Genomic DNA, 45026 nt, shown 5'->3' with positions numbered 1-45026 from the left:
GCGCGGCCCGGCCGGACCGCCGGGGCCGCCCGGCCCGTCCGGGCCGGGCTGTTCGTCGTACGACGGGTACCAGCGGGCCCCGGTGGCACGGGCGCGCCCGGCGGCGTCCCGGCCGGGGCCGGGGACCTGGGCGCGGCCCGAGTTCCGACTCAGGTGGGGAAACGGCGCGCCGGCAGACGTGGTGGCGGACATGTAACCGAGGGTAGGTCGGCCCGGCCACCGACGCCCTCAGGTGACGGCGGGTGTCAGCCTCCTCCCAGGGGGAGTCAGTACCCTAGCCGGCCGCGGAAGTAGTCGATGGTGCGGCGCAGGCCCTCTTCGGGCGCCACGGTCGGCTCGTATCCGAGCAGTTCACGGGCGAGGGTGAGATCCGGTCGCCGCTTCTCCGGGTCGTCCGCGCTGCGGGTGATGTAGGTCACCTCGGACCGGCTGTCGGCGAGCGACACGATCAACTCGGCGAGTCGCCGCATGCTCAGCTCGTGCTCCGTGCCGCAGTTGATCGGCCCGGTCTCGGTCGAGTCGAGCAGCAGCAGGATGCCCCGCACCAGGTCGTCGACGTAACAGATCGAGCGGGTCTGCTCGCCGGTGCCGTGCACGGTGATCGGCTCGCCGCGCAGCGCCTGGGCGATGAAGGTCGGGATGGCGCGGCCGTCGTCGGGGCGCATTCGCGGGCCGTACGTGTTGAAGATCCGTACGATCGCGGTGTCGGTGCCCCGGCTGCGGTGGTAGCCCATGGTGGCCGCCTCGGAGAAGCGCTTGGCCTCGTCGTAGACGCTCCGGATGCCGACCGGGTTGACGTTGCCCCAGTACGTCTCCCGCTGCGGATGCTGCTCCGGGTCCCCGTACGCCTCGGAGGTGGAGGCCATCAGGAACCGGGCGCCGTCGTCGGTGGCCCGCTCGAGCAGGGCCAGGGTGCCGACCGAGCCGACCCGGAGGATCTCCACCGGCAGCTTCTCGAAGTCGGTCGGGCTGGCCGGCGAGGCCATGTGCAGGATCGCGTCGAACCGCTCGGCCATGGCCGGGTGGGCCGGCAGCCCGTCGGAGATGTCCGCCTCGATCAGCGTGAAGGCCGGGTGGCCCAGCAGGTGGGCGACGTTCTCCTTGGACCCGGTGATGAAGTTGTCCAGCGCCACCACCGTGCAGCCGCGTTCGATGAGCCGGTCGACCAGGTGCGACGGGACGAAGCCGGCGCCACCGGTGACCAGGATGCGGTGTCCGGTTCCGAACCGGGGAGCGACCTTCATGCCGGTCAGCCTATAGCGCGGGAAGGGGCCCCCTCCTGACGCCTCGCGCCAGGCAGGGGGCCCCGGTTGACCGGGTGGTGCTCAGTGCGCGCCCGCGCCGGTCAGCGAACGCACCTCCAGTTCCGCGTACTTCTCCTCGTCGTGCTCCTTGGAGAGCAGGGTGCCGATCCAGCCGCAGAGGAAGCCGATCGGGATGGAGATGATGCCCGGGTTGGACAGCGGGAACCAGTGCCAGTCGTGGTCGGGGAACATGGCCGTCGGCGCCCCGGAGACCACCGGGGAGAAGAAGACCAGCACCACGGCGGAGATCAGGCCGCCGTAGATCGCCCAGACCGCGCCGGAGGTGTTGAACCGCTTCCAGAACAGGCTGTAGAGGATCGCCGGCAGGTTGCCGGAGGCGGCCACCGCGAAGGCGAGCGCCACCAGGAACGCCACGTTCAGGCTCTGCGCGAAGATCGACAGCACGATCGCGATGGCGCCGATCACCAGGGCGGAGATCCGGGCCACGTTGACCTCCTGCCGTTCGGAGGCGCTGCCGTCCTTCACCACGTTGGCGTAGAAGTCGTGGGCCAGGCTGGACGACGACGCCAGGGTCAACCCGGCGACCACCGCCAGGATGGTGGCGAAGGCGACCGCCGCGATGATCGCCAGCAGGGTCGCCCCGCCGAGGTCACCGCCGAAGAAGTCCTTGCCCAGCGCCTCGGCGAGCTGCGGCGCCGCGGTGTTGCCGGCCTTGTCCTGCGCGGTGATCGCCTTGCCGCCGACCAGCGCTGCCGCGCCGAAGCCGAGGGCCAGGGTGAGCAGGTAGAAGGTGCCGATGATGCCGATCGCCCAGAGCACGCTCTTCCGGGCCGCCTTGGCGGTCGGCACGGTGTAGAAGCGGATCAGGATGTGCGGCAGGCCGGCGGTGCCGAGCACCAGCGCGATGCCGAGCGAGAGCAGGTCCATCTTGCTGTAGAAGGTCTTCAGCGCGTCCCCGGGTGTCTCCACGCCGTAGCGCAACCCCGGTTCCAGGAACGCCGCGCCCTTGCCCGACTGCTTGGCGGCGTCACCCAGCAGCGAGGAGAGGTTGAACTTGTAGTGCGCCAGCACCAGCAGGGTCATCACGATCGCGCCGGTCATCAGCAGGAACGCCTTGACGATCTGGACGTACGTGGTGCCCTTCATGCCGCCGACCGTGACGTAAATGATCATCAGGGCGCCGACCAGGATGATCGTGGCCACCTTGGCGGTGTCCGCGTCCATGCCGAGGAACGTGGTGCCCGGCTTGATGCCGAGCAGCAGGGCGACCAGCGCGCCCGCGCCGACCATCTGGGCCAGCAGGTAGAAGATCGAGACGGTGATGGTGGAGACCGCCGCCGCGGTACGGACCGGCCGCTGGCGCATCCGGAAGGCCAGCACGTCGGCCATCGTGTACCGGCCGGAGTTGCGCAGCAGCTCGGCGACGAGCAGCAGCGCCACCAGCCAGGCGACCAGGAAGCCGATCGAGTAGAGGAAGCCGTCGTAGCCGTACAGGGCGATGATGCCGGCGATGCCCAGGAAGGACGCGGCGGACATGTAGTCACCGCCGATGGCCATGCCGTTCTGGAAGCCGGAGAAGGACCGGCCGCCGGCGTAGAAGTCGGTGGCGGTCTTGGTCTGCCGGCTGGCCCAGACGGTGATCGCCAGCGTGATCGCCACGAAGATCAGGAACAGCGTGATGGTGAGGTTCCGGGCGGTGGTGCTGCCCGCCTCAGCCGCGAGGACCGTGTTCATGGGTCACCTCCCCCATCTCGGCGCGGATCCGGTCGGCGACCGGGTCGATCTTCCGGTCGGCGAACCGCGAGTAGAGCCACGCGATGACGAACGTGGACACGAACTGGAGCAGGCCGAAGACGAGCGCGACGTTGATGTTGCCGAAGAGCTTCGCGCCCATGAAGCCCCGCGCGTACGCGGAGAGAATGACGTAGAGCGCGTACCACAGGAAGAACGCGACGGTCATCGGGAAGATGAAGCCGCGCAGCGCGCGCCGCAACCCGGCGAACTCGTCCGAGCGTTGTACGGCGAGGTACCGCTCGGCCGGGGACTCGGCCGGCGCGGAGGCAGGCGTGTCCGTGGACATCTGTGGATCACCACCTTCACAGGCGTCGGGGATTTTCGCGCACGGTAGAGAGCGCGCTCCCCTCCGGGGAAGGCTCGGATCGGCCCCGGTCAGCGGCTGCGCCGAACGGCACTCCGGCTGCGCCGAGTGACCCAGGTCACTCCGTTCAACGGCAGGTCAATTCGTGAGTTCCCGGTACCTACCCCGGTAGTGCAGCAGCGGCGCGGTCTCCTCGGCCAGCTCGACCGCCTCGACGGTGGCCTCCACCAGCAGGCCCCAGCCGTACTCGCGGGCCGCGTCCAGCCGGCAGCCCGCCCACCCACCGGCGTCCGACGGCACCGGCCCGTACGGAGTGTCGGTCCACGAGCCGATCGCGAAGAGGCCACCCGGCGAGGGAAAAAGGCCGGCGAAGCGGTCGGCGAGCTGCCGGTGCGCCGGCCCGAGCTGGGCGACGGCGAACCGTCCCGCCTCCTCGACCGCCGCCCACAGGTCGGACTCCGGGTCGACCAACCCGAGCAGCCGGTCCGGCTCGCCCTCGGCGACCAGCGTGGACGAGACGGTCAGCCCCGCCGGCCCCGGCGCGGTCCAGAGCGTCACGGGGGCCGCCAGCCGGCCGCGCAACCGGCGTACCGGTGAACGTTGCCCGGCGGGCACGGCGAACGGGTCGGTGTGGTGGATCTCGGCGCCCGGCTCATGATTCACGTGAAACATTGTGCCGTCCCCGGCCCGCGCCCAACCCAGGAAGCGGGCGTGCAGGTCCGTGGCGCCGGGCAGGTGGATGTGCGCCTCCGCGAGCAGGCCACCCAGGTAGACCAGCAGCTCCACCCGGTCGTGGCGGTACTCGGCCAGCAGCGCGAGCCGGGCCGGCTGGCACGGCCAGGGCGCTCCGCACCCCCGGCAGCGCCACGCCGGCCGCATCGCCAGGTGCGCCCCCACCGTCCCCGCCGCCCCCGCTGGTTCCGTCGTCCTCGCCGTTTCCGCCGTCCTCGCCGTTTCCGCCGTCCTCGCCGTCCCTGCCGTTTCCGCCGGCTTCGCCGGCTCGGGCTGTTTCGAGATCTTGGAGAGATAAGGCCCCTCTGGGGGCCGTTTCTTGCCAAGATCTCCGTTTCTTGTCGTCATCGGTACCTCCCGGGAGGGGCCGCCCCGGCCGGGGGAAGGGCCGGGGCGACCTGGCGCAGGACCGGTCGGCGGGTCGTCGCCTCCACCGGCCGGGCCGCGTGCCTCCACCCTGGACTCGGGCCTGTCGGCGGGGGAGGATGCCAGGGCTTACTACGCAGCGCGGTCGCGTACTTACCGGAGAGGTAAGGATGAACATCGAGATGTGGATCCGGGCGCTGAAGGCCGCCCGGGCCGGCGCGGAGGTCTCCCAGGAAGGGCTGGCCGGGCTGATCAAGTGGAGTCCGTCCACGGTCGCCGCCATCGAGACCGGCCGCCGCCGGCCCACCCTGGAGTTCGCCGTCGCCGCCGACCAGGCCCTCGGCACCGGCGGCCTCCTCGCCGGATTGCTGAAAGAGGACGAGGCGGAGAGCGGGCCAGCCTGGTTCGAGTCGTGGCCGGGGCACGAGGCGCGAGCTATCCGGCTGTGCTACTTCGAGCCGTGTCTGATCCCTGGGCTGCTACAGACCGAGGAGTACTGCCGAGCGGTCGTCTCGGCGGGCGGGTTGTACCGCAGCGATCGAGTGGAGGAGCTTGTCAGCCTCCGCATGGGCCGACAGCGCCTGCTCCACCGGGAAGAGCCGCCCGAGTGCGTGTTCGTCATCGACGAGAGCGCTCTGCGCAGGCCTGTCGGCGGGCCTGCCACCATAGACCGGCAGCTTGGCCGGCTGCTCGAAGCGGTCGAGCTACCGCAGGTGCGCCTACACGTCCTGCCGCTCGACGTCGGTGCTCACGTCTCCATGGGCGGCGGTTTCGTGCTCGCGGAACTGCCCGGAAAAGATCGTCTGCTCTGCCTCGACAATGCGGCGCGCGGCCAGATCGCGGACTACCCGGAGTGGATTGGCTTGGTGCAGCGGAAGTGGGAGCATCTGCTCGGCGAGGCGCTCAGCGAGCGCGCCTCCATCGACTTGATCAACAAGCTGAAGGTGACGCCATGACCAGTGCCACACCCCGCTGGCGGAAGCCGATCCGGTCCGCCAACGAGGGCAACTGCGTCGAGGTCGCGGACAATCTGCCCGGGGTGGTGCTGGTCCGGGACAGCAAGGACCCGTCGGGGCCGACCCTCACCTTCCCGCCGGCCGCCTGGCGGGCCCTGGTCACCAGCCTCCGCCGGTCCTGACCGACCTCCGCCGGCCCTGACCAGCCTCCGCCGGTCCGGACTCGACCGGAGGGCCTACCCTGCCCGGCATGTCGATGATTCCGCCGGAGCGGCTCGCCAGGGAGCGGATGGTCAGCGCCGACGCCGTCCGCGACGGCCGGATCGACCTGCGCGTCTACCCGTACCGGCATCTCGTGGTCACCGCTCGGCGGGGTTGGGGGCACAGCGGTTTCCAGCCGCTGCTGGAGGCCGTCGAGCACCTGTCCAACTACGGCTGGGAACTGGTCAACATCAGCAGCATCGGCGACGGCCACGAGTTGTACGCGGTCATTCGCCGTACGGCCTGAACCGGGGCTGACCGGCGCGGTGAAGCACCGGCGGCTCGACTTCCGGCACCTGCCTCGGTCCTAGGTGTCGAGGGTGCGGCGGGCGGCGGCCAGCACCTCCGGGTCGGCGCAGCCGGCCGCGTAGCCGGCGATCCGGCGGCGGATGTCCCGGCCGAGCAGCCACCGGCCGACCCACTCGGCGACCGGGCGCAGCAGCGCCGGCCGGCAGCGGAAGTTGTACCGCCAGGTGGCGAGCGTCGTCCCGGGATCGGGCCCCGGCGCGAACCGCCAGCCGCCGCCGAACCGTTCGAAGAACCACGGCCCGCGCACCATCTTCATGCCCACGTTGCTGGGCGGGGCGTACGAGACGTACTCGCTGACCATGACCAGGCCGTGCCGGGAGCGGGTGAAGGTGCGTACCCCCTTGCCCGGCCGGGTGGCGCCGGCCAGGAAGTGCTGCTCCCGGACGAACGGGTCCCAGCGGTAGCGGACCGGCGCCACGGTCTGCGACACGGCGAAGGCCAGCTCCGGCGGCACCGGCACGGTGACCACGGCTTCGACGACGGGCATGGTCAGCGCTTCGGGGTGACGGCGGCCAGCAGTTCCGGCTGGCGCCGGTCCAGGGCGTCGCCGGCCAGGTACGCCCCGAGCAGCGCCGCGCCCAGCCCGTACGCCACACCGACCGGCAGGGCCAGCCAGAGCCAGACGTCACCGAGCAGCGCCGCGGCCACCACCAGCGGCACCCCCAGCACCGTCGAGGAGACCATGGAGAGCAGGCTGAGCAGGCTCTTCGCCATCCCGGCTCCGCTGTTCATGGCGAACGGGTTGGTCGTCTCGGGCAGGGCGTAGCCGCCGAGCACCGCCACGAAGGAGTTGACCGCCAGCCCGCAGCCGTACGCGGCGAACAGGGCCCCGGCCATCACCCCGAGCCAGCCCGGCCGGCCGAGCGCGGCGGCCAGCACGATCGCGACGGCGATCAGGATGGGCACCACGTAGAGCGAGAACGCGGTCATCCTGGCCCGCAGCTCCACCCGCCCCGGCACCCCGGCCACCACGTTCGCCGCGTACGCGCTGCCGTCGAAGCCGAACTGGTTCGCCAGGGTGACCGAGGCGAGCACGCCGACGAAGAGCATCGAGAGGCTGACCAGCACCGGCGACGCGTCGGCCGTGGCCTGGCCGAACGCCTGGCCGCCGTCCTCGATCAGCCGGGGGCCACCCAGGTTGACCATCACCGGCACGAACACGCCGACCACCGCCACGGTGATCAGGTTGGCCCGCCGCCGGGCGTCCCGCCACCAGTAGCGGCATTCCCGGGCGACCAGCGCGCCGAACCGGTCCCGCCGGGCCCAGGAGACCGCCCGCGGGAAGAGCTCCGCGACCGCCCCGCCGATCCGGCCACGCCGCTGCCGCGCCGGCCCGGCGCTGGAGGCGCCGACCATCGCCGACTCCAGCGTCCGCGACCACCAGAGCAGCAACGCGCCCACCGTCAGCCCGGTGATCACAAGCTTCAGCCCGGCGGCTCCGCCCCGGCCCTCGGCCACGTCGATGCCGGCCGTCCACGGCGCCCCGAACGGCGTCCACGCGAGCACCCGGGCCACCCCGGTCAGCCGGTCCCAGTCGGCGCGCTGGACCGCCGCCGCCACGAAGATCTGCACCGGCCCGAGCAGCGCGGCCAGCACCGCGAGCAGCACCGCGGCCAGGTCGCGTACCCGGCGGGACCGCAGCATGGTGGCGAACGCGCTGGTCACCGCGCGGGCCACGGCCACGCAGAGCAGCAGCCCGCCGGCGGCGCCGAGCACCGCGACCAGCGCGGCCAGCCAGCCGCCGAGCGCCCCGGCGGTCACCACCAGCCCGCACACCGCGAGCAGCGTCGCCGCCACCGGCACGCTGACCAGGGCGGCGGCGAACAGGCCGGTGACCAGGGTGCGCCGGGGCAGCGGGAGCAGGGCGAACCGGGCCGGGTCCAGGGTTTCGTCCACGCCGAAGAAGACCAGCGGCAGCAGCAGCCAGCCCAGCACCAGCAGGCTGCCGCCGAACGCGGCGACCAGCAGCGCGTACCGGGGCTCGCCGGCCAGGCCGGGGGCGGCCAGCGCGAAGAAGCCGCCGACGGCGAACCAGAGCCCGAAGAACACGCCCACCACGAAAAGCGCGATCCGCCAGCCCTGGCCCCGGAAGTTGTTGCCCATCACCCGCAGCTTGAGCCGGACGAAGTGCCGGGCCGAGACCGGCCGGGCCGGCGCGTCCGGTGCGCTCACCGGGACAGCCACGACAGCTCCTCACCGGTGGCGGTCCGGCCGCCGACCGCCGCCACGAAGGCCTCCTCCAGCGGACGGCCGGCGCGGACCTCGTCGAGCGTGCCGACCCGGCAGATCCGGCCCTGGGCGAGGATCGCCACGTGCGAGCAGAGCCGCTCGACCACCTCCATCACGTGACTGGAGAAGATGACCGTGCCGCCGCCCAGCACGTAGCGGTGCAGGATGTCGCGGATCAGCGCGGCCGAGACCGGGTCGACCGCCTCGAACGGCTCGTCGAGCACCAGCAGCCGGGGGCCGTGCAGCAGCGCGCAGGCCAGGCCGATCTTCTTCTTCATGCCGGCCGAGTAGTCGACCACCAAAGTGCGGCCGGCGTCGCCGAGCGCCAGCACGTCCAGCAGCTCCGCGGCCCGCTGGTCGACCACCGCCGGGTCCATGCCGCGCAACAGACCGTGGTACGCCAGCAGCTCCGCCCCGCTGAGCCGGTCGAAGAGGCGTACCCCGTCCGGCATCACGCCGAGCAGGCCCTTGGCGCGGACCGGGTCGGCCCAGACGTCGTACCCGAGGACCCGGGCCTGGCCGGCGTCGGGGCGCAGCAGGCCGACGGCCATCGACAGGGTGGTGGTCTTGCCGGCGCCGTTCGGGCCGAGCAGCCCGTAGAACGAGCCGGTCGGCACGTCCAGGTCGACGCCGGCGACGGCCACCTTGGTGTCGAACCGCTTGACCAGGCCACGGAGGGACAGCGCGGGGTGCTCAGCCATGCCCCCGACCGTATCCCGCCCGGTCCAGCGGCCGATCCGGCCACAGGATGATCCCCGGTCCTACCTGAGCCGTAGCTCGGGGGCCGGCTGGCCGGGGGATGAGCTAGAGCCGCAGCGTCTCCGGGGCGTGCAGGCGGAGCATGGTGACTCCGACGTCGGGGGGCAGCCGTCGCCGGGTGGCCATCGACACCGCCACCATCACGGTGAACGCCAGCGGCACCGTCCAGGCGGCCGGCTGGGTGGTCAGCGTGGCCGGCCACCCGGTCAGCGGCGGGCCGAGCACGGTGAGCAGCACCGCGCCGATCGCCGCCCCACCGCCCACCAGCACCCCGGCGGCGGCGCCCAGGTCGGTCAGGCCGCGCCACCAGATGCCGAGCACCAGCAGCGGGCAGAAGCTCGACGCGGCCACCGCGAACGCCAGCCCCACCACCTGCGACACGTCCAGCCCGGAGACGTTCAAGGCGAGGACCGCCGGCACCCCGCCCGCGATCACCGTGGCCAGCCGGAAGCCGCGGACCGAGCCGCGGCCGAGCACGTCCGTGGAGATCACCCCGGCGACGCTGGTGAGCAGCCCGGACGAGGTGGAGAGGAAGGCGGCGAACGCCCCGGCGGAGACCAGCGCGGCGAGCAGCCGGCCGGTCGCGCCGTCCCCGAGCGCCGCCCCCGGCAGCAGCACCACCACCGCGTCGGTCTGCCCGGTGATCAGCAGTTGCGGGGTATAGATCCGGCCCAGCACGCCGTAGATGGTGGGCAGCAGGTAGAAGACGCCGACCAGGGCGAGCACCACCAGCGTGGTGCGCCGGGCGGCCGCGCCGTCCGGATTGGTGTAGAAGCGGACCAGCACGTGCGGCAGGCCCATGGTGCCGAGGAAGGTGGCCAGGATCAGCGAGTAGGTGGCGAACAACCCCCGGTCGTCGTCCCCGGCGGTGTCCGGGAGGAGCCAGTCGGTCGCGTCGGTGGCCGTGCCGGCGACCTCCGGCACCGGGTCGCCGGCGGCGAAGTCGAGACGGTCGCCGGGGCGTACCTCCCGGATGTCGCCGTCGGGGAGGGTGAGGGTCGCGCGGTGCTCGACCACCACGGTGGTCGCGGTCCGGAACGCCGGCCCGTCGGGCGGGGTCACCGCCGGGCGGGCGTCGGCCTGCCACTGCAACGCCAAAAAGATCGCGGGTACGGCCAGCGCGGTCAGCTTGAGCCAGTACTGAAACGCCTGGACGAAGGTGATCGCGCGCATCCCGCCCAGCGCCACGTTCGCGGTCACCACCACGGCGACCAGCAGCGCCCCCACCGGGTACGGCGAACCGGCGACCGTGTTCAACGTCAACCCGGCGCCCTGGAGTTGCGGCACCAGGTAGAGCCAGCCGATGAAGATGACGAAGACGGTGGCCAGCTTGCGCAGCCGCCGCGAGCCGAGCCGCACCTCGCAGAAGTCCGGCAGGGTGAACGCCCCGGAGCGGCGCAGCGGGGCGGCCACGAAGAGCAGCAGCGCCAGGTAGCCGGCGGCGAAGCCGACCGGGTACCAGAGCACGTCCACGCCGTACTTGAGGATCAGGCCGGCCACGCCGAGGAAGCTCGCCGCCGACAGGTATTCCCCGCCGATGGCGGCGGCGTTCCAGGTCGGGCTGACCGCCCGGGAGGCGACCAGGAAGTCGGAGGTGGTCCGGGCCAGGCGCAGCCCGTAGAAGCCGATCCCGACGGTGACCAGGGTGACCACCACGATCGCCGGGACGACGTACCCGTTGGCCATCTCAGCGCTCCGGCCGCTGGACCAGGTCGGTGAAGTCCTGCTCGTTGCGTTCGGCCAGCCGCACGTACGCCCAGCCGACCCCGATCAGGAAGGGGAAGGCGGCCACCCCGAGCAGCAGCCACGGCAGGTTGACCCCGAGCACGGTGACCCGGCCGACCGAGGGGGCGATGGCGAAGAGCCAGGGCAGCCCGCCCAACGCGATCAGCACCAGCAGGCTGAGCCGCAGCGCCAGGCTGAGCTGGGCCCGGACCAGCCCCTGCACCAGGGTCTCGCCGACCGGGGTCTGCTGGGCCAGTTCGGAGCGGGTCCGCTCGGCGCGGGTGGCCGGGCGGGCCACCTCGGCCAGCACGATCCGGGTCCGGCGCGGCGGGTCGGTGGTGCGCGGCGCGGGGACCGGAGCGGCCACCCCCCGCCCCGGACCGTCCTGCTCGTCGGCTCCGGTCATCCCCGGCAGTCTTGCCTGCTCGGTGGGATTGTCAAGGGTACGGGGACGGCGCTGTGGACAACGTGTGGATAACGCTTCACTCCTGTGGACAACCCGGTGGCGGACGGCTGCCTCGTTGTGGACGACGGGTGGGGATGTCAGGGTGAGCCGGTAGAGAGGAGGTGTGACAGTGACCAGCCCAGCTCGGCCCGGTCAAGGCGAAGCGTGGACGGTTGACGACCTCCAGGACCTTCCCGAGGACGGCCAGGATTACGAGATCTTCGACGGGAGCCTGCTCGTGTCGCCGCACGCGGACGTCTTCCACGGGGCGGTCGCCAACCGCCTCCGCCGGCTCCTCGACCGCCAGGCCCCGCCCGGGCTGCTCGTCGGGCAGGACATCGGCGTCAGCGCGAAGCGGTCCTCCTATTTCGTCCCGGATCTCTTCGTCGCCCGGGAGGATGCCCTCGACCAGGGCGGGCCGGCGCTCGCCCCGGCCGACGTGCTCCTCGTCGTCGAGGTGGTCTCACCCGGCAACGCGGGCCGCGACCTGGTCCTCAAACGGCACGAGTACGGGCTGGCCGGCATCCCCCGCTACTGGCTGGTCGAGCCGCGCAAGCAGACGCTGACCGTGCTGGCGAACGCCGGCGGTGGCTACCGCGAGGCCGCCGTGCTCAGCGCGACCGACACCCTCCGGACCGACCAGCCGTTTCCGTTGGCGCTGCCGGTGGGCGACATCTTCTGAGCGGATGCCGGCGGGGGCCAGGAACGGCCGCGCCGGCATCCGCTCCGGCCAGCCCGACGCTCAGCTCAGCCCGACCCGCACCGGATCGGCCGTGGCCGAGCCGAGCCAGGTGTGCGGGTTGCCGTGCCAGCACCAGCCCAGCTTCGGCGCACCCTGGCTGATCCAGAGCGCCGGCACCCGCCGGTCCCCGCACCGCGATCCGACCAGCGAGAAGCACCGGTTGCTGGCCAGGGCCGGCGGGTGCAGGGTGACGAAGGCCAGCCCCTCGTCGATGGTGATCGGCAGCCGGCCCGCCGCGGTCATCTGTTCCAGCGCGGTGGCCGGCGGCAGGTTGCGGTACTCCTCGCCCCGGTCCACGTCGAAGAGCAGGTACGCCGGCCCGGCCGGCACCTCCAGTTCCTTGATCGGGTCGAAGCCGGGCAGGTCGGCGGCGGGAAAGTTCCGGTCGAGCACGCCGGGCTTGCGCTTGCCGGCGAGCGTGGTCAACGCGATCCGTTCCTCGACCGGCACCAGCTCGCGGGTGGTCACCAGCAGGAACGGCACCCGCCGGTCGGTGGGTGCGGCCAGCCCGGCCGCCCCGGCGACGGCCGCTTCCCGCAGCGGGGTGAGCAGGTCGCGGAAGGCGTCCTCGGTCAGCCCGGCCAGGGCGGGGTAGCCGAGCTGCACGAGGCGGTCGAGCTGCCGGTCGAAGTCGGTCGCGGCGTCGTAACGGCTGTCGGGCATGCGAGCCTCCACTCTGTCGTACGGCGTCCCGTACAGCGTACGGCAAGTGGCGCGTATTCCCGGTCCGGCGGAAAATCTCCGCTCAGCGGTTCCAGTCCTGCTTGGCGGCCCGGACCAGCTTGTCCTTCAACTCCCGGGTGTGCCGGCGGCTCACCGGCAACTCCGACCCGTCGATCACCACCACGTACCCGGAGTTGACCAGCCGCAGCTCCGCGATCAGCCGCAGCTGCACCAGGTACGACCGGTGGATCCGCACGAAACCCGCATCCGCCCAGCGCTCCGCCAGGGTGGCCAGCGAGACCCGGACCAGGTGCGAACCGTCCGCGGTGTGCAGCCGGGCGTAGTCGCCCTGCGCCTCCACCCAGCGCACCGCCGAGCGGGGCAGCATCCGGGTCGTCCCGGCCAGCTCGATCGGGATCGTCGGGTCCTCCTCGGCCCGGGCCAGCGCCGCCGGATGCGAGGGCACCACCCGGGAACCGATCACCCGGCGCAGCGACTCGGCCAGCCGTTCCGCCCGTACCGGCTTGCGCACGTAGTCCGTGGCGCCCAGGTCGAAGGCGTCCACCGCGCCGTCGTCGTACGCGGTGACGAAGACGATCGCCGGTGGCCGGGCGAACCGGCGCAGCACCCGGGCCAGCTCCATGCCGTCCAGGCCGGGCATCCGGATGTCCAGGAAGACCACGTCCACGTCCCCGTCGCGGAGCAGCCGCAGCGCCTCGGTGGCGTCCCCGGCGGTGTGCAGCCGGGCCACCCGCGGATCCGCTCGCAGGTGGTACGCCAGCTCGTCCAGCGCCGGCGGCTCGTCGTCCACCGCGAGCACGCGGAGGAACCCGGTGGCGGTGTTCATGACGTCGCCCGTACCCCGGGATGGAACTTCGGCACCCGCATGCTCACCTTCGTACCCGAGCCCAGGCCGGTCTCGACGACCAGGCCGAACCGGTCCCCGAAGACCGACCGGAGCCGCTCGTCGACGTTCGAGAGACCGACGTGCTGCCCCGGGTCGTCGGTCGGGTCACCGCCGTCCGCGGCCAGCTCGGCGATGCCGGCGGTCAGCGTGGTCGGATCCATCCCCACTCCGTCGTCCTCCACCGTGATGTGGCACTCCGCGCCCGCGTCCCGGGCCTCGATGCTCACCATGCCGGTGCCCGGCTTGCGGGACAACCCGTGCCGGACGGCGTTCTCCACCAGCGGCTGGAGGCAGAGGAACGGCAGGGTCACCGGCAGCACCTCCGGCGCGATCTGGAGCCGCACCTGGAGCCGCTCGCCGAACCGGGCCCGCTCGATGGTCAGGTACCGGTCGATCGAGCGCAGCTCCTCGGCGAGGGTGGTGAACTCGCCGTGCGCCCGGAACGAGTAGCGGGTGAACTCGGCGAACTCCAGGATCAGCTCGCGGGCCCGCTCCGGGTCGGTCCGGACGAACGAACCGATCGCGGTCAGCGCGTTGTAGATGAAGTGCGGGCTGATCTGGGCGCGCAGCGCGCGTACCTCGGCCCGGGCCAGGCGCTCCCGGGACGAGTCCAGCTCGGCGAGGGCGAGCTGGTCACCGGCCCAGTGGGCGGTCTCCAGGGTGGCCTGCACCAGCCCCGGGGCGGGCCGCTCGTCGGCGATCGCCACCAGCGCCCCGACCACCCGGCCGTCCGCGCTCAGCGGGGCCACCACGGCGCCGCGTACCGGACAGTCCACCAGGTCGCACTGCAGCTCCGCGTCGTGCAGCACGGTCGACCGGCCGGTGCCGGCCGCCCGCTGGGCCGCCGCGAGCAGTTGGTCGCCGTGGTGCGCCCCGCGCCCGTCGAGCGCGAGCAGGGCCTCCCGGTCCGTCAGGGCCAGCCCGGCCGCACCGACCAGGGCCCGCAGATGGCGTACGGCCTTCGCCGCGCCCGTGCTGCTCAACCCGGCCCGCAGCGGCTCGGCGGCGAGGCCGGCGGTGTGCAGCACCTCGTAGGTGGCGCGCTGGGTGGCGGTCGCGATGCCCCGGCGGCCGCGCAGCCGCAGCACCGCCCAGAGCGCCGCGGCGAGCGCGCTGACCAGCGAGACGACGCCGAACACGGCCGAGAGGTTGGCACCCACGCAGCGATCCTGACGGGTACGCCCCCGTAGCGCTAGTACGCGCCCTTGCGGGCGAGCACCACCCCGACGGTCCGCCACAGGATGCTCAGGTCGTACGCCAGCGACCAGTTGTCGACGTAGTAGAGGTCGAGCCGGACCGCCTCGTCCCAGGACAGGTCGGAGCGGCCGGAGACCTGCCACAGGCCGGTGATCCCGGGGCGGACCAGCAGCCGGCGCCGCACGTCGCCCAGGAAGTCGCCGTCGTCGGCGGGGAGCGGGCGCGGCCCGACCAGGGACATCTCGCCCCAGAGCACGTTGATCAGCTGGGGCAGCTCGTCCAGCGAGGAGGCGCGCAGGAACCGGCCCACCGGGAAGACCCGCGGGTCCTGCTTCATCTTGAACAGCAGGCCGTCGGTCTCGTTCTGGTCGACCAGGCTGGCCAGGCGCTCCTCGGCGTCGACGTACATGGTCCGGAACTTCCAGACCCGGAAGGTCCGCCCCTCGTGCCCGACCCGGGGCTGCCGGAAGAAGACCGGCCCGGGGTCGGAGATCCGGATGGCGAGCGCCACGGCCGCGAAGAGCGGGATCAGCAGCACCAGGCCGAGCCCGGCGGCGACCCGGTCCATCAGGTTCTTGACCAGCAGCGCCGGGCCCGACAGCGTCGGCTCCTCGACGTGCAGCAGCGGCAGGCCCTCGATCGGGCGGATGTGCACCCGAGGCCCGGCGATGTCGGTGAGTTGGGGCGCGACCACCAGGTCGACGCCGGAGCCCTCCAGCTGCCAGGCCAGCCGGCGCAGCTCGCCGGGCTCGGCGCTGGCCGAGCCGCAGACCGCGATGGTGTCCCCGCCGACCTCGCGGACCAGGGCGAGCACGTCCCGGCCGGCATAGACCGGCACGGGAGTCTCGATGCCGCGCGCCGCGGCGTACCCGTCGGTGAGGTGGATCGCCACCGGCACCAGGCCGGCGCTGGGGTTGCGGGTGACCGCGGTGTAGACCTCCAGGCACTCCGGCAGGGTGCCGATCAGCACCATCCGGTGCCCGGCCTGGCCGGCCTGGCGGCGGATCGCGTGCAGCAGGAAGCGCGCCAGGAAGCGCTCCACCAGGATCAGCAGCAACGCGCCGAGCAGGGCGAAGCCCACCGTGTAGCGGGAGAGGTCGGTCTTGGTGGCGAAGGCGAGGAACGACACCGTGGCGGCGACCGCCACCCCGGCGCGGACCACCCGCTTGAACTCGTCGGGGCCCAGCCCGAGGTAGCGCCGGTCGTACGCCCGGTTGCCCCAGAGCAGGACCAGCCAGCCGAGCGGCAGCAGCACGAACGCCACGGTGTAGAACCAGGTCGGGTCTTCCTGGGCGTTGTAGAAGCCGGCCCGGGCCTGGCCGAACGCCTCCTGGGCGATCCAGTCGGCCACCACCACCGCGGCGAAGTCGAGCAGGAGCAGCAGCGCGGTGTAGGGGCGGTGCCAGCGGGACACCCGCCGGCGGGCACGGGCCCAAGCCGACCGGGGTACGCCGTTGTGCGACGGCGGTGTCGGCGGCTGGATCTCGAAGCTGTCGACGTGCCGCACGCTCTTGCTCCGGCCTGTGTTGGTTACCGGGCGCTGGAGGCTTGTCGTCACCTCAACCCATGTCCTCCCGCATGACACGCGTCCTCACTCGCAGTGAGGGCCCGGGTCGCCCACCGTCCCAGTCTCCCACGCCGGGCCCGGCCGGGACGGCCTCCCGAAGGGAAGTGCCGTCCGTCGGTGCTCGCGGGGATCTGGCCGGCTCCGTATCGGTTGTGAAGCCGGGGACCGGGCCACTATACCGATGGATGACGGCCCCGGTAGAGGAGCAGACGGGAGCTTCGGAGATCCCGGGCCGATTCCTCTCCGTAATCGCAGGGTGGGGTTACTCACCGTACGAGGCGGGACAACCGACGGTCAGCGAGTGGTTTGCCCCCGGTCTGGCAGGTGGGGCAGTACTGGAGGCTCGAATCGGCGAACGAAACCTCGCGCACCAGATCGCCACATACCGGGCAGGGCAGGCCCTTCCGGGCGTGGACCTTCAGCCCGGAGCGCTTCTCGCCCTTCAACTCGGCGGCCCGCTGCCCCATCGACCGCCGGACCGCGTCACCGAGCACGGCCCGGGTCGCCGCGTGCAGGGTGGCGAGCTGGTCGTCCGTGAGCCGGTCGGTGAGCGCGAACGGCGAGAGCTTCGCCGCGTGCAGGATCTCGTCGGAGTACGCGTTACCCACGCCGGCCAGCACCGCCTGGTCGGTCAGCACCCCCTTGACCTGCCCGCGCCGGCTGCGGAGCCGCTCGGCGAAGGTGGCCAGGTCGGCACCGAGCGCGTCCGGCCCCAGCTTGGCCACCCCCGGCACCTGCGCCGGATCGGTCACCAGGTACGCGGCCAGCTTCTTCTGGGTGCCGGCCTCGGTCAGGTCGAACCCGGAGCCGTCGTCGAGCCGGACCCGCAGCGCCACCGGGCCCTTGCCCGGGCGCAGCGGAGTGGTCGACGGAAACGCCTCCCGGTAGTGCAGCCAGCCCGCGCGGGCCAGGTGCACGACCAGGTGCAGCCCGCCCTCGAAGAGCACGTCGAGGAACTTGCCGTGCCGGCCCGCACCGGTCACGGCCTGCCCAGCCACCGCGCTCGGCGGCGGGTCGTACGTCTTCAGGGCACTGATCGCGGCAACCTCGACGCGCTCGACGCGCCGGCCCACCGCGCGCTCGCGCAGATAGCCGGCGAGCGCTTCCACCTCCGGTAATTCAGGCACCGTCCAACGGTAGCCTTCTTTCCCGTGAGCGTGAGGAATGAGCTTGCGAGTCCCGCAGTCGCGAACGAAAGGCAAGCTCCGTGAGCGTGAGGAATGAGCTTGCGAGTCCCGCAGTCGCGAACGAAAGGCAAGCTCCGTGAGAATCGTGGTGGCGCACAACCGGTACCGGGAAGCCCAGCCCTCCGGCGAGAACACCATCGTCGACGCCGAGATCGCCCAGCTCACCGCCGCCGGGGTGGAGGTGCTGCCGTTCCTGCGCAGCTCCGACGAGATCCCCACCATGTCGAAGGCGGCCAAGGCGCTGCTGCCGATCTCCCCGATCTGGGCCCCCCAGGCCCAGCACGACCTCGACCGGCTGCTGGTCGAGCACCGGCCCGACGTGCTGCACCTGCACAACCCGTACCCGCTGCTCTCGCCCTGGGTGGTGCGGACCGCGCACAAGCGGGGGGTGCCGGTGGTGCAGACCGTGCACAACTACCGGCAGGTCTGCTCCTCCGGGCTCTACTTCCGCGACGGCGTGATCTGCCAGGACTGCCGGGGCCGGGCGCTGGGCGTGCCGGCGATCGTGCACCGCTGCTACCGCGACTCCCGGGCGCAGAGCGCGCTGATGGCCACCACGCTCGCCGTGCACCGCCCCACCTGGAAGTCGGTGGACCGGTTCATCGCGCTCACCACGGCGGTCGCCGATCACCTGCGCGACTACGGCATCCCGGACGAGCGGATCGTGGTCAAGCCCAACGGCATTCCCGACCCGGGTACGCCCGCCCCGCTCGGCGACGGCTTCCTCTACCTGGCCCGGCTCTCCCCCGAGAAGGGGCTCGGCCTGCTGCTGGACGCCTGGCGACGGCACCCGGACGGCTCGCTCGGCCCGCTGCGCATCGCCGGCGACGGCGAGCTGCGCCACCTGGCCGAGGCCGCGGCCGCCGAGCGCGCCGACGTGACGTACCTCGGGTCGCTGGACCGCGCCGGGGTCCGCGCGGCGGTCGAGGCCAGCGCCGTGATCGTGGCCGCCTCGACCTGGCACGACGTGCTGCCCACCGTGATCCTGGAGGCGATGGCGAGCGGGCGGCCGGTGCTCGGCACCGCGCTCGGCGGCATCCCGTACCTGGTCGGGGCGGACGCCCCCCGCGAGCCCGCCGGCACCGGCCCGGCCGCCGTCGCCACCGCCACCCCGGGCGTGGGCTCCGTCCCGCTGCCGCACGGGGTGAAGCCGGGCGAGGCGGGCTGGGTGGTGGCCCCGGAGCCGGCGGCGCTGGCCGCCGCGCTGCCGGTGGCGCGGGCCGGGGCGGCGGCCCTGGCTCCGGCCGCCCGCGCGCGCTACGAGCACACCTTCCACCCGGACGTGCTCACGAAACGCCTGATCGACGTGTACGCCTCGCTGCGCTGACCCGGCACCACCCGTGCTGTTCCACCGACCGGCGTGGTCGGCGGTGGACGACGCGCCGGTGGTGTCACACGCGCCTTCCTGGCGCTCACCGGAGCCGGTGGGAGCGCTTGACCCGTGCTGCGCGAGGAACCTAAGCTCCGATTTTGTTAGCGATAACAGTGGCGTCAGTCGATGAGAGCCGACAGGTCATTGACGCCGGGGTCAAGGGCAGCCCCCAGGCGACGCTGGAGAGCGGTGCCGACCGGACCCGACCGGACCGGGAAAGGCGCGCGTCTCACCACCACCAGCCAGGAGGAGAACGCACCATGACGCAAAATCAGCACGAGTCGGGCGGCGGCGAGCGGCGACTGCTGCGCCGGAGAACCGTCCTGACCACGATCGGGGCCGTGCCGGTCGCGGCGGCGGCGACCCTGCTGGGAGCCACGAGAGCCTCGGCCGCACCGGCGACCATCAACCTGTCCGCGCGGCGGCAGACGATCAAGGGCTACGGCGCCATGACCCACGCGGCCTGGATCGGCGACCTGACGGCCGCCCAGCGGGAGACGGCGTTCGGCACCGGCGAGGGGCGGCTGGGGTTCTCCATCCTGCGCATCCCCGTCGGCGAGAGTCAGGCGGACTTCGGCCGTGACCTGGCGACGGCGAAGCGCGCGGCCGAACTCGGGGTGACCGTCTTCGCGTCGCCGTGGAACCCTCCCGCCAGCATGATCGAGACCTTCGTGCGCGGCAGTCAGACCAACGCGAAGCGGCTGCGGTACAGCTCGTACGCCGCCTACGCCCAGCACCTGAACGACTTCACCACCTACCTGCGCAACAACGGGGTGAACCTGTACGCCATCTCCGTGCAGAACGAGCCCGACTACGCGCACGACTGGACCTGGTGGACCAGCAGCGAGATCGTCCGGTTCCTGCGGGAGAACGCCGGCTCGATCGGCACCAGGGTCATGGCGCCCGAGTCCTTCCAGTACGTCAAGTCCATGTCCGACCCGATCCTCAACGACCCCGTCGCGCTGGCCAACGTGGACATCATCGGGGCCCACCTCTACGGCACGCCGTACTCGAACTTCCCGTACCCCCTCTTCACCCAGAAGGGTGCCGGCAAAGAACTCTGGATGACCGAGGTCTACTACCCGAACAGCAACGCCAACTCGGGCGACGCCTGGCCCGAGGCGCTCGACGTGGGCGAGCACATCCATCGCGCGATGGTGGACGCCGAGTTCCAGGCATACGTCTGGTGGTACCTGCGGCGCAGCTACGGCCCCATGCGGGAGGACGGCCAGATCAGCAAGCGGGGCGCCATGATGGCGCACTTCGCCCGGTTCGTACGACCCGGTTACGACCGGATCGACGCGACGGCGAACCCGGCATCGAACGTCTACGTCTCGGCGTACCGGGGTGGCGACACCGTCGTCATCGTCGCCGTCAACAAGAACACCTCGTCGGTGAGCCAACAGTTCACCCTGTCGGGCGCCACCGCGTCCGGAAGCGTCTCGAACTGGCTCACCGACGGGAGCCGGACCGTCGCCCCGCAGAGCGCGCTCACCATGACGAACGGCTCCCTCACCGTCACGCTGCCCGCCCGCAGCATCATGACCTTCGTGACCAGCGTCACCGGAACGCCGCCGCCCACCACCCCGCCGCCGACCACCCCGCCGGCCAGTCCGACCCCCACGCCCACAACCGGTGGCACCGGCCCCCGGGTCACCTACACGGTGAACAGCTGGAATTCCGGCCTCACCGCCAGCATCGGCATCACCAACACCGGCACCTCGGCGATCAACGGCTGGACGCTGGCCTTCACCCTGCCCTCGGGGCAGTCCATCACCTCGGGCTGGAACGCCACCTACTCGCCCGCCAGCGGCCAGGTGAGCGCCCGCAACGTCGACTACAACGCCACGATCGCCCCCGGCGCGACCATCGACATCGGCTTCCAGGCGAGCCACACGGGCAACACCGCCGAACCGACCGCCTTCACCCTCAACGGCATCCCCTGCACGGTGGCCTGACCGCGCCCGGGAAACCGACGGACCACCGGGTGCGGCCCTTCCGGCGACGGAGGGGCCGCACCCGCCGTCCCCCGACGCCTCTCCGGTGTGGTCGCGCCCGAACGCAGGCCGGCGCCGGGCTCGGCGGTCAGCAGGATGCCGGCGAAGCCGGCGACGGCGCCGGGCCCACCCGCCCGGGCGAGGCGGCGGCGCGAGGCCAGGTCAGCGGAAGGACTCGCGGGCCGAGAAGGCGATGCTGGCCAGCAGGAAGCCGCCGTTGACCACCGTGAACGCCACGATCACCCAGAACACCAGGGCGGGGGCGAAGATCAGCACCAGCGCCGCCACGAAGATGACCGCGCCGTAGTCGCGGACCAGCTTCACCAGCCGGACCGGCAGCGACGTCGACGTGACCATGCTGGCCGCGTTCGGGCCGGACTGCATCACCGACGTCACCAGGTTGACCATCCAGGTGCCCGCGAAGAGGGCGACCAGCCAGGTCGGCGTCTCCGGGCGCTGCGCCACCGCCGTGGCTGACAGCGCCGCCACCAGGGCGATCTGGGCGGCCACGTCGCAGAGCACGTCGATCCGGGCGCCGGCCGCGCTGCGCTGACCGGTCACCCGGGCCAGCTGCCCGTCGGCGCAGTCCAGCGCGTACGCGAGCTGCCACGCGACCAGGGCGACCAGCCCGACCACCCAGGCCGGTACGGTGCCGGCGGCCACGTCGTCGGCGAGCGCCACCACGGTCACCGAAGCGGCCAGCCCCAGCACCAGGTTGGCCAGGGTCAGCGCGGTGGGGTGCAGCCCCAGGCGCTGGGCGACCAGCGCGAAGGCCGCCCCGATCCACTGGCTGATCGACTCGCTGAACAGGCCACCGCCCCGGTTGACCCGGTGGAAGTCGGCGACGGTGGGACGGGGCTCAGCCAAGGTGGTCGCGGAGGGCACCGGCGTAGTCTGCCAGCCGCCCCCGCGTCTCGGTAGCCGACAGCGCGAGGTGCTCGAGGATGGTGAAGCGGTCCGGCCGGGTTGTCGGCGCGAACTGCACGGCCTCGACGAACTGCTCGTCGGTCAACCCCAGCTCGGCGGGGGTGGTGGCCAGGCCGTGCCGGTGCAGGCAGCGGGCGAGCTGACCGAAGCGTTCCGTCTCGCCGCGCAGGAAGGTGCAGAAGAGGGCGCCGACGCCGACCTGCTCCCCGTGTGAGCCGGTGCCGGGGAAGAGCCGGTCGATCGCGTGCGAGATCTCGTGGTCGCCGCCACTGGCCGGCCGGGTCGACCCGCACACCGAACTCGCGATCCCGCCCAGGATCAGCGCCTCGGCCAGGGTGGTCAGGAAGCCGTCGTCGGTGATCTTGCCGGGGTGGTGGATCAGCGCCTCGGCGCCGGTCCGGGCCAGGGTGAGTGCCAGGCCGTCGATCGGCTCACCGCGGACCGCGTGGGCCAGCTCCCAGTCGGCACAGGCACTGAGGTTGCTCACCGCGTCACCGATCCCGGCCTGGGTCTGCCGGTCCGGGCCGCTCTCCACGAAGTCCAGGTCGACGATCACCGCGATCGGGATGTGTACGCCGTAGGAGCCCTTGCCGCCCTCATGGTCCAGGGACGCGGTCGGCGAGGCGATGCCGTCGTTGGCCAGGCTCGTCGCGACCGTGACCATGGGCAGGCCGTAGCGGGTGGCCGCGTACTTGGCAGTGTCGATGGTCCGGCCGCCCCCGATGCCCACCACGGCGTCGTACTGCCGGCGGCGCAGCTGGTCGCCGAGTTCGTTGGCGGCGTCGATGGTGCCGCCGGTGACCGTGAACACATCGGCCGCGCCGAGTGACGGCCGGCACAGCTCCACGATCTTCTCGCCCTGGCCGGGGCCGACCACCACCGCCACGTCCCCGCCGGCGGAGATCCGCCGGTCGGCCAGGAGCGGGCCCAGGTCGGCCACCGCGCCGCGCCGCACCTCGATGGAGAGCGGGGTGTTGACGGTCCGGGCTAGTAGCGGCACGCGATCTCCCGAGCCCGGGCGAGGTCGGCGTGGTTGTCCACCTCGACCCAGGCCACGTCGCCGATCGGCGCGGCCCGCACCTCGCCGCCCCGGTCGGCGAACTCCTGGTAGCCGTCCTCGTAGTAGAGGTTCGGGTCCCGCCGCCAGGTGGCCTCCAGGGCGTCGGCGAGCGCGTCGGCCACCTGCGGCTCGATCAGCGTGGCGCCGATGTACTCGCCGTACGCGTCGAGCGGGTCCATCTCCTTGGTGATCCGGGTGAGCTGGCCGGCCGCGTCGAAGGTGGTCTTCATCTCCTCCTCGGCCAGCGGCTTGATGTTGTCGACGGCCAGCAGGATGCCCGGCCCGCGCTCGGCCAGCAGGGTCTTCTCCACGCTCACCGGGTGCACGGTGTCGCCGTTGACCAGCAGCACGCCCCGGGCGAAGTGCTCCCGCGCCAGCCAGAGCGAGTAGGCGTTGTTCCACTCCTCGGCCTTGTCGTTGTGGACCAGGGTGAGGGTGACGCCGTACTTCTCCTCGAGCGCGGCCTGCCGCTCCCGGACCGCGTCGGCGGCGTAGCCGACCACGATCACGATCTCGGTGAGCCCGACCTCGGCGAGGTTGCGCAGCGCGATGTCGAGGATGGTGGTCTCCCCGTCCACCGGCACCAGGGCCTTGGGCAGGGTGTCGGTGTACGGGCGCAGCCGCCGCCCCGCACCGGCCGCGAGCACCATCCCGATCATGCCGGCTTCCTCCTCAGTGCTTCTGCTGGTCACCGGTGGAGGATACCGGCGGGTGGCGGGACGCCTTCGGGCATCCGTCGTTCAGCCGGGCAGGGCGGCCAGGTCGGCGAGCACCGCCAGCCGCTCCTCGGCGGTCAACACGGTGTACGGGCCGGCCGCCCGCCGGTCGGTCTCCAGCTCGATGGCCCGCCGCTCCGGCCCCGCCGGCAGCTCCACCACGCTGGCCGCGGTGTGCCCGGCCGCCGTCCACGCCGCCGCGTGCGCGTCCGCCCGGTGGTAGCGCATCGTGCCGAGCCGGTTGAGCAGCAGCACCCCGGGCGGGGTGCCGTCCGGCTCGTAGGGCGGGGCCATCGTGGTGAAGGCGCCGGGCCGGTCCCCGTCGGCCAGCCGGACGGCGTACGCCAGCACCCGGCCGAGCGCGGTCACGAGCCGCTCCACCCGGTCGTCGTGCCCCGCCCACAGCTCCTCGGTCACCTCGGCGTGCACCCCGGACAGCTCGCGGAGGAAGGCCAGGCCGCGCTCGGTGGCGCAGCAGCCGCCGTCCGGGACGCGCTGGAGCATCCCGTACGCGACCTGCTTGTCCAGCGCCCGTTGACAGGCGGCCGGGTCCCGGTAGCGGGTCACCGCCGCGAAGCCGGGCCCGCCGACCGTCCCGCCCGGCACCGCCAGCCGGGTGCGGAACTCCACCAGGAAACCGGTCGCGGCCGGCCCGCCGTACCGGGAACTCAGCTCCGCGCCGCCGCCGTCCCGCCCGGCCAGCATGCCGGCGATGAAGGCCCGGTCGACCGCCGGGGCGAGCAGCCCCGCGAACCGGTGCGGCGGCAGCTCGACGTGCTCCCTCACCGACCGATCGGACGCAGCGCGGCGAAGCCGTCCTCGTCGACGTCCCGGTGCTCGACGATGTCCCGGCAGTCCGTAAGGATGCGCCGGTCGGGGGACCGGCGCTGGATGAAGCTGCGGCCGTCGTCGTCCACGATCAGCGCGCCGGCGCAGCGGAGAGGCTCGGTGGGCACGCCAACACGGTAGCGAGCGCGGACCGTTTTCGCCGATGCCCGGTCTTGTCCCGGTACGCATCGATGGCCCACCATGTCCGTACCGAGGCCACCGTCCCATAGGGGTGATGCGTGATGCAGGTTCGGGAAGCGATGTCCAGTGAGGTGCTCGTGGTCGGCCCGGAGCACACGCTCCGCCAGGCGGCCCGGATGATGTCGGCCCGCCGGGTCGGCTCGGCGGTGGTGATCGATCCGGATTCCGAAGGGATCGGGATCATGACCGAGCGGGACGTGCTCAACGCGATCGGCGCCGGGCTCGACCCGGACCAGGAACGCACCGGCGCCCATCTGACCTGGGACGCGGTCTACGCCGGTCCCGACTGGACGGTGGAGGAGGCGGCGGCGGCCATGGCCCGCGGCGGCTTCCGGCACCTGGTGGTGCTGGACGGACGGGAGGTGGCCGGGGTCATCTCGGTCCGCGACCTGATGCGGGTCTGGGCCCGGGAACACGCGCCCACGACGGTCTGAATCCAACGAGCGCGGCGGGGTCCGGCCTCGGCGGCGAGGTCGAATTCGACCGCCCCCGCAGGCTGGTGCCACGGCCGGCCGGGTTCCGCGCGCCCGGTGCGCGGTTCGCGCGTGTCTCGGCTCTCCGGCCGGCCGGGTTCCGCCCGCCCGGGACGCGGTTTGCGAGCGTGTCTCGGCTCTCCGGTCGGCCGGTCGGCCGGATCGACTGCCCGCATGTTGAACTTCGCGTGTATCTCGGCCGGACCGGACGGAGCAGGCCCTAGGCTCGTCCGCATGACCGCCGAGCAGTTGATCTCCTTCGCCCGTGGCGCTCCCTCGCTGGACATCGTCGATGTCGAGGGGCTCAAGGCCGCCGCCGTCCGCGCCTTCGACGCCGACCCAGCCGGGATCACGGCGTACGGCACCTCCGTCGGCTACCCGCCCCTGCGGAAGTGGATCGCGGAGAAGCACGGCGTCGAGGCCGATCAGGTGCTGATCACGAACGGCTCACTCCAGGCCGACGCCTTCCTCTTCGACCACCTGGTCCGCCGGGGCGACGCCGTGGTGGTCGAGCGCCCCACGTACGACCGGACACTGCTCAACCTCCAGCAGATGGGCGGCGAGATCCACGGCGTGACCGTCCAGCCGGACGGTCTGGACACCGCCGAGCTGCGCAAGCTGCTGGAGTCGGGAGTCCGGCCCCGGCTGGCCCACGTCATCCCGAACTACCAGAACCCGGCCGGCGTGACCCTCTCCCTGGAGAAGCGCCGGGAGCTGCTGGACCTGGCCGCCGAGTACAACTTCACGATCTTCGAGGACGACCCGTACGCGGACATCCGGTTCCGGGGCGAGCCGCTGCCGTCGATGCTGTCGATGGACAGCCGGGGCGTGGTCGTGCACGCCTCGAGCTTTACCAAGACGGTCTGCCCCGGGGTACGGGTCGGCTACCTGGTCGGTTCGGCGGAGCTGATCGCGGCGATCGCCAAGAAGGCCACCAGCCTCTACATCTCGCCCGGCATGGTCGCCCAGGCGATCGTGCACCAGTTCTGCGTCTCCGGGCAGATCGAGCAGTCGATCCACACCGTGCGGACCGCGCTGGGCGAGCGGGCCCGGCTGCTCGCCGAGGCGCTGCGTCGACACATTCCCGAGGCCCGGTTCGTGGAGCCGGACGGCGGCTACTTCCTCTGGGTGGAGCTGCCGGAGGACGTCGAGGTGGATCGGCTCGCTCCGGCGGCTGCCGAGCGCGGCGTGGCGGTGGTCAAGGGCAGCGACTTCGTGATCGACGGCGGCCGGCACGCGCTGCGGCTGGCGTACTCCGCGGTGACGGCGGACCGGATCGACGACGGTGTCCGGCGGCTGGCCGAGGCGATGGCCGCCGTCCGAGGCTGATTTTCTGTCAGGTTCCTGACAGAAGTCTGAAACCGGCCGGCCCGGGGCTGCCCTCGGGCCGGCCGGGGACCCACAATGCTGCGAGCGCCTCTCACTTTTCTTTGGTGGCCGATCCAGCGGCCGGGGACCGCAACCCTGCCCCCGCCCGGATCGACGGCGCGCCAGCATCACTCCCGCCCCCAAAGGGTGCCGGGTGGGTCGTGTCGCCCCTCACCCCCCTGACGCGGCCCGGCCCGCCCGGCGCCACCCACCCACCCTGCCGATGAGGGGTGAGCCAGGTCGCAGCCCCTCGTCCGGCGCTGCGGATCGTCCCGATCGGCGTAACCTGCAAGCCGCAGCATCGTGGGGAAGGGGGCGAGATGACCGACAGGTTGGCACGTGACCGCGCGGCCGGACAGGGCGGCGGCGGGGTGCTCCGGCCGCGGGCCTGGGCTGCCCCGGTCCGGGCGATGAGCCGCATCCTCAACGCCGACGGTTCTCCCCGCGACCCGGCCCCGACCCGGCCCGGCCGGAGCGGCATCGTCGACTGCGCCCTCTACGTCGACGGCGAGCGCCAGCAGGGCGACTGGCAGTACGCCGACGCGCTGGCGGCGGCCCGCCGAGAGAGCAACGCCTTCGTCTGGCTCGGCCTGCACGAGCCGGAGCTGGACGAGATGACCGAGATCGCCGCCAGCTACGGCCTGCACGAGCTGGCCGTGGAGGACGCGGTCAAGGCCCAGCAGCGCCCCAAGCTGGAACACTTCGGCGAGGTGGCGTTCCTGGTGCTGCGGACGGCCCGCTACTGCGAGCACACCGAGCTGACCGAGAACTCCGAGGTGGTGGAGACCGGGCAGGTGATGCTCTTCATCGGACCGGACTTCCTGGTCAGCGTCCGGCACGGGGACGCCTGCCGGCTGTCGGCGGTCCGGGCCGACCTGGAGGCCAAGCGGGACCTGCTGCGTACCGGCCCGTGGGCGGTGGCGTACGCGATCACCGACCGGGTGGTGGACCTCTACCTGGAGGTCGCCGACCGGCTGGAGGACGACCTCGACGTGCTGGAGGCGGACGTCTTCGACCGGCAGGGCAGCGGACGGATCCAGCGCATCTACCAGATGAAGCGGGAGCTGGTCGAGTTCAAGCGGGCGGTGGTGCCGTTGCAGCGGCCGCTGCTCACCCTCACCTCGCAGGTCAACCGGGACGTGCCGAAGGAGGTGCGGCGCTACTTCCGGGACGTGCAGGACCACCTCAGCCGCACCGTCGAGCAGGTCAACTCGTACGACGATCTGCTCAACTCGATCCTCCAGGCCCGGCTGGCCCAGGTCACCGTCGACCAGAACAACGACATGCGCAAGATCGCCGCCTGGGCGGCGATCGGCGCGGTCTGGACCGCCATCGCCGGCATCTACGGGATGAACTTCAAGTACATGCCGGAGCTGGGCTGGACCTACGGCTATCCCGGGGTGTGGGCGCTGATGCTGGCCTCGTCCTTCACCCTCTACCGGCTGTTCCGCCGCAACGGCTGGCTCTGACCCGCCTGGCAGACGAAAAGCGCCGGCGACGCGGGACGTACCTGCGCGCCGGCGCTTTTCCGTCGGGGTCAGCGGCGACCGCTGGTCCGGGCGGCGTTCTTGCCGTTGCTCAGCGCCGTGGACACGTCGTCGGCCGGGCGGCCCGAGACGTCCCGGGCGCCCTCGGCGACCGAGGGGACCTTGTCGGTCGGCTGGATCACCGGCTGGCTGCTGGCGCGCGCGGTCGAGGCGCTGCCGCTGCCGGCCACCGCCGAGCTGCCCGCGCCGGTCGGGCCGGCCTGGGTGACCTTCGCGGTCGGGTCGGGCGTCTCCACCACGATGGTGTCGACGTCCTCGCGCATCGGCTCCAGCGTGCCGCCGGGGCTCGACTCGATCCGGCCGGTCGGGTCGTACTCGGACCATTCCCGCTGCTCGCGGGCGCGGCGCAGGGCCATCGCGCCGGCCAGGCCGGCGACCGTGCCGGCGGCCAGCAGGCCGGCCATCATCCCGCGCGAGCGCTTCTGCTTCTTCCTGGCGGCCTTCATGTTCTTCGCCTTCGCCTTCTTGCTCAGCTCGACCTGCTTGGCGGCGGCGGCCTTCCGCCCCTTGATCGCCTTGCCCGCTGCCCCGGCCTGCGCGCCGCGCGCCGCCAGGACCAGCGGCGCGACCGCCGCGACCGTCGAGGCGAGCCCGCTCGACGCCCGGTCCCGGAGCACGGTCGCGGTGGGCGCGACGGCAACCCGGGCTGCCTGGACCCGCGGGCCGACCGAGGCGCCGGCACCCTTCGCCGCGTGCGTCGCGGCCTGCCTCAGGTGACCGATGCCCTGGTTCAGCTCCGCCTTCGCGAGCTGCCCCTGGGTCCTACGCCGCCCGATTCCAAACACGGTCCCACCTCCTGGGAGTTCTTCCTCCGACATCCTCCACCTTCGGATGCCTCCGCATGGCCAGATCGGGCACATGGGAGGATCCGCATGGAACTGACCAACGAGTGAGGAGTACCCGTGGCCGAGGCTGTCTACGCCACCTTGCACACCAACGCTGGCCCGATCCGGCTGGAGCTCTTCCCGAACCACGCGCCGAAGACCGTCCGCAACTTCGTCGAGCTGGCCGAGGGCACCCGCGAATACATCGACCCGCGCACCGGCCAGCCGGGCAACGGGCCGTACTACGACGGCACCATCTCGCACCGCGTGATCAGCGGCTTCATGGTTCAGATGGGCGACCCGACCGGCACCGGCCGCGGTGGGCCGGGCTACAAGTTCGCCGACGAGTTCCACCCCGAGCTGCGCTTCGACCGGCCGTACCTGCTGGCGATGGCGAACGCCGGGCCGGGCACCAACGGCTCGCAGTTCTTCATCACGGTGTCGCCGACCCCGCACCTGAACAACCGGCACACCATCTTCGGCCAGGTCGCCGACGAGCAGTCGGCGAAGGTCGTGGACTCGATCGCGAACACCCCGACCGGCCCGAGCGACCGGCCGCTGCAGGACGTGGTCATCGAGCGGGTCGAGATCGAGCGCCAGCAGTCCTGAGCGGTACGCGGGTACCTTTGCTCGCATGACTGAGCGCTCCGGGCAGCCAGGCGACGCCACCGGGGGCCCGGGGCCGACCACTCCGGTCTGCTACCGGCACCCTGATCGGGAGACCTACGTCCGGTGCACCCGCTGTGACCGGCCGATCTGCCCGGAGTGCATGCGGGACGCCTCCGTCGGGCACCAGTGCCCGGAGTGCGTGAGCGAGGGACGCCGCAGCGTGCGGCCGGCGCGTACCGCCTTCGGTGGCGGTGCCGCCGGCCGCGAGGGCTACGTCACCAAGGCGCTGATCGCGCTGAACGTGCTGGTGATGATCCTCTCCATCGTCTCGGACCGGGGCGGTGACGCGGCCGCCGGGGGCGGCTTCGGCGGGCTGGCCGGCGGGGACACCCCGCTGACCCGGTGGGGCGGGGTGCTGGGCTACGCCTCGTACGTCGCCTTCGGCGAGCCGCACGGCGTCGCCGCCGGTGAGTGGTACCGGCTGGTGACCGCGATGTTCCTGCACTACGGCCTGCTGCACCTGCTGCTGAACATGTGGGCGCTCTGGGTGCTCGGCCGGACGCTGGAGGCGGTGCTCGGGCCGCTGCGCTTCCTCGCGCTCTATCTGGTCGCCGGGATCGGCGGCAACGTCGCCGCCTACCTGTTCAGCCCGCCGAACACCAGCACGGTCGGGGCGTCGACCGCCATCTTCGGCCTCTTCGCCGCGATCTTCGTGATCATGCGCCGGCTCGGCCGGGACACCTCGGCCATCGTGCCGATCCTCGTGATCAACCTGATCTTCACGTTCACCGTGCCGGGCATCTCGGTCGCCGGTCACCTCGGCGGCCTGGTCGTCGGCGCGCTGATGGCCCTGGTCCTGGCGTACGCGCCACGGATGCGGCGCGGCCTGTTCCAGGCGGCCGGCGGCGCGGTGCTGGTGCTGGCGCTGCTCGGCCTGGTCCTGGTCCGCACGGGCATGCTCACCGGCTGACCGCCCCGCCCCGGTCAGGAGGCGGCGGCCCGGACGGCGTGCAGCGCCTCGGCGACCTCCTCCGGCGGGGCGTCCAGGTCGTACCGGCCGAACAGGTGCAGCGACTCCCCGGCGTCGATCTCCAGCGTCTCGGCGCTCAGGCCGCGCCGGGTCCGCCGCTCCACCCGGATCGCCTCGACGGCCGACCAGGGCAGCAGCCGCCGGCCCGCGAAGCCCCGGATCACCGTGACACCGTCGGCGTCGGCGGCGAGCCGGACCGGCGCCACCACGTCCCGGGCCGCCCAGCCGAGCAGCACCACCGCGGTCAGGACGGCGAGCACCAGCGGGACCGGGTCGTCGCCGGTGAAGAGCAGGCCCAGGGCGACCAGGACGAGCGCGCCGGCCGATTTGACGGCGGGCAGGACCGGCGGCACCCGCCACTGGCGGGCCGGGGGCGACGGTGGCATCACCGCCCCAGCATGCCAGCCGCCCGCCGCCGCCTCCCGGTCGACGGTGTGCCGCAGGTCGTGGTCTTCCGCCGGCCGGGCAACCACGACTGGCGGCAGGCCGTTGCCTCCCCGCCGCCCGAAAGACCACGACTGGCGGCAGGCTGTTGCCTCCGCGCCGCCCGAAAGACCACGACTGGCGGCAGGCTGTTGCCTCCGCGCCGCCCGAAGCAACGATTCGCCGCAACCCGAGCCGCCCGCCGACCGACGCCGGCCGTGGGACGCCGGCCGTGGGACGCCGGCCGTGGGACGCCGGCCGTGGGGCGCCGGCCGACGGACGCCGGCCATGGAGGGCCGGCCGCGACCGGGGGGAGGACGGCGGCGGGCGTACGACGTAGGATCGGGGACAGCCCAAGTTACCGGGGAGTAAACATGAGTGACGCGGTCATCGTCGGTGCGGTACGGACCCCGGTCGGGCGGCGCAAGGGCAGCCTCGCCGGCGTGCATCCGGTCGACCTCTCGGCGCACGTGCTCCGGGCGCTGGCCGAGCGGACCGGGATCGACCCCGAGCAGGTCGACGACGTCATCTGGGGCTGCGTGTCGCAGGTCGGCGAGCAGTCGTGGAACGTCGCCCGCAACGCCGTGCTGGCCGCCGGCTGGCCCGAGTCGGTCCCCGGCACCACCCTCGACCGGCAGTGCGGGTCGAGCCAGCAGGCGCTGCACTTCGCCGCGGCCACGGTCCTCTCCGGGCAGGCCGACCTGGTGGTCGCCGGCGGGGTCGAGTCGATGACCCGGGTGCCGATGGGCTCCAGCGTCGCCGGCGGCATGCCGTTCAGCCCCGCCATCCTGGAGCGCTACCGGGGTGTCGAGGGGGTCGCGGCGGACAGCGCGCTCCCGTTCAACCAGGGCGTCGGCGCCGAGCTGATCGCCCGGCGCTGGCGGTTCTCGCGTACCCAGCTCGACGAGTTCGCGCTGGCCAGCCACGAGAAGGCGGCCGCCGCGCAGGACGCCGGGGCGTTCGACCCGGAGCTGGCCCCGGTGGCGCTCGCCGACGGCGGCAAGTTCACCGCCGACGAGGGCATCCGCCGGGACACCTCGCTGGCCAAGCTCGGCGAGCTGGCCACCCCGTTCCAGGCCGACGGCGTGGTCACCGCCGGCTCCGCGTCGCAGATCTCCGACGGCGCCGCCGCGCTCGCGGTGACCACCAGCGAGTGGGCCAGCCGGCACGGCCTGCGCCCGCTGGCCCGGGTGCACACCGCCGTGGTCGCCGCCGACGACCCGGTCACCATGCTCACCGCCCCCATCCCGGCCACCGCGAAGGCGCTGCGCCGCGCGGGGCTGGGCATCGAGGAGATCGGCGTATACGAGGTGAACGAGGCGTTCGCCCCGGTGCCGCTGGCCTGGCTGGCCGAGACCGAGGCGGACCCGGAGCGGCTGAATCCGCGGGGCGGGGCGATCGCGCTCGGCCATCCGCTCGGCGGGTCCGGCGCCCGGATCATGACCACGATGCTCCAGCACATGCGGGACAACGGCATCCGCTACGGCCTGCAGACCATGTGCGAGGGCGGCGGGATGGCCAACGCGACCATCGTCGAGCTGCTCTGAGCCTCCCCGGGCCCCGCACCGGCGGCCCGCATCGGCGGCCCGGCCCGGCCGGTGACGCCGGCCCGTCCACCGGGGACTCCTCCGTGCCGCCGGGGTGGTCCGTCCGGGCCGTCCGCTGTGCTGAGTGGACGACCAATTCCCGCAGGTCTCGACACCGTCGGCGGGTGACGGCAGAATCAGGCCGCCGGCGATGAGCCTGGACTGGTCGATGTGTCCGCCCGCCGGCTTTCGTGCCGACGAACGGGGACTCATGATTCTGCGCTCTGGCCGGGCGATATCGCGCACCACCGCGAGGCGGCTCGGTGCCGCCCTGACCACCGGGCTGCTGGGGGCCGCGACGCTGCTCGCCGCCTCCGGCACGACCGTCCCACCGCCGATGACCCCGGTCGCGGCCACCTACGGCCCCCAACCCGGTGCCTTCACCGGATACGGGTTCGACGCCTGCACCGCCCCGTCCAGCGCGGCGATGCAGGCCTGGCTGGCGTCGCCGTACCGGGCCGTCGGGATCTACTTCGGCGGGGTCAGCCGCGGCTGCGCCCAGCCGAACCTCACGCCGCAGTGGGTCGCCACCCAACTCGCCGCCGGGTGGCGGCTCATCCCGCTCTACGTCGGCCTGCAGGCGCCCTGCACGGCGTTCCCGCACCGGATGTCCGCCGACCCGGCGCTGGCGGCGGGGCAGGGGCGCGCCGAGGCCGACGACGCCGCGCTTCAGGCGCGCAGCCTCGGGCTGGAGACCGGCAGCGTGCTGATCGTCGACGTCGAGTCGTACCCGACCAGTGATCCGGCCTGCGTCCAGGCGGTCAACTCGTACGTCAGCGCGTACAGCGCGCGGCTGCACGACCACGGCTACTTCTCCGGCTTCTACAGCAGCCTCTCCACCGGCGTGGCACAGCAGGTGGCGGCGTACCGCACGGCCGGGCACGTGCCGCCGGACTACCTGGACTTCGCGAAGTGGGACGGCGTGGCGACGGTCTCGGACCCGGCCATTCCGGCCGACTACTGGGCGCCGAAGCGGCGGATGAAGCAGTACCAGGGCGACCACTACGAGACCTGGGGCGAGGTCCAGATCAACATCGATTCCAACTACCTCGACATGGCGCCGCTGCCCGCCATCCGGGACTTCACCAGCGACGGCTTCTCCGACCTGATCTACCGGGACAGCCGCACCGGGACGCTCTACCTGCAACCGGGTAACGGCGGCGGGCTCGCCCCCCGGATCTCGCTCGGCGGCGGCTGGCTCGCCATGGACGAGATCATCCGGGTGGGGAACTTCGACCGGTCCGGCGGCGAGGACATCATCGCGCGGGAGAGCGCCACCGGCTACCTCTGGCTCTACCCGGGCACCGGCACCGGCGGCCTCGGGCCGCGCGTCCGGATCGGTAGCGGTTTCACCAGCGCCTACCGCCAGTTCGCCCCGATCGGCGACTACAACCGGGACGGCTACCCGGACATGGTGGTCGCGAACACCAACGGGTCGCTCTACCTCTACCCCGGCCGGGGCACCGGCTTCGGTACGCGGATCCTGCTGGGCTCCAGCGGCTGGAACGGCATGGACGAACTGACCGGTGGTTCGGACATCAACGGGGACGGGTACGTCGACCTGCTGGCGCGGCAGACCCGCACCGGCGACCTCTACCGCTACACGGTGACGACGGCCGGGCAGCTGGCGGCCGGGGTGAAGGTGGGCAGCGGCTGGACCGGCCGGCACGACCTCGTCTCCATCGGTGACTTCGACCGGGACGGCCGGGCGGACCTGGTGGCGGTGGACACCGCCACCATCCTCATCAACCGTTACCCCTGGTCGGGTAGCACGTTCTCCGGCCCGATCCCGCTCATCAAGGCGACCTCCCGGTCGCAGCAGTTGCTGTTGTGAGGTCTCGGGTCGGGCCGGCGACGCCGGCCCGACCCGAGCCGACGCGACCGTCGCACCCGGGGTGCGACGCACCGGGTGGAAGTTCCAGAAATTGCCGGTGACCCATATCACCCCAGCTCAATTGCTCGTTGCATCTTGCATGGACGTGTTCTCCCGAACGTTCCTTCCGGCCGCCGCCGAGACCGGCCTGGCGGCCCAGACCGTGAGTCGGCACATGCCGATCTTCCGCCGGTGCGTCGGCTCCGGCGACGCGACCATCCTGGTCACCCGGTGCAGCCGCCCCGACCACCCGATCGGCGGCGAGTACCTCATGCTGCTCACCCACCGCCGGCTGGTGGTGACCCGGCAGACCCGGGTCCTGCACCGGCTGCGCCTGCACCTCAACACCGAACTGCGCGAGCTGAGCAACGTCACCTGGAGCCCGGACGCCCGGTCGCAGTGCGTGGAGCTGGCGGCCACCGCGATCGACGGCATGCGCGAGCGGTTCCTCATCCGTACCCACCACCCGAAGCAGGTCTGGCAGCTCGACGCGCTGCTCAACCACGCCTTCCGGACCCGGCTCCGGACGCCCGCGGAGCGGCTGGTGGCCACCATCGGCGAGCCGCCGGTCGGCACCCGGCCAGCCGTGTTGCGCCCCGCGTCGGTCCGCTGACCGGCTCCTTACCGAACCCGAACATTCCGCGGGCCGTCCCGGCGGCCACCGGTCGGTAATCATGGGCCGGTGACCGCCGACACCCCCCCGCGCGGGCTCGTCCTCGTGGTGGAGGACGAGCCGGCCATCGCCGACCTGGTCCGGCTCTATCTGACCCGGGACGGCTTCGGCGTACACCTGGAACGGGACGGCACCGCCGGCCTGGCCGCCGCGCGGCGGCTGCGCCCGGTGGCCTGCGTGCTCGACATCGCGCTGCCCGGCCTGGCCGGCACCGAGGTCTGCCGCCGGCTGCGCGCCGACGGCGACTGGACGCCGGTCATCTTCCTCACCGCCCGCGACGACGAGGTCGACCGGATCGTCGGCCTGGAACTGGGCGCGGACGACTACGTGACCAAGCCGTTCAGCCCGCGCGAGCTGGTCGCCCGGGTACGCGCGGTGCTGCGCCGCACGGCCAACCCGCCGGCCGGCGCCGAGCAGCCCCGGGTGGTCGGCGCGGTGACCCTCGACCCGGCCCGCCGGACGGTCACCGCCGCCGGCGCCCCGGTCCAGCTCACCTCGACGGAGTTCGACCTGCTCGCGCATCTGATGGCCCGGCCCGGCCGGGTCTTCACCCGGGAGGAGCTGCTGGCCGGTGTCTGGGGGTACGCCGCCCACGCCGGCACCCGGACCGTCGACGTGCACGTGGCCCAGGTCCGGGCCAAGCTCGGCCCGGCCAGCGTGATCCGCACCCACCGCGGCGTCGGGTACGCGGCCGATGCCTGACCAGCCCACCGTCGCGCTGCCGGTCATCGGGGCCCGGCCGGCCCCGACCCGGCCGCCCGCGCGCCTCGCGCACACCCTGACCGCCCGCGCGGTGCTGGTCACCTGCGCGGTGGCGCTGGTGTCGGTGCTGGTCACCGCGCTGGTCGCGGTCCCCTTGGCGGCCCGCGGCGCGGAGCGGCGTGACCAGGCGGCGCTGGCCGCGCAGGCCCGGCTCGCCGCCGACGTGCTCCGCGTCCGGGCGGCCCGCCAGCGGGACACCGTCGGCGACCGGCTCATCCGCCAGCTCCGCCAGCAGGACATCGAGGTGTACGTCATCCGGGCCGGCCAGGTCGACCGGGCCGGTCTGCCCCGGCCGGTGGTGGCCCGGGTGGCCGCCGGCGGCAACGTCTCCGGCCGCCGGCTCGTCGCCGGGCACCGGGCCCTGGTGGAGGGGCGGGCGCTGCCCGGCGGGGACGGCGTGGTGCTCACCCGGGCCACCAGCAGCGGCCCGTGGCGGCAGGTGCTGCGCGGCCTCTGGCTGCCGCTGCTGGCCGGGCTCGCCGCCGGGGTGGCCGCCGGGCTGCTGCTGGCCCGCCGGCTGGCCCGACCGATCCGGACCGCCGCGCACGCCGCCGCCCGGCTGCGCGCCGGGGACCGCGCGGTGCGGGTGCCGGTCGAACCGCCCGACGAGGTGGCGGACCTGGCGTACGCGCTGAACGGGCTGGCCGCCGCGCTGGCCACCAGCGAGGGACGGCAACGGGAGTTCCTGCTCTCGGTCTCGCACGAGCTGCGCACCCCGCTCACCGCGATCCGTGGCTACGCCGAGGCGCTCGCCGACGGGGTGCTCGACGCGGACGCGGTGCCGGCCACCGGCCGGACCGTGCTGGCCGAGGCCGAACACCTGGACCGGCTGGTCAGCGACCTGCTGGCGTTGGCCCGGCTGGAGGCCGCCGACTTCCCGCTGGACCCGGGACCGGTGGACCTGGCCCGGCTCGCGGCCGACGCCGAACGGACCTGGTCGGACCGGTGCGCGGCGGTCGGCGTGCCGTTCCGGGTGGAGGCACCGGCGGGTCCGGTGCCCGCGTACACCGATCCGGGCCGGATCCGGCAGGTGGTGGACGGGCTGCTGGAGAACGCGCTGCGGGTCGTACCCCCGGGGGCGCCGGTCGTGCTCGCGGTCCGGCCGGCCGGCGCGGACCCGGCGACCGGCGGGGTCGTCGAGGTCCGCGACGGCGGGCCCGGCTTCACCGACGACGACCTGGCGGTGGCGTTCGAGCGCGGGGCCCTGCACCAGCGGTACCGGGGGGTGCGCAAGGTGGGCAGCGGGCTGGGCCTGGCGCTCGCCGCCGGGCTGGTCCGCCGGCTCGGCGGGGAGATCACCGCCGGGCACGCGCCGGAGGGCGGGGCCGCCTTCACCGTCCGGCTGCCCGGCGATCCTTACCTGACCCGAACATCGGCCTGACGCTCCGCTCGCGCGGGCGGGGGATGCTGGGCGCACCAGGGACGAAGAGAGGACCACCGATGGCACGTCAGCGAATCGTCACCGGCGCCACCGCCCTGCTCGCGGCGGCCGCGCTCGGCCTCGCCGGCTGCGGCCCGGCCCAGGTCGCCCAGGACTCCGCGAAGGAGACGGCCGTCGAGGTGGCCGCCGCCCTGGGCGCGGACGGTCAGGCCCTCGCCGCGCTGGGCCTGGACGCCGGCGACCTGGACGTGGACCCGGTCGCCGCGCCGGCCCCCTCCGGTTCGCCCGGCGAGCAGGCCGGCGCGGACCGCAAGGCCGACCGGGGGCAGGAGTGGCGCAAGCGGCACCGGGCCCGGGTGCTGCTGCGCAAGAACACCCTGCACGGCGAGGTGGTGGTGCAGGCCAAGGAGGGCGGTACGAAGACCGTGGCGGTGCAGCGCGGCCAGGTGACCGCCGTGGACGACCGGTCGATGACCGTGAAGTCCGCCGACGGCTTCACGATGACCTGGACGTTCGGTGACAAGCTGCGGGTGGTGGAGCGGCGGGCCACGCTGCGGTCCAGCGACATCAAGGTGGGCACCACGGTCGGCGTGGCGGGCGCCCGGGAGGGCGACGGTGGGGTCGCCCGACTGGTCGTGGTCCCGCTCAGGCAACGCTGAGTCACGCCGCGCGGCGGCCGTCCCGGCGGGGCGGCCGCGCCGGCCGTCGTGCGGCGCCGATCGGGCGTCTTCGCACAGCTCAACGTCGCTGCTCGCGCCCTCCGGGGAAGCCACCAGGTTACGCTAGGGCCGATTTGCCCGTCCTTACCTGGAGAACCCGTGTGAAGCTCTCGATCCTCATGCCGGTCTACAACGAGGAAGAACGCATCGCCGACGCCCTGAAGCAGGCGCTGGCGGTCGACTACCCGTGTGAGATCGAGCTCGTTGTGGTCGACGACGGCAGCCGGGACGGCACCGCCGAGGTGCTCGGCCGGGTGGACGACGCGCGGCTGCGGGTCATCACCCACCCCCGCAACGCGGGCAAGGGCGCGGCGATCAGGACCGCCGTCGCCAACGCCGAGGGCGACTACATGGTCATCCTCGATGCCGACCTCGAGTACGACCCGCAGGACATCCCGAAGCTGCTCGAACCGGTGCTCGACGGGCGGGCCAGCGTGGTCTACGGCAACCGCACCTTCGGCAGCCACAGCGCCTACAGCTTCTGGTACGTGATCGGCAACAAGGGCGTCACCACGGTGGCGAACGTGCTCTACAACTCCTACATCGGCGACCTGGAGACCTGCTTCAAGCTGATGCCGCTCGAGCTGTACCGCTCGCTCGGGGTACGGTCCCGCGGCTTCGGCATGGAGGCCGAGGTCACCGGCAAGCTGCTGCGCCGGCGGATCCGCCCCTACGAGGTGCCGATCAGCTACCGCGCCCGGGGCCGCGAGGAGGGTAAGAAGATCACCTGGAAGGACGGCGTCGAGGCGGTCTGGATCCTGGCCCGGGAGCGGACCCGGCGCCGCCCGGCGAACAGCCGCTGACGCCGCCCTTCCCGCCTCACACGGACAGGAACGCGTCGATCGAGCGGCGCAGCCCGGCGGCGTCCAGGCCGTGCCAGCGGGTGTGGTCCGCCGCGGTGCCGTAGCGGCGCAGCTCGCTGCGGCCCACGCCGAGCGCGAGCAGCCGGTGCGGCCGGTCGGCCAACGCGGCGCCGACCATCCGCGCCGAGGTGCCGGCCAGGTACGGCTCGACGAGGATCACCTCGCCGCCCGCGAGGGCCCGCAGCCCGGCGGTGTCGAACGGGCGCGGCCGGTGGGTGTACGCCACGGTGACCGCCCGGTCGGCGACGGCGGCGACCGCCTCGTCCAGCAGCGGACCGACCACCACGAGCAGCGGCGCGCCCGGGCCGGCGTCGCGCACCACCCGCAGGTCGCCCGCGTCCGGGTGCGGCTGCCCGTTGCTCTCCGTGGAGAGGCGCAGGTACGCCGAGCCCTCGCCGCACACGGCGTCCCGCAGCAGGCCGGGCACCTCGTCCCGGTGCCCGGGCACGTGCACCGTCCAGTCCCGCAGGGTGTCGATCAGCGCCACGTCGGCCGGCGCCAGGTGGGTGCGTCCCGCCGCCGCCCGGTCGTACGACGCCCCGACGCTGACCAGCACCGCCCCGACCCCCTGGTGGTCGAGGTCCAGCTTGATCTGCTCGTACGCCCGCTCGACGAGGAACGGCGCGTAGCTGTGCACGATCGGGCGCAGCCCGGTCAACGCCAGCCCGCCCGCCACGCCCACCATGAGCTGCTCCCGGATGCCGACGTTGAGCACCCGGTCGGGGTGCCGCGCGGCGGCCGGGGCGAACGCGGCGGCGGAGATGTCGGCCAGCACGATCGCGGTACGCGGATCGTCCAGGAACCCGGTGGCGGTGGTCACGAAGGTGTCGCGCATGGTCACTTCCCGTCGGTGACGACCGCGACGACGACGTGCGGCCGGTGGTGGTCGTGCCCGGTGAGGGCGGTGTGCAGGGCGTCGTGGTCGCGGCCGTCAACGGTCGCGGCGCTCCATCCGTTGACGGTGAACCGGCTGGCGGCGCCGCCCGGCCAGCCGTGGCTCGCCGACCGGTTGTCCAGCACGATCGCGGTGAGGTTGCCGAGCCCGGTGGCGCCGGCGTACGCGATCGCCTCGTGGTTGGATCCCTCGTCGAGTTCGGCGTCGCCGAGCAGCACGTACACCCGGGGGTCGGGTCGGCCCTGGGCGCGCAGGCCGAGCGCGGTGCCGACGGCCAGGCCGAGACCGTGGCCGAGCGACCCGGAGCCGATCTCCACGCCGGGGACCAGCGTCCGGTCCGGGTGGTCGCCGAGGCGGCTGTCCGGGCCGCCCTGGTCGTCCAGCCACTCGACCGGCAGGAAACCCTTCGCGGCGAGCAGCGCGTAGTAGCCGGCGACCGCGTGCCCCTTGGAGAGCAGGAACCGGTCCCGGTCCGGGTCGTCGACGGTCTCCGGGGTGATCCGGAGCACCCGGTCGTAGAGCACCTGGAGCACGTCCAGCGTCGAGTAGACGTTCGCGCCGAACTCGCGCCCGGCGCGGACCCGGTCGAGCAGCGCGGCCAGCGTGGCCGGGTCGGTGGCGGTGGTCGTCGTCATGCGGCTAGCCTCGGACTTCAAGTTCACTTCAACTCAAGGCCCTGTGATGTACGAAGCACTCACCATCGGACAGCTCTCCGCGCGCAGCGGGGTGGCCGCCTCCGCCCTGCGCTACTACGAGCGGCTGGGGCTGATCCGGGCCGAGCGCACCGGCGGCAACCAGCGCCGGTACGCCCGCACCGAGCTGCGCCGGGTGGCGTTCATCCGGATCTCCCAGCAGGTCGGGGTCTCGCTGGAGGAGATCCGCGAGGCGCTGGACTCGCTGCCGTCGTCGCGTACGCCCACCCCGGACGACTGGGCGGCGCTGTCCCGGGCCTGGCGGGACCGGCTCGACGAGCGGATCCGGCTGCTCGGCAAGCTCCGTGACGACCTGGACGGCTGCATCGGCTGCGGCTGCCTGTCGTTGCAGCGCTGCACCCTCTACAACCCGGGCGACGCGCTGGCCGCCGAGGGCCCCGGCGCCCGCCTGATGCTGCCCCGCCCGCCCGAGCCGGCTTGACCTCCCCGGCTTGACCTCCCCGGCTTGACCTCCCCGGCTTGGCCTCCTCGGCTTTGGCCTCCTCGGCTTTGGCCTCCCCGGCCTTGGCCGCTCCGGCTCGGCCTTCTCGGCCTGGCCTGCCCCGCCGGGCCGAGCCGGCGGGGGACGCGGCCTGGCCGGTCAGCGGACCAGCAGCACCTTGCCCAGGTGGTCGCTGGACTCCACCAGCCGGTGCGCGTCGGCGGCGTCGGCCATCTTCGCCCGCGCGTGGACCACCGGCCGGATCTTCCCCGCCTCGACCAGCGGCCACACCTGCTCCCGGACGCCCCGGACGATCTCCGCCTTCTCCGCGACCGGCCGGGACCGCAGCGCGGTCGCGTGCACCGAGGCGCGCTTCGTCAGCAGCATGCCCAGGTCCAGTTCGCCCTTGCGGCCGCCCTGCATGCCGATCACCACGAGCCGCCCGCCGGTGGCCAGCGCCGCCACGTTACGCGGCAGGTACGCCCCGCCGATGATGTCCAGGATCACGTCCGCGCCCCGACCACCGGTGACCCGGGAGACCTCCTCGACGAAGTCCTGCCCCTGGTAGTCGATGGTGTGCGCGGCGCCCAGCTCGCGCAGCCGCTCGTGCTTCCCGGCGCGCGCGGTCGCCACCACGGTCGCGCCGAGCGCCGCACCGAGCTGGACGGCGAAGGTGCCGATCCCGCTGCCGCCGCCGTGGACCAGCAGCGTCTCGCCCTCGGCGAGCCGGGCCAGCTGCACCACGTTCGACCAGACCGTGCAGGCCACCTCCGGCAGCGCCGCGGCGTCGACCAGGTCCACCCCGGCCGGCACCGGCAGCAACTGCCCGGCCGGCACGGCCACCCGCTCCGCGTACCCGCCACCCGCCAGCAGCGCGCAGACCTCGTCGCCGACGGTCCAGCCGGTCACCTCGGGGCCGACCGCCGCCACCACGCCCGAGCACTCCAGCCCGGGGTACGCCGGCGCGCCCGGCGGCGGCGGGTACTGCCCCTGGCGTTGCAGCAGGTCGGCCCGGTTGACCCCGCTGGCCCGCACCTCGACCACCACCTCGCCCGGGCCGGGCTCCGGGTCGGGCACCGCCGCCCAGACGAGAGCGTCGGGTCCACCGGGTTTCGGAATGGTGATCGCGTGCATAGTCCAGTCTTACCCGATCCTTCCCGCCGTCCACGCCCGAGCCATGATCTCGTCCACCGTTTCCGCCGGGGTCTGTGCGGAACTGTCCAGCCACAGCCCCATCCGGGGAGTGTCGGCGCGGAACGCGGCGTCCAGGTCGGCCACCGGCCAGTCGCCGTACCCCTGCTTGGGGCGGTCCCGCTCGCGGGCGGCGACCACGCCGGCGGTGGGCGCGAGCACCACCACGGCCAGCGGCCGGTGCCGGATCCGGTCGACCATGGCCGGCAGCTCGGCGCCGAGCACCACGTCCTGGAGGACGACGGTGAAGCCGGCCGCCGCGTACCGGTCGGCGGCGGACGCCGCGAGGTCGTAGCGGAGCCGGAGCTGGCGCCACGCCTGGGCGTCCGGCTGCGCGGTCATCGCCGCCCGGCCGGTGACGATCATGCGGCGGAACACGTCGCCGCGCAGGTGCACGGCGCGGGGCAGCCGCCGGGCCAGCAGTTCGGCCACAGTGGACTTGCCGGCCGCCATGATTCCGCTGATCAGCACCACCGACGGGGTTTCCCACACGGCCGCCATCCTGACATCAGGGGTGGGAGTGCGGCGCGGGGATTTAGCCGTCCGTGGCAGACTAGGCACGGTCACGTACCCCGGTGGGGGCGTGGCAGGGAGGGTTCGCCTAGTGGCCGATGGCGCTGGTCTTGAAAACCGGTAAGGCAGCGATGTCTTCGTGGGTTCGAATCCCACACCCTCCGCCCCACGGCGGTCCCGCCCCGCTACGGCTTCTCGACCCACTGGACGCTGGTGGGCCGCCGGCCGGTACCCAGGAACTCGTGCGCCGCCCGGCGGGCCTGATCGGCGGTGAGGGCGGGCGGCTCGTCGCCCGACTCGGTGAACCACGGGTCGGCGTACGCGTGCTCGGCGTCCGCGGCGGTCTGGCCCGACGGGGCGCCCGCCGGCACCGGACCCCAGCTGATCATGATGTCCTCGTCATCCTCCCACATCAGCTCGGACTGGTCGCCGGCCAGGTTGACGAACAGGCTGGGCACCTCACCCGCCACGGTCAGCGTGACGCCGGTGGGCGGTACCCGGTCCAGGACGGCGTCGAGGTCAGCGGCGCTGTCGACGCGGGTGGGGGTGCCGTCGATCCAGGCCTGCAGCGGTGCGTTCATCGGATTCCCTCCGGGTCTGCCCAGCCAGTCCGGCAGCGCGGTGAGCTGGTTGCCGGCCAGGTCGAGCCGGGTGAGAGCGGTCAGGTTGCCCAGCGATGCGGGCAGTGCGCTGAGCCGGTTGGCGGTCAGGAGCAGGTGGGTGAGGGCGGTCAGCCTGCCCAGCGAGTCCGGCAGCGCGGTGAGCTGGTTGCCGGTCAGGTCGAGCCGGGTGAGGGCGGTGAGGTCGCCCAGCCGGTCCGGTAGCGCGGTGAGCTGGTTGCCGGCCAGGTCGAGCCAGGTGAGGGCGGTCAGCCTGCCCAGCCAGTCCGGCAGCGTGGTGAGCTGGTTGCCGGAGAGGCCGAGCCGGGTGAGGGCGGTGAGGTCACCCAGGGACTCCGGCAGGGTGGTGAGCCGGTTGCCGCCGACGAACAGGTCGGTGAGGGCGGCCAGCGCCCCCAGCGACTCCGGTAGCGCCGCGAGCCGGTTGCCCGGCACGAACAGCTCGGTGAGGTCGCTCAACCCGGTCAGCGACTCGGGCAGCGCGGTGAGCCGGTTGCCGGTCAGGTCGAGCCGGGTCAGGGCGGTGAGGTCGCCCAGCCGGTCCGGCAGCTCGGTGAGCTGGTTGGCGGTCAGGTTGAGCCGGGTGAGCGCGGTCAGGCCGGTCAGCCAGTCCGGCAGCTCGGTGAGCCGGTTACCGGCCAGGTTGAGCTGGGTGAGGGCGGTCAGCTCACGCAGCGGATCCGGCAGGGCCGCCAGCATGAGCCCACTCAGGTCCAACGAGGACGCGCCACTGCGGCCCGCCGCCTCGACCCGCTCCGCACCGGTACGCCGCGCGGCCGCGAGCTGCTCCTCGAACGTGTCCAATCCCACTACCCCCGTTTGCCATGATCACTTATACCGACGCTTCTCGATCAACACAACGTCCCGCTGCGGACGCCGCCGGATGGCCGCCCGTCGAGGCCCGGTGACCGCGACCGGGTACGCCGGGCCGGCGCGTCGGCGAGCCCAGACGCGGCGCGACGGTGGGACCTTGTCCCGGCGCGCGCCCCGCCGAGGGCAGCAGAACGCCCCCTGGCCAGCGGGAATGCCGGCCAGGGGGCGGTGCCGTCAGCTGCTGCAGGCGGCGCCGTTGAGGGTGAATCCGCTCGGTGCGGCGGTGTTGCCCGAGTGGGTGGCCTGGAAGCCGATCGTGGTCGACCCGCCCGGTGGGATGCTGCCGTTGTAGTTCACGTTCGTCGCGGTCACCTGGCCGCTGCTCGGCGAGTACGAGGCGTTCCAGCCCGAGGTGATGTTCTGCCCGGACGCCAGGTTGAACCGCAGCGACCAACCGTTGATGGCGGACGAGCCGGTGTTCGTGATGGTGATGTTGTCGGTCAGCCCGTTGTTCCACGCGTTCAGCGCGTTGCTCACCCGGCAGGCGCCGCCGCCCTGGTTCGGGGGCGGGCTGGTGGTGGTCGGCGGCGGGCTGGTGGTCGTGGGCGGCGGGGTCGTTGGGTTGGATCCCTCGCTCACCGTGATGCTGGAGCTGCCGCTGCTCTGGTAGCCCTCGGTGGCCATGATCTGGTAGTCGTGGGTGCCGAGGTTCAGGCCGTGGCTGGCCCAGGCGTTGAAGTGGTTGGCGGTGGTGATGGTGCCGCTGTTGCGGTGTGACTGCCGCACGCTCCAGTACTGGTAGAACGTCGCGGTGCCGTCGATGGAGGGCTGGTTGACCCGCTGGGTGCGGTAGATGTCGTAGGTGCTGCCGTCGGTGGTGACCGAACCCAGCCGGGTGGCGCCGGTGCTGGGGTTGAAGCTGCCGAAGTTCTCGACGATGTAGTACTCGATCAGCGGGTTGCGGGTCCAGCCGTAGAGGGCCAGGTAGCCGTTGCCGTTCGGGCTGAAGTTGCCCGAGTAGTTCACGGTGTGGTTGGACCCGGGCTTCCAGCCCTTGCCGACCACCATGTTGTTCATGTTGCTCCACTGGACGCTGTAGCTGCCGCCGGCGCCCAGCGTCATGGTGACGTTGCCGTTGTCCTTCCAGTAGGAGAAGAAGTAGCCGTTGTGGGTGCCGGTGGTGTTCGAGGTGACGGTGCGGTCGGCCTCGGCGTGCGCGA

General features: G+C 73.0%; 46 protein-coding genes, 1 tRNA gene and 1 pseudogene. 20 read left to right on the top strand and 28 right to left on the bottom strand.

All coding sequences use genetic code 11. The features are described 5' to 3' along the window. The 5 genes and pseudogenes from LQ51_RS34020 to LQ51_RS19610 form a co-directional block, all read right to left on the bottom strand. Positions 1-192, bottom strand: a pseudogene (locus tag LQ51_RS34020) (LytR family transcriptional regulator); the annotation flags it as partial. Positions 193-266: 74 nt separating this feature from the next. Further along, positions 267-1244 carry a UDP-glucuronic acid decarboxylase family protein gene (locus tag LQ51_RS19625; RefSeq protein ID WP_046567798.1) on the bottom strand — a complete coding sequence of 326 codons (978 nt, stop codon included), beginning with the start codon at positions 1242-1244 and terminating at the stop codon, positions 267-269. An 81-nt stretch (positions 1245-1325) separates the two neighbouring features. Next, on the bottom strand, positions 1326-2999 hold the full coding sequence (locus tag LQ51_RS19620) for a solute symporter family protein (RefSeq protein ID WP_046567797.1): 1674 nt from the start codon (positions 2997-2999) through the stop codon (positions 1326-1328). Then, positions 2977-3345 carry a DUF485 domain-containing protein gene (locus tag LQ51_RS19615; RefSeq protein ID WP_046567793.1) on the bottom strand — a complete coding sequence of 123 codons (369 nt, stop codon included), beginning with the start codon at positions 3343-3345 and terminating at the stop codon, positions 2977-2979. Before LQ51_RS19615 ends, LQ51_RS19620 begins: the two co-directional genes overlap by 23 nt. Positions 3346-3501: 156 nt before the next feature. Then, positions 3502-4242, bottom strand: a complete 741-nt coding sequence (locus LQ51_RS19610; RefSeq protein ID WP_046567808.1) for a flavin reductase family protein — start codon at positions 4240-4242, stop codon at positions 3502-3504. 389 nt (positions 4243-4631) lie between these two features. Here LQ51_RS19610 and LQ51_RS19605 point away from each other — a divergent pair, with 389 nt between their 5' ends. From LQ51_RS19605 to LQ51_RS19595, 3 genes are all read left to right on the top strand, one after another. Continuing rightward, positions 4632-5417 carry a helix-turn-helix domain-containing protein gene (locus LQ51_RS19605; RefSeq protein WP_046567791.1) on the top strand — a complete coding sequence of 262 codons (786 nt, stop codon included), beginning with the start codon at positions 4632-4634 and terminating at the stop codon, positions 5415-5417. Continuing rightward, positions 5414-5599, top strand: coding sequence for a DUF397 domain-containing protein (locus tag LQ51_RS19600; protein ID WP_046567789.1), 186 nt, complete (start codon positions 5414-5416; stop codon positions 5597-5599). The genes LQ51_RS19605 and LQ51_RS19600 overlap by 4 nt, the downstream gene beginning before the upstream one ends. A gap of 68 nt (positions 5600-5667) precedes the next feature. Next, positions 5668-5925, top strand: a complete 258-nt coding sequence (locus tag LQ51_RS19595; protein ID WP_046567787.1) for a hypothetical protein — start codon at positions 5668-5670, stop codon at positions 5923-5925. Between the two features lie 60 nt (positions 5926-5985). On the opposite strand, the gene LQ51_RS19590 is transcribed toward LQ51_RS19595, so the two are convergent. The 5 genes from LQ51_RS19590 to LQ51_RS19570 form a co-directional block, all read right to left on the bottom strand. Beyond that, on the bottom strand, positions 5986-6474 hold the full coding sequence (locus LQ51_RS19590) for an SRPBCC family protein (RefSeq protein ID WP_046567785.1): 489 nt from the start codon (positions 6472-6474) through the stop codon (positions 5986-5988). A 2-nt stretch (positions 6475-6476) separates the two neighbouring features. After that, a complete protein-coding gene (locus tag LQ51_RS19585) occupies positions 6477-8171 on the bottom strand; it encodes a hypothetical protein (RefSeq protein WP_046567783.1) in 1695 nt (564 codons plus the stop codon). Then, the gene (locus tag LQ51_RS19580) at positions 8156-8917 is read right to left on the bottom strand and encodes an ABC transporter ATP-binding protein (RefSeq protein WP_046567781.1); all 762 of its coding nucleotides are present in this window, start codon (positions 8915-8917) and stop codon (positions 8156-8158) included. Before LQ51_RS19580 ends, LQ51_RS19585 begins: the two co-directional genes overlap by 16 nt. A 103-nt stretch (positions 8918-9020) precedes the next feature. Beyond that, the gene (locus tag LQ51_RS19575; RefSeq protein WP_046567780.1) at positions 9021-10661 is read right to left on the bottom strand and encodes a sodium/solute symporter; all 1641 of its coding nucleotides are present in this window, start codon (positions 10659-10661) and stop codon (positions 9021-9023) included. A 1-nt stretch (position 10662) separates the two neighbouring features. Next, positions 10663-11106, bottom strand: coding sequence for a hypothetical protein (locus LQ51_RS19570; RefSeq protein ID WP_231605801.1), 444 nt, complete (start codon positions 11104-11106; stop codon positions 10663-10665). Positions 11107-11275: 169 nt separating this feature from the next. Here LQ51_RS19570 and LQ51_RS19565 point away from each other — a divergent pair, with 169 nt between their 5' ends. After that, positions 11276-11827 carry a Uma2 family endonuclease gene (locus tag LQ51_RS19565; RefSeq protein WP_046567777.1) on the top strand — a complete coding sequence of 184 codons (552 nt, stop codon included), beginning with the start codon at positions 11276-11278 and terminating at the stop codon, positions 11825-11827. 60 nt (positions 11828-11887) lie between these two features. On the opposite strand, the gene LQ51_RS19560 is transcribed toward LQ51_RS19565, so the two are convergent. The 5 genes from LQ51_RS19560 to LQ51_RS19540 all read right to left on the bottom strand — a co-directional run bounded on the left by LQ51_RS19560 (position 11888) and on the right by LQ51_RS19540 (position 17348). Then, complete coding sequence (locus LQ51_RS19560; RefSeq protein ID WP_046567773.1) at positions 11888-12550, bottom strand: DUF5701 family protein; 663 nt, start codon at positions 12548-12550, stop codon at positions 11888-11890. 82 nt (positions 12551-12632) lie between these two features. Further along, positions 12633-13397, bottom strand: a complete 765-nt coding sequence (locus LQ51_RS19555; RefSeq protein WP_046567772.1) for a LytR/AlgR family response regulator transcription factor — start codon at positions 13395-13397, stop codon at positions 12633-12635. After that, entirely contained in the window at positions 13394-14617 is a 1224-nt protein-coding gene (locus tag LQ51_RS19550; protein ID WP_046567770.1) for a sensor histidine kinase, read from the bottom strand. The genes LQ51_RS19555 and LQ51_RS19550 overlap by 4 nt, the downstream gene beginning before the upstream one ends. A gap of 32 nt (positions 14618-14649) precedes the next feature. Then, positions 14650-16161, bottom strand: a complete 1512-nt coding sequence (locus tag LQ51_RS19545) for a sugar transferase (protein WP_046567768.1) — start codon at positions 16159-16161, stop codon at positions 14650-14652. Between the two features lie 326 nt (positions 16162-16487). Continuing rightward, on the bottom strand, positions 16488-17348 hold the full coding sequence (locus tag LQ51_RS19540; RefSeq protein WP_046567767.1) for an Fpg/Nei family DNA glycosylase: 861 nt from the start codon (positions 17346-17348) through the stop codon (positions 16488-16490). A 136-nt stretch (positions 17349-17484) separates the two neighbouring features. Between LQ51_RS19540 and LQ51_RS19535 the strand changes: the two genes are divergently transcribed. Then, a complete protein-coding gene (locus LQ51_RS19535) occupies positions 17485-18735 on the top strand; it encodes a glycosyltransferase family 4 protein (protein WP_046567766.1) in 1251 nt (416 codons plus the stop codon). A gap of 305 nt (positions 18736-19040) precedes the next feature. After that, on the top strand, positions 19041-20738 hold the full coding sequence (locus LQ51_RS19530) for a glucuronoarabinoxylan endo-1,4-beta-xylanase XynC (protein ID WP_046567764.1): 1698 nt from the start codon (positions 19041-19043) through the stop codon (positions 20736-20738). A 201-nt stretch (positions 20739-20939) separates the two neighbouring features. Here LQ51_RS19530 and LQ51_RS19525 read toward each other — a convergent pair whose 3' ends face one another. From LQ51_RS19525 to LQ51_RS19505, 5 genes are all read right to left on the bottom strand, one after another. After that, a complete protein-coding gene (locus tag LQ51_RS19525; RefSeq protein ID WP_046567763.1) occupies positions 20940-21662 on the bottom strand; it encodes a CDP-alcohol phosphatidyltransferase family protein in 723 nt (240 codons plus the stop codon). After that, positions 21637-22704, bottom strand: coding sequence for an iron-containing alcohol dehydrogenase family protein (locus tag LQ51_RS19520; protein ID WP_046567759.1), 1068 nt, complete (start codon positions 22702-22704; stop codon positions 21637-21639). The genes LQ51_RS19525 and LQ51_RS19520 overlap by 26 nt, the downstream gene beginning before the upstream one ends. Further along, complete coding sequence (locus tag LQ51_RS19515) at positions 22692-23423, bottom strand: phosphocholine cytidylyltransferase family protein (protein ID WP_046567757.1); 732 nt, start codon at positions 23421-23423, stop codon at positions 22692-22694. The genes LQ51_RS19520 and LQ51_RS19515 overlap by 13 nt, the downstream gene beginning before the upstream one ends. A gap of 81 nt (positions 23424-23504) precedes the next feature. Then, entirely contained in the window at positions 23505-24266 is a 762-nt protein-coding gene (locus tag LQ51_RS19510; protein WP_046567755.1) for a hypothetical protein, read from the bottom strand. Further along, a complete protein-coding gene (locus tag LQ51_RS19505) occupies positions 24263-24436 on the bottom strand; it encodes a hypothetical protein (RefSeq protein ID WP_231605800.1) in 174 nt (57 codons plus the stop codon). Before LQ51_RS19505 ends, LQ51_RS19510 begins: the two co-directional genes overlap by 4 nt. A gap of 114 nt (positions 24437-24550) precedes the next feature. Here LQ51_RS19505 and LQ51_RS19500 point away from each other — a divergent pair, with 114 nt between their 5' ends. From LQ51_RS19500 to corA, 3 genes are all read left to right on the top strand, one after another. Then, positions 24551-24943: a CBS domain-containing protein gene (locus LQ51_RS19500; RefSeq protein WP_046567753.1), complete on the top strand. Its 393-nt coding sequence runs from the start codon at positions 24551-24553 to the stop codon at positions 24941-24943. Positions 24944-25216: 273 nt separating this feature from the next. Further along, positions 25217-26311, top strand: coding sequence for an aminotransferase-like domain-containing protein (locus tag LQ51_RS19495; RefSeq protein WP_046567750.1), 1095 nt, complete (start codon positions 25217-25219; stop codon positions 26309-26311). 359 nt (positions 26312-26670) lie between these two features. Continuing rightward, on the top strand, positions 26671-27819 hold the full coding sequence (gene corA / locus LQ51_RS19490) for a magnesium/cobalt transporter CorA (protein WP_046567749.1): 1149 nt from the start codon (positions 26671-26673) through the stop codon (positions 27817-27819). Positions 27820-27887: 68 nt separating this feature from the next. Here the strand turns inward: corA and LQ51_RS19485 are convergent, their stop codons facing one another. After that, entirely contained in the window at positions 27888-28715 is an 828-nt protein-coding gene (locus LQ51_RS19485; RefSeq protein ID WP_046567747.1) for a hypothetical protein, read from the bottom strand. A gap of 84 nt (positions 28716-28799) precedes the next feature. On the opposite strand from LQ51_RS19485, the gene LQ51_RS19480 reads away from it, so the two are divergent. Next, positions 28800-29330, top strand: coding sequence for a peptidylprolyl isomerase (locus LQ51_RS19480; RefSeq protein WP_046567745.1), 531 nt, complete (start codon positions 28800-28802; stop codon positions 29328-29330). Positions 29331-29355: 25 nt separating this feature from the next. Beyond that, positions 29356-30300, top strand: coding sequence for a rhomboid family intramembrane serine protease (locus tag LQ51_RS19475; RefSeq protein WP_046567742.1), 945 nt, complete (start codon positions 29356-29358; stop codon positions 30298-30300). Positions 30301-30314: 14 nt separating this feature from the next. Here LQ51_RS19475 and LQ51_RS19470 read toward each other — a convergent pair whose 3' ends face one another. Beyond that, a complete protein-coding gene (locus LQ51_RS19470; RefSeq protein WP_046567804.1) occupies positions 30315-30746 on the bottom strand; it encodes a PH domain-containing protein in 432 nt (143 codons plus the stop codon). A gap of 411 nt (positions 30747-31157) precedes the next feature. Between LQ51_RS19470 and LQ51_RS19465 the strand changes: the two genes are divergently transcribed. From LQ51_RS19465 to LQ51_RS19435, 7 genes are all read left to right on the top strand, one after another. After that, positions 31158-32330, top strand: a complete 1173-nt coding sequence (locus tag LQ51_RS19465; RefSeq protein WP_046567740.1) for a thiolase family protein — start codon at positions 31158-31160, stop codon at positions 32328-32330. Positions 32331-32580: 250 nt separating this feature from the next. After that, positions 32581-34203, top strand: coding sequence for a glycoside hydrolase domain-containing protein (locus LQ51_RS31395; RefSeq protein ID WP_052744977.1), 1623 nt, complete (start codon positions 32581-32583; stop codon positions 34201-34203). A gap of 139 nt (positions 34204-34342) precedes the next feature. Next, complete coding sequence (locus LQ51_RS19455; protein WP_046567738.1) at positions 34343-34855, top strand: hypothetical protein; 513 nt, start codon at positions 34343-34345, stop codon at positions 34853-34855. A gap of 69 nt (positions 34856-34924) precedes the next feature. After that, entirely contained in the window at positions 34925-35617 is a 693-nt protein-coding gene (locus tag LQ51_RS19450) for a response regulator transcription factor (protein WP_046567735.1), read from the top strand. Then, positions 35610-37058 (top strand): sensor histidine kinase, encoded by a 1449-nt coding sequence (locus tag LQ51_RS19445; protein WP_046567732.1) that lies wholly within the window; start codon positions 35610-35612, stop codon positions 37056-37058. The genes LQ51_RS19450 and LQ51_RS19445 overlap by 8 nt, the downstream gene beginning before the upstream one ends. A gap of 59 nt (positions 37059-37117) precedes the next feature. Then, positions 37118-37717 (top strand): hypothetical protein, encoded by a 600-nt coding sequence (locus tag LQ51_RS19440; protein ID WP_046567729.1) that lies wholly within the window; start codon positions 37118-37120, stop codon positions 37715-37717. 161 nt (positions 37718-37878) lie between these two features. Next, complete coding sequence (locus tag LQ51_RS19435) at positions 37879-38580, top strand: glycosyltransferase family 2 protein (RefSeq protein ID WP_046567727.1); 702 nt, start codon at positions 37879-37881, stop codon at positions 38578-38580. A 16-nt stretch (positions 38581-38596) separates the two neighbouring features. On the opposite strand, the gene LQ51_RS19430 is transcribed toward LQ51_RS19435, so the two are convergent. Next, positions 38597-39475 (bottom strand): transketolase family protein, encoded by an 879-nt coding sequence (locus LQ51_RS19430; RefSeq protein WP_046567725.1) that lies wholly within the window; start codon positions 39473-39475, stop codon positions 38597-38599. A gap of 2 nt (positions 39476-39477) precedes the next feature. Next, positions 39478-40170 (bottom strand): thiamine pyrophosphate-dependent enzyme, encoded by a 693-nt coding sequence (locus LQ51_RS19425; protein WP_046567723.1) that lies wholly within the window; start codon positions 40168-40170, stop codon positions 39478-39480. 46 nt (positions 40171-40216) lie between these two features. On the opposite strand from LQ51_RS19425, the gene soxR reads away from it, so the two are divergent. Continuing rightward, positions 40217-40669 (top strand): redox-sensitive transcriptional activator SoxR, encoded by a 453-nt coding sequence (gene soxR, locus LQ51_RS19420; RefSeq protein ID WP_046567721.1) that lies wholly within the window; start codon positions 40217-40219, stop codon positions 40667-40669. A 159-nt stretch (positions 40670-40828) separates the two neighbouring features. Here the strand turns inward: soxR and LQ51_RS19415 are convergent, their stop codons facing one another. Continuing rightward, entirely contained in the window at positions 40829-41803 is a 975-nt protein-coding gene (locus LQ51_RS19415) for an NAD(P)H-quinone oxidoreductase (protein WP_046567719.1), read from the bottom strand. A 9-nt stretch (positions 41804-41812) separates the two neighbouring features. Beyond that, on the bottom strand, positions 41813-42352 hold the full coding sequence (locus LQ51_RS19410) for an AAA family ATPase (protein ID WP_231605799.1): 540 nt from the start codon (positions 42350-42352) through the stop codon (positions 41813-41815). Positions 42353-42450: 98 nt separating this feature from the next. On the opposite strand from LQ51_RS19410, the gene LQ51_RS19405 reads away from it, so the two are divergent. After that, positions 42451-42537 (top strand) — tRNA-Ser (locus LQ51_RS19405). Between the two features lie 21 nt (positions 42538-42558). On the opposite strand, the gene LQ51_RS31390 is transcribed toward LQ51_RS19405, so the two are convergent. Together LQ51_RS31390 and LQ51_RS19395 are read right to left on the bottom strand one after the other, a co-directional pair. Beyond that, on the bottom strand, positions 42559-43797 hold the full coding sequence (locus tag LQ51_RS31390; protein WP_052744976.1) for an Imm1 family immunity protein: 1239 nt from the start codon (positions 43795-43797) through the stop codon (positions 42559-42561). Between the two features lie 243 nt (positions 43798-44040). After that, positions 44041-45026 (bottom strand): glycoside hydrolase family 11 protein (locus LQ51_RS19395; protein ID WP_046567716.1); only part of this gene is annotated, 986 nt, incomplete at its 5' end.

Origin of the sequence: Micromonospora sp. HK10, assembly GCF_000982955.1 — a bacterium.
GTDB lineage: Bacteria > Actinomycetota > Actinomycetes > Mycobacteriales > Micromonosporaceae > Micromonospora.
Note: the sequence above shows the minus strand (reverse complement) of the source record. Positions and strands in the feature narration are given on the sequence as shown.

Coding starts and splice junctions, on each gene's coding strand:
- LQ51_RS19465 (WP_046567740.1), top strand. CDS start 31,158: ATGAGTGACGCGGTCATCGTCGGTGCGGTACGGACCCCGGTCGGGCGG.
- LQ51_RS19485 (WP_046567747.1), bottom strand. CDS start 28,715: ATGTCGGAGGAAGAACTCCCAGGAGGTGGGACCGTGTTTGGAATCGGG.
- LQ51_RS19590 (WP_046567785.1), bottom strand. CDS start 6,474: ATGCCCGTCGTCGAAGCCGTGGTCACCGTGCCGGTGCCGCCGGAGCTG.
- LQ51_RS19425 (WP_046567723.1), bottom strand. CDS start 40,170: ATGACGACGACCACCGCCACCGACCCGGCCACGCTGGCCGCGCTGCTC.
- LQ51_RS19515 (WP_046567757.1), bottom strand. CDS start 23,423: ATGATCGGGATGGTGCTCGCGGCCGGTGCGGGGCGGCGGCTGCGCCCG.
- LQ51_RS19500 (WP_046567753.1), top strand. CDS start 24,551: ATGCAGGTTCGGGAAGCGATGTCCAGTGAGGTGCTCGTGGTCGGCCCG.
- LQ51_RS19430 (WP_046567725.1), bottom strand. CDS start 39,475: ATGCGCGACACCTTCGTGACCACCGCCACCGGGTTCCTGGACGATCCG.
- LQ51_RS19495 (WP_046567750.1), top strand. CDS start 25,217: ATGACCGCCGAGCAGTTGATCTCCTTCGCCCGTGGCGCTCCCTCGCTG.
- soxR (WP_046567721.1), top strand. CDS start 40,217: ATGTACGAAGCACTCACCATCGGACAGCTCTCCGCGCGCAGCGGGGTG.
- LQ51_RS19580 (WP_046567781.1), bottom strand. CDS start 8,917: ATGGCTGAGCACCCCGCGCTGTCCCTCCGTGGCCTGGTCAAGCGGTTC.
- LQ51_RS31395 (WP_052744977.1), top strand. CDS start 32,581: ATGATTCTGCGCTCTGGCCGGGCGATATCGCGCACCACCGCGAGGCGG.
- LQ51_RS19440 (WP_046567729.1), top strand. CDS start 37,118: ATGGCACGTCAGCGAATCGTCACCGGCGCCACCGCCCTGCTCGCGGCG.
- LQ51_RS19445 (WP_046567732.1), top strand. CDS start 35,610: ATGCCTGACCAGCCCACCGTCGCGCTGCCGGTCATCGGGGCCCGGCCG.
- LQ51_RS19475 (WP_046567742.1), top strand. CDS start 29,356: ATGACTGAGCGCTCCGGGCAGCCAGGCGACGCCACCGGGGGCCCGGGG.
- LQ51_RS19555 (WP_046567772.1), bottom strand. CDS start 13,397: ATGAACACCGCCACCGGGTTCCTCCGCGTGCTCGCGGTGGACGACGAG.
- LQ51_RS19455 (WP_046567738.1), top strand. CDS start 34,343: ATGGACGTGTTCTCCCGAACGTTCCTTCCGGCCGCCGCCGAGACCGGC.
- LQ51_RS19560 (WP_046567773.1), bottom strand. CDS start 12,550: ATGCCCGACAGCCGTTACGACGCCGCGACCGACTTCGACCGGCAGCTC.
- LQ51_RS19595 (WP_046567787.1), top strand. CDS start 5,668: ATGTCGATGATTCCGCCGGAGCGGCTCGCCAGGGAGCGGATGGTCAGC.
- LQ51_RS19575 (WP_046567780.1), bottom strand. CDS start 10,661: ATGGCCAACGGGTACGTCGTCCCGGCGATCGTGGTGGTCACCCTGGTC.
- LQ51_RS19600 (WP_046567789.1), top strand. CDS start 5,414: ATGACCAGTGCCACACCCCGCTGGCGGAAGCCGATCCGGTCCGCCAAC.
- LQ51_RS19605 (WP_046567791.1), top strand. CDS start 4,632: ATGAACATCGAGATGTGGATCCGGGCGCTGAAGGCCGCCCGGGCCGGC.
- LQ51_RS19570 (WP_231605801.1), bottom strand. CDS start 11,106: ATGACCGGAGCCGACGAGCAGGACGGTCCGGGGCGGGGGGTGGCCGCT.
- corA (WP_046567749.1), top strand. CDS start 26,671: ATGACCGACAGGTTGGCACGTGACCGCGCGGCCGGACAGGGCGGCGGC.
- LQ51_RS19615 (WP_046567793.1), bottom strand. CDS start 3,345: ATGTCCACGGACACGCCTGCCTCCGCGCCGGCCGAGTCCCCGGCCGAG.
- LQ51_RS19625 (WP_046567798.1), bottom strand. CDS start 1,244: ATGAAGGTCGCTCCCCGGTTCGGAACCGGACACCGCATCCTGGTCACC.
- LQ51_RS19620 (WP_046567797.1), bottom strand. CDS start 2,999: ATGAACACGGTCCTCGCGGCTGAGGCGGGCAGCACCACCGCCCGGAAC.
- LQ51_RS19415 (WP_046567719.1), bottom strand. CDS start 41,803: ATGCACGCGATCACCATTCCGAAACCCGGTGGACCCGACGCTCTCGTC.
- LQ51_RS19530 (WP_046567764.1), top strand. CDS start 19,041: ATGACGCAAAATCAGCACGAGTCGGGCGGCGGCGAGCGGCGACTGCTG.
- LQ51_RS19610 (WP_046567808.1), bottom strand. CDS start 4,242: ATGCGGCCGGCGTGGCGCTGCCGGGGGTGCGGAGCGCCCTGGCCGTGC.
- LQ51_RS19470 (WP_046567804.1), bottom strand. CDS start 30,746: ATGCCACCGTCGCCCCCGGCCCGCCAGTGGCGGGTGCCGCCGGTCCTG.